This is a genomic window from Hymenobacter armeniacus (genome assembly GCF_014699055.1).
GTDB classification, from domain to species: Bacteria; Bacteroidota; Bacteroidia; order Cytophagales; family Hymenobacteraceae; genus Hymenobacter; species Hymenobacter armeniacus.
The window spans coordinates 172,662-228,720 of record NZ_JACXAC010000003.1 but is presented as its reverse complement, the minus strand read 5'-3'; the positions used below and the strand labels follow the sequence as shown (position 1 = coordinate 228,720).

Genomic DNA, 56,059 nt, shown 5'->3' with positions numbered 1-56,059 from the left:
AGCGAGGCCGCCGCCCGCCAGCTGCTCATGCCCGACCGCCGCTACTTTGCCACGGGCGTGAGCGTGGTGCAGCACCCGCGCAGCCCGCAGGTGCCCATTTCGCACATGAACGTGCGCTATTTCGAAACGGCCAACGGCGAAGCCTGGTTTGGCGGTGGGCTCGACCTGACGCCCATCTACGTCGACGCCCGGCAGGCCCGCTGGTTTCACGAGCAGATTGCCGAGGTGTGCGCCCGCCACGACCCCGGCTACTACCCGCGCTTCAAGCAGTGGGCCGACGAGTACTTCTACCTGCCCCACCGCGGCGAGACGCGCGGCGTGGGCGGCATTTTCTTCGACCGCCTCACCGTGGGGCGCGACGGCCTGTTTGAAGAGCTGTTTTCGTTTGTGCAGGACGTGGGCGAAGTGTACGGGCGCGCCTACAGCGCCATCATGCGCCAAAACACGGCCCTGCCCTACACCGCGCGCCACAGCGAATGGCAGCGCGTGCGCCGTGGCCGCTACGCCGAGTTCAACCTGGCCATCGACCGCGGCACCCGCTTCGGCCTCGAAACCGGCGGCCGCACCGAAAGCATCCTCATGAGCCTGCCCCCCCAGGCCGACTGGCACTACAACCGGGTGCCGGAAGCCGGCTCGCCCGAGGCCGATTCGCAGCAGTGGCTGCGCCAGGGCGTCGACTGGCTGAGCGTGTAGCTTCCGGTTTTGGCCCCTTTCGGTCTGCCGCGCCCGCCTCCCGCCCCGTCCTGACAACAATCAGCTAACCCGCTGCTTGCCATCAGGAAAGGGCGTTGGGGCGGGCGCTTCCTTTGGCAATGTGAGCAACCCGCGCGGCTTTTCTCCCGGGCCGCCTCCCTGCCCGCCACCCTCAACCCCGGCCCCGAGCTGTTTTATCGGGCCGATGCCGAAGACCTGCCCCAGGAGCTGCTGCGCGCCATGCCCGCCGAGTACGCCCTGGCCTGACGCCGGCCTTCAACCTGTGACCATCTGTCCACCCCCTTCTTCTTATTGCCATGATACCCAACACCATGAAAGCCGCCGTGTGCCATGTCTACGGCCAGCCCCTGCGCATCGAGCAGGTTCCGGTACCGGCCGTGCCGGCGGGCCGCATCCTCGTGAAAGTGGCCGCCTGCGGGGTGTGCCACACCGATTTGCACGCCATCAACGGCGACTGGCCGGTGAAGGCCCCGCTGCCCCTCATTCCGGGCCACGAGGGCGTGGGCACGGTGGTGGCCGTGGGCCAGGGCGTGGAGCACGTGCGCCCCGGCCACCGGGTGGGCGTGCCCTGGCTGCACACCGCCTGCGGCCACTGCGAATACTGCCTCACCGGCTGGGAAACCCTGTGCCCGCAGCAGCAAAACACCGGCTACGCGGTGCCCGGCAGCTACGCCGAGTACGTGCTGGCCGACCCCAACTACGTGGGCCTGCTGCCCGATAACCTTTCGTTTCAGGAAGCGGCGCCCATTCTCTGTGCCGGCGTCACGGTGTATAAGGGCCTGAAGGAAACCGAGGTGAAGCCCGGCCAATGGGTGGTGATTTCGGGCGTGGGCGGGCTGGGCCACCTGGCCGTGCAATACGCCCGGGCCATGGGCATGCGCGTGGCGGCCGTGGACGTGCAGGCCGAGAAGCTGCGCCTGGCGCAGTCGGTGGGCGCCGAAATAGCCATCAATGCCGCCGAGGAAGACGCCGTGGCGGCCGTGCAGCAGCGCATGGGCGGAGCGCACGGGGTGCTCATCACGGCGCCGTCGCAGCCGGCGTTTGCGCAGGGCGTGGGCATGCTGCGGCGCGGCGGCACCCTGGCGCTGGTGGGCCTGCCGCCCGGCGAATTTCCGCTCAACATCTTCGAGGTGGTGCTCACCCGCAAAACCGTGCGCGGCTCCATCGTGGGCACCCGCCAGGACCTCACCGAAAGCCTGGCTTTCGCCGCCAACGGCCAGGTGAAGGTGCACTACCGCTGCGAACCGCTCGAAAACATCAACGAAGTGCTCGACGCCATGAAGGCCGGCACCATCCAGGGCCGCGTCGTGCTCGACCTGGCCCTGCCGGCGCCGGCCGCAAAAGCGGCCCAGGCCGCCCGAAACCCGCAGCCTGAGGCCGCACCTGTGTAGCCCGCGACGACCGGCCGGACCGCCTTCCGCGGTCTGACCGGAGTGGCCAGTTGTTCAATCCGATTTCCTTTTCCCTCTTTTTTCCTTTCATGAAAAACATCCTCGTTCCCACCGACTTTTCTGCGGAGTCGCACCATGCGTTTGAAGTGGCCGTTCGCCTGGCGGCCCGCATCGGGGGCCGCGTACTGCTGCTGCACGCCATCGAGCTGCCCGAAACGGCCACCTTCAGCACCTACGGCGGACCGGTGGGCGGCACCGAGCTACCCAACAGCAGCGCCGACCCCATGGACGACGTCTTCGTCGTGAAGCTGCTGCAGGCCACCAAAAACCGGCTGCACCGCCTCCTGGCCGAAGCCGCCACCCTGGCGCCCGGCGTGCCGGTGCAGGAGTTTGTGCAGGCCACGCGCCTGAGTGAGGCCCTCACCAGCATGTTTACCCACCAGGCCATTGATTTGGTGGTGATTGGGGCGCAGGGCCACACGGCCGCCGAGCATTTCTTCTTCGGCTCGAACACCGAGCGGCTGGTGCGCACGGCCCCCTGCCCCGTGCTGGCCGTGAAGCACCCGGTCGAAGCCTTTGAGGTGCAGCGCCTGGTGTTTCCGTCCGATTTTTCGGCCGAGGCCGACCGCGCCGTGTCCGAGCTGCGCCGCGTGCAGGCCCTCTTCCCCGGAGCCGTGCTGCACTTGCTGAGCGTGGTGGCCACGGCCGGCCAGGAAGAAGCGGCCCGCGAAAAGATTGCCGCCTTTGCCAGCCGCCACCAACTGCGCTCCTACGAGGCCGCCGTGACGCTGGCCGACCGCCCCAGCGAGGGCATCCGGCGCTACGCCTACCAAGTGCAGGCCGACCTGGTGCTGCTGCCCACGCACGGCCGCACCGGCCTTAGCCGCTTCCTGCAGGCCAGCATTGCCGAAAACGTGGCCACCTACGCCTTCCCGCCGGTGCTCACCTTTCAATTGAACTAAGGCAGCAGGCCGCCACGCAAAAGGCCCGGCAACCACCGTTGCCGGGCCTTTTGCGTGGCGGCCTGCGCGCTCGGCACTAGTTGGCGGTCAGCACGATGCGGCGCCCCTACCCTTTCTTCAACAGCTTGTACGGCTCCAGCGCGCCGGCGCCCAGCAGCGCGGCCAGGGCGCACCAGCCCAGCTCGGCGGCGGGCACGGGCGCGAACCCGAATAGCGTTTGCGCGGCCGGCACCCACAGGCTCACCAGCAGCAGGGCCAGCGCCAGGCCCAGCATCAGCCAGAGCAGGCGGTTGGGCACGGCCAGGGTGCGCAGCAGCGGCTGCGAAAACGAGCGGTTCACCAGCGTAAGCACTAAGTTGCTCAGCACCAGGGCGGCAAACACCAGCGTGCGCACCTCGGCCGCCGGCCGGCCGGCCCGCATGGCCACGTAGTACACACCCAGCACCGCCGCGCCAATGCCCAGCCCCTGCAGCAGGCTGCGCCCCAGCGCCCAGCCGCCCAAAAACGCGGCCCCTGGCGCGCGGGGCGGGGCGTGCATCTGCCCGGCTTCGGCGGGTTCGTTTTCGAAGGCAATGGAGCAGGTGGGGCCCATCACCAGCTCCAGAAAAATGACGTGCACCGGGCCCAGCAGGTTGGCCAGCGGCCAGCCGGCCAGCAGCGGCACGGCCACCGTGGCCACAATGGGCAGGTGAATGGCCACGATGTAAGAAATGGCCTTTTGCAGGTTTTGGTAGATGCGGCGGCCCTGCGCCACGGCCGTCACCATGCCGCCCAGGTCGTCGTCGACGAGCACCAGCGAGGCGGCCTGCCGGGCCACCTCGCTGCCGCGCCGGCCCATGGCCACCCCGATGTGGGCGGCCTTGAGGGCGGGGCCGTCGTTCACGCCGTCGCCGGTCATGGCCACCACTTCGCCGTTGGCTTTCAGGGCGTTCACCACGCGCAGCTTGGCCTCCGGAAACATGCGGGCAAACACGGCCGTGCCCGCCACGCGCTGGCGCAGCGCGGCCTCGTCGAGGGCCAGCACCTCGGCCCCGGTGAGCAGGGTGTCGGCGCCGGGCAGGCCCACCTGCCGGGCAATGGCTTGGGCCGTGGCCGGAAAGTCGCCGGTTATCATCTTCACCCCAATGCCGGCTTGCCCGAAGGCCCGCAGCACGGCCGCCGCGTTGTCCTTGGGCGGGTTTTCGAGCGCCACCAGTCCCAAAAAGGTCCAATCGAAGTCGTCCTGATTGGCCGGAAAATCGTTCCCTGGGGCTTCGGCCTGCGCCACGCCCAGCACCCGCAGCCCCTGTTCCGACAGCTGCCGGGCCACCGTGCGCACCTGCTCGGCCCGCCCGGTATCAAGCCCGTGGCACACGGCCAGCACGTGCTCCACGGCGCCCTTGGCGGCCACGGCCGGCGGGCCGGCGGGGGTGCGGCGCACGTGCGTCATCATGGGCGGGGTGCCGGCCAGCGGGTACTCGTGCACCAGCGGGAAATCGGCCGCGACCAGCCCGGGCGCGTGGGCGGCCAGCGCGGCCACAATGGCCTTTTCCATGGGGTCGAAGGGGGCGGTTTCGGAGGCCCAGCGGGCGTAGGCCAGCACGGCCGCGGCGGTGGGCGGCAGGGCCGCGGGCAGGGGCAGCAGCGCGCCGGTGGCCCCGTCGTAGAGGCTGGCCACGCGCATGCCGGCCTGGGTGATGGTGCCGGTTTTGTCCACGCATATCACCGAGGCCGAGCCCAGGCTTTCCACGGTTTGGGGCTGCTTGGTGAGCACGCCGGCCCGGCTCAGGCGGGCCGCCCCCAGCGCCATGAAGCTGCTGAAGGCCACCGGAATTTCCTCCGGCAGCAGCGACATGGCCAGCGTGAGGCCAAAGAGCAGGGCCGTGGCCCAGTCGCCGGTGCGGGCGTAGTTCACGCCCCACACCACGGCAAAGGCGCCCAGCCCCGCCCAGGCCATGCGCCGCACAAACTGGCTCACCTGGCGCTGCAGGGGCGTTTTTTCGGTGGCAATGGCGTGCAGGCTCCCGCCGATGCGGCCCAGCTCGGTGCCGGCGCCCACGGCCGTGAGGGTGAGCCAGGCGCTGCCCGACACGGCGCTGGTGCCGGCATACACGGCGTCGGCCGGGGCTTTGGCCACCGGCACGGCCTCCCCGGTCAGGATGGCCTCGTCCACGGCAAAATCGTTGGCACTGTCCACGCGGCCGTCGGCCGGAATGCGCTCGCCCTCCTCCACCAGCACGGCGTCGCCCACCACCAGGTCGGCGGCCGGCACCGCCCGGAGCTCACCGCTGCGCCACACCTGGGCGCGGGGCTGGGTGAGCTCGCGCAGGGCCTGCAGGGCTTGGTTGCTGCGCACGCTTTGGTAGAGCGAGATGCCCGCCACGGCCAGCAGGGCCACCACCAGCGTCACGCCCTCGGCGGTGTGGCCCAGGCCAAAATACAGCCCACACGCCACCAGCAGCAGCAAAAACATGGGCTCGGTGACCACCTCGCGCGCCGTGGCCCGCCACCCGGAGGATTCTTCGGCGGCCACGACATTGCGGCCGTGCGCCGCCCGCGAGCGGGCCACTGCCGCGTCGGGGAGGCCTCTTTCAACCGCCAGGGTTGGTTCCACCATAAAACAGGAGCTGATTGAGGCTGAATGAAAAGGCCTGCCCGGCCCGCGGGCTTGGCCGGCGAACCAGTTTTTGTGCGAACGACACCAGGCAGCAGCGCCGGGCCACGACGACGGCCCGCCCGACGGGCTTCTGCCCAAGCCCGCGCTAGCGCGGCAGGGCCGCCGCCGTCAGCTCGCTGGCCGTGGGGCGGGGCCGCGACGAAGCCGTGGGCAGCACCAGCACGGGCACGGGGCACTGCTCCAGCAGGCGGGCCGTCACGCTGCGGTGAAACAGGTCGCTCATGAAGCTGCGCTGCCGGGCCATGACCACCACGGCGTCGGCGGCCGTGTCCTGGGCGGCCGCGAGCACGCCGTCGGCGTAGTCGCCGTTGCAGTAGCCGCGCAGCTCGGGGGCGCTGAAATTGACCAGACCGCTGGCGCGCACGGCCTGCAGGGCGGCGGCGCAGCCGTCGTCGTCCTCCACGCCGTCGGACACGTGGCCCACCACCACGCTGGTGGCCAGCAGCGCCAGCGCCGGGCGCAGCGCCTGCGCCGGCCCCGACAGCTCGAAGGGCTCGCGGTCGGCCGCCACCAAGAAGCGGTGGGGCGCCTGCTCGGCCGGGGCCGTGGCCGGCACGGCCAGCACCGGAAACTGACCGGCCCGCAGCAGTTCGGCGCACAGGGCGGCGGTGCCGGCAAAGTCGGGGTGGTCTTCGTCGGGCTGGCCCAGCACAAACAGCGCCGGGTGGTAGCGGGCGGCCAGCTCGCGGGCCACGTCGGGCAGCAGGTCGGTGGCCATTTCCACGGTGGCGGGCACGCGCAGGCCCTGGGCCAGCTGCTGCAGGGCGGCGGCCGTGTCGGTCTGGCCTTCCAGCTCCTGGCGGTGGTATTTGCGGCCCACGGCCCCCACCAGCTCGTAGGGGTCGACCAGCGAAACGCGGTTGACGTGGAGCAGCACCACGCGCCCGTGCACGGCCTGGGCCAGGGTTTCGGCGTAGCGGATGGCGTGCCGGGCGGGCTCGTAGAACCCCGAGAAAACGATGAGCGTGAGGGCCATGGCGGTAAATGGGTTACGTTGATTGATTCGGTGGCAAAAGGCCGGCCGGCTCAGGGCCGAAGGGGGGCCGGGCCGGGCGTGGGCTGCGTGGCCGCCAGCAGCAGCACGGGCACGGGGGTACGCCGCAGCACCTGGTCGATGACGCTGCCGCTAAAGAGCTTGTGCCACAGGCCGTGGCCCAGGTCGAGCAGGGCCAGCCAGTCGGCCTCCAGGTCGGCCACGGCGTGCAGCAGGCCGGGGGCGGGCTCCTCCCCCACCACTTTGTGCAGGCCGCAGTTGGGCATGGTGGCCATCAGGCCGCAGGTTTGGGCGGCGTGCAGGCCCACCCACCCGCGAATGCTTTCCTCGCGCGTGAGCACGCTCACGGCCACGGCGTCGGGGGCCAGGGCGTCGAGCAGCGGGGCCACGGCCCGCGCCCGCGGAGCCAGCGCAAACGGCCGGTCTTCCACGGCCAGGGCCAGGCGCCGCGGCAGGCGCAGGGCCGCGTCGGGCAGGTGCTCGGGCACGAGCAGCAGCGGGTAGCCGGTTTGGTGGGCCAGGGGCTGGGCGCGGTTGCTGAGCCATTCGCTGAGCCAGTTGGAAGTGGCCGTCAGGCCGGCCACCACCAGCACGGGGCGGTACTTGGCCAGGGCTTCTTCGACGGCACCGGGCCAGTCGGCTTCCAGCACTTCGGCCGTGGCCGGCACGGGCAGCGTGCGGGCTACCTGCTGCAGGCTACGGGCGGTATCGGGCACATACTGGGTGTCCATCACGGGCAGCACCTGGCCGTATTCGGTGGCGATGGGCAGCGGCAAAAACACATGCACCAGGTGCAGCTCGGCGTCGATGGCCGCCGCCAGCACGGCGGCGTAGGCGCAGGCGCGCTCGGCGGCCCGCGAAAAATCGGTCAGCACAACCAGGTTAGAATTCATAGCACAGCAGCTTTTAAGAAAAAAAACGAGTAGCGCGGCGACCGGCCGCTAGTCCTGGGCCGGCAGCAGCAGCACCGGAATGGGGCTTTCCTGCAGCAGCTGGGCCGTCACGCTGCGATGAAACAAGCTGCCGAGCAGGCTGTGGCGCCGGGCCACCACCACCAGCAGGTCGGCCTCCTGCCGGGCGGCTTCTTCCAGCACGCCCCCGGCAATGCGCTGGCGGCTGAGCTCGTGCAGGCGGTCGAGGGCGGGGCCGTCGTCCACCAAGTTGTTTTGCCGAATGCTGCGCAGGATGTCGGCCGCGTCGGGGCGGCGGTGGTAGTCGTCGGTGATGTGCACCACGTCGAGGGTGCCCCCGTCGGCCTGCAGCAAGCACTGCACTACCCGCTGGTTGGGGCACAGGCGGAAGGGTTCGCCATCGACGGCCAGCAGCAGGCGCCGGGGCGGAAAAGCGTCCCAGCCCACGGTGGGCACCACCAGCACGGGGGTTTGGGTGTGGCGCAGCAGGTCCATGGCCGTGCTCACAATGATTTCCTGCGGCGCGTGGGCCAGGCCGGGGCGGCCCAGCACCAGCAGCAGCGGCTGGTGGCGGCGCACCACCTCCTGCACGGCCTCGGGCAGGTAGTCGTCCGAAATGTCAACTTCGGCGGGCACGGGCTGCGCCGAAGCCAGGGTTTCGAGGGCCCGGCGCGTGCGCTGCGCGCCTTCGGGGGTGTGGCTGGCGTGGTAATCGGCCGGGGCCAGCAGGCCGTCGTGGCGCACGTGCAGCAGCACCAAGTGGGCCCTGAGCGGCCCGGCCAGCCCGGCCGCATACGACAGCGCGCGGTTGGAAACGGCAAAAAAATCGGTAAGGACAACCAACGAAAGGCTCATGGCCAGCAGGGCAAAAAGTAGATTAATGCGAAAAGCGGCCGCGGGCCGCGGGGCCGGCAGCGGCGGGAAATGGTCACCCCAGTCGTCGAGGGCCATGGCGGCGTCGGCTTCGAGGGCGCGTAGCTGCGTGGCAGGACTCACGGGCAGGGCAGCTTCGCCACCGCCGTGAGCGGAAGGGCACGGCAAAGGGCAATAAGTGGAAGACATGGCCCCAAAAATGAAAGGAGGCGCCCGACGCGCACGCCTGCGCGGCCAGGCAAGGGGCCCGGCCGAGGCGTGCGCCGGGCAGGGCCACTAGCGGGCGGCCGGGCCTTGCGAACGGCCGTGATAGTAGGCGCTGGTGAGGGCCAGCACCGCCAGCAGCAGCACCGAAAACATGAGCGAGGGCGTAATCATGACCGGAAAGAAAAGCCCCTTGCCAAAGCACCGGGCGGGTGAAGAGAACACTACAAAATTCACATCCTCGACCCGACAAAGCCCTGACGCTGATTACCTCGCGGCCTGATTTTCATCAGGCCCGGCCGTGGGGCCAAACAGGGCCCGCCGCACCCGCTCGTCGCGCCCGTACACGTCGGCGAAGAACCGCAGCCGGCCGTTCTCGGCGGTGCAGGTGGCGTAGCGGATATAGATGGGCATAGGCCGCGCCAGGCGCACGTTGCGCGGCGCGGGCTGGCGGGCGCACTCCGCCTCGCTGGGCAGGCGCACCGGGCGGCCCTCGCGGCGCAGCAGGTAGGCGGCCAGCGCCAGGGGCTCGGCCAGCCGCACGCAGCCGTGGCTGAAGGCCCGGGCCGGGGCGGCAAAAAACTGCCGCATGGGCGTGTCGTGCAGGTACACGGCGTAGGGGTTGGCAAAGCGAAACACCACGTTGCCAAGGGCATTGTCGCAGCCCGCCGACTGCCGGATGGTGTAAGGAAAGCGCTGGGCCGTCACGGCCCGCCAGTTCACGGCAAAGGGGTCGAGCAGGCGGCCCTGCTGGTCGTACAGGGCCAGGTTGTTCAGGGCCAGGTAGCCGGGGTCTTCCCGCAGGCGGGGCAGTATCTCCTTCGTGGCAATGGAGCGTGGCACGTGCCAGTCGGGCGCCAGGGTGAAGTAGCGCACGACGCTGCTGAGCGTGGGCGTGGGCGTTTCGGGCTTGCCGACGATGACGCGGTGGCGGCGCCGCACCGAGTCGTGCGCCACCACCTGCAGCTCGTAGGCAGGCAGGTTCACGAAGAGGTATTCCGGCGTGGGCGCCCACGCCTCCCAGCGCCAGCGCTCCAGGTTGAGGGCGGCCTGCTGGTAGCGGGCGCGGTTCGTAGCGGCCGAGTCGGGCGGCACGGGCCGGGCCCGCCACCGCGCCAGCGCCGCCTGCAGCTGGCGGTACTCGCGGGTGGTGGGCTGGCCCGCAAGCATGGCGGCCGGCACCGTGCCCCGGCCCAGGGCGGCCCGGAGCACGGCCGCGGGCTGCCACTTCGCGCCGCCCCGGGCCCGGGCGGGCTCGGCCTGGGGGCGCAGGCGGCCGCGGTGCAGGTCGCGCATCAGCCGCAGCACGGCGTCGCTGAGCTGCAGGTCCAGCCGGGCGCGCTGCCAGCTGCGCCGGGCCGGGCCCGCCGGCAGCGCCAGCGAATCGCGCAGGGCAGCCAGCGCGGCCGACACGTAGTCGGCCGGCAGACCAAACTCCGCAGCGCGGCCCAGCTGCTGCCACGCGGCCGCGGCGTCGGCGGTGAGGCCACTGGCGGTGGTCCAGATGGGCGCGTCGGCCGAGTCGTAGAGGGCCCGCACATCGGGGCCGGCCTGCAGGCCCAGGCGGGCATCGGCGGCGTGGGCGCTGCCAGCAGCAGCGGTGTCGAGCAGGGCCTGCAGCAGCGGAGCCACGGGCACATCCTGGGCGGGCAGCGGGGCATTCGGCGCTTGCTGACCGAGGTTTTCAACGGGGTTGCGTGGTGCGGTCGGGGCCGGACTGCACCGCGGCACAATCACGGCCAGGCTCAAGGCCAGGCAGCGCCGCATCACAAGCATGGTAAAACATCCATTCACAGCACAGCAGCCGGAGACTTTTCAAGAGAAGAGAAGGAAGGTGGGGCACCCCGACCGCCCATCGGTGGGTTTCGGAATTGGAAGGCTGCTCCGGTCTTCGCGAGAACGAAATCGTGCGAACGAAGACCGGCCCGCTGGCTGCACCAGGCAAAACCGATAGCAATATTCAATTGAAAATCAATGCATGACCTTTAACAGGCTCACTTCCAAAGTCAGCTGCCCTGCCTTCCAAAAACGACGAGCTTTGGCTAGCGCACCACGGCCGTGGCGTGCGCTGCGGCGTCTTCCATGGCCGCGGCCTTCTCGGCATCGTGGGCCAGCTTGGCCAGTGCCGGCAAGTCGAAGAGGCGGCCGCGCAGCACCACGGCCTCTATCAGGCGCAGGTTGTGGACGTCGGTGAGCGGGTTGGCGTTCAGCAGCACGGCATCGGCGAGGTAGCCCGCGCGAATGCGGCCGAGGTCGAAGCCGCGGCCCATGGCCATGGCGGGGTTCACGGTGCCGGCGCGCAGGGCCTCGGCGGGCGTGAGGCCGATGGCCACGAGGCGCTCCAGCTCGTCGTGCAGGCTGCTGCCGTGGAAGAGGTTGGGCGTGGCCGAGCCCGCATCGGACCCCGCCACCAGGCGCACCCCCTGCCGGCCAAACGCGGCAATCATGCCCCGCTGCAGCGAGTCGAGGGCCTGCAGCCGGGCCCGGCGGTCCGCCGTAAGGCGCGGCCGGGCGTGCGACGCCCGCGCCCACTGCTGGCGCACAGCGGCCGGCACGGCGCGAAAGCGCGGGTCGGCTGGGTCGGGCTCGCGCCCCAGGGCAAAGTCCTGCGCCCCCAGCGCGGGCACCACAAAGGTGCGGTACTGCTCCAGGGCCTGGGCCAGGGCCGCGCAGCGTTCGGCGCTGAAGCTGGCCAAGATGAGCGGCTGCTGGGCTTTCACGCGGGCCTGCAGGGTGGTGAGCGGACGCGGACCGGCCAGGGCCTGGGCGCGCGCGTCCACCAGCTCGGCCTCGCGGGCGGAGCAGGCCAGCAGCAGCTTGTCGGGGTGGTCGATGCCGCGCTGGCCGGCCCCGATGGCGTCGAGCACGGGCACGGCCTCGGGCACGGGGCCGGTGAGGTGCACGCGGGCTTCCTCGGCGGCGGCGGCCACGCCCCAAAAAGCGTCGTGCGAGAGCAGCGGGCCGGTTTGCAGGCTGCACCAGCCGGCCTTGATGAGGCTTTCGGCCTGGGCGCGGCCTTCGGCGCGGGTGGCCGCGAGGCCCAGCCCGCTGCGCTCCGTGGCCGAGCCGTTGAGCACGGGGCCGGCCAGCTCAATGCGCGGGCCCACGCGGCGGCCGGTTTCGAGGGCTTGGTAGGTGCGCAGCAGGTCGTTGAGGCGCCGGGCCGTGGTCACGTCGCGGATGCTGGTGATGCCATGGGCCACGTACAGCGGCAGGGCCATGCGCTCCTCGGCGGCCGAGGCCAGGGCGTGGGTGTGGCCGTCCCAAAGCCCGGGCACCAGGTACTTGCCGGTGCCGTCGACGGTGGGCACGCCCCGGCCGGCCGGCACCCATTTGCCCACCGAGATGATGAAGCCGTCGCGCATCACTACGTTCTGGTGGGGGTCGATTTCGCCCAAATCGACATCCACCACGCTCACGTTGGTAATCACCAGCTCATCGACCATCGGCGGCACGACCACCGGCGGAATGACGCCCCCCGGCTGTTGGCCCAAGGCGGCGCGGCCAGCCCAGCACAACCCCAGCAACAGCCCGAATATACGGTTCGACTTCATGACCCGGAATGCTTGATTGACAAGTACTTTACTAATAATCATAGGCCTTCGAAAAGCTGCACGCTTTCGAGGTACTCGGGCACCTCCACCTGCGGCCAGTGGCGCTGGCGCAGGGTGGCGGCCAGGTCTTCGGCCGCGGGTGGCTCGCCGTGCACCACAAACGTGCGCGCAGGCGGCGGCTGCAGCTGGTCGAGCCAGCGCAGCAAATCCTGGCGGTCGGCGTGGGCCGAAAACCCGTCGAGGTGCTCGACGCGGCAGCGCACGGGCACCAGCTCGCCAAACATTTTGATTTCCTTCTCGCCGGCCAGCAGGCGGCGGCCGCGGGTGCCCTCGGCCTGGTAGCCAACGAGCAGCACCGTGTCGGTGGGCCGGGGCAGGCGGTGGTGCAGGTGGTGCACGATGCGCCCGCCCGTGCACATGCCGCTGGCCGAGAGGATGATGCCCAGGCTGGTTTTCTGGTTCAGGGCCTTCGATTGTTCCGCTTCTGCCACCAGGTGCAGGCCGTTAAAATCGAACACGTTGCCGTGCCCCAGGCGGTGGGCGGCGGGGTGGCGCGGGTAGAGGTCGGCCACGCGCAGGGCCATGGGGCTGTCGACGTACACCGGCACCGGCGGAATGCGGCCGGCGGCCAGCAGCTTCTTGAGGTAGTAGAGCAGGGCCTGCGTGCGGCCCACGGCAAAGGCCGCGATGAGCAGCACGCCGCCGCGGTCCAGGGCCTCGTTCACGGTACGGGCCAGCACGGTTTCGGGGTCGGCCAAGCGGGTGTTGCGGTCGCCGTAGGTCGACTCCACCAGTAGCACGTCGGCGTGGGCCACGCGGGCGGGGTCGTGCAGCACGGGGTTGTCGTAGCGGCCTAGGTCGCCCGAAAACACCAGGTGCCGGCGCTGGTGCTCGCCCTGCACGTCGAGCTCGGCGATGGCCGAGCCCAGGATGTGGCCCGCGTCGCGGAAAGTGAGCGTGAGCCGGCCGCCGAGCAGGGCCAGGGGCGCCTCGTAGGCCACGCTTTCCACCAGCGCCAGCACCTGCGCCACATCGGCCTGGGTGTAGAGCGGCAGGGCCGGGTGGTGCTTGGAATAGCCTTTTTGGTTGGCGTAGGCGGCTTCTTCCTCCTGCAATTTGGCCGAGTCGAGCAGCATGATGCTGAGAAGGTCGGCCGTGGCCTCGGTGCACAGGATGCGGCCCCGGAAGCCGTCCTTCACCAGCTTGGGCAGGTAGCCGCTGTGGTCGAGGTGGGCGTGGGTCAGGATGACGGCCTCTACGTCGGCCGGCGCCAGGGGCAGCTTCTCGCGGTTGCGCAGGCGCAGCTCCTTAAAGCCCTGAAACAGGCCGCAGTCGACCATGACGCGGTGCTGGGCGCCGGCGCTTTCCAGCGTGAGCAGGTACTTCGAACCCGTGACGCAATGGGCCGCCCCCAGAAATTGCAGATGAACGTTCATGGACCTGAGGCTGAAGAAGATGATAGTGCAAAGGTTCTCACCGTTTCGGCCGCCGGCACATGAGCAATGTCAGGCGTTTGGCTAATTTTGCGCAGGTCCGCCGCCCGGACTAGGCCGGAGCTTTGCCGCAGGAAATCCCCCGTTTTTTGCCACGCCTCATGGACGCCTCCTTACTCATCCTAACCGATTTCTTTCAGGCCGCCAACAAGGCCCTGGACTACGCCACCAACCTGGCCGGCCCGCTGGGCGCCCGCCTGGTGCTGCTGCACGTGCGCCGCGACTCCCTCCTCGACCCCGAGGCCCTCACGGGCAGCATCTCCAACCTGAGCCAGGAAGCCATTCGGCTGGCCCTCAACAGCGTGGCCAGCAGCCTGCCCGTGCCCGTGGTGGCCGAAGTGGGCCACGGCCGCGTGGCCGACGCCGTGGCCGACGCCATCAGCCGCCACCACCCGCTGCTGGTGGTGCTGGGCCGCCCCGACTACTCCGACACGCCCGACGAGCTGGTGCAAACCACCTCGCTCGACCTGCTGCGCACCGCCCCCTACCCCATGCTGGTGGTGCCCCACGGCGTCGGCTCCACGGCCCCGCCCCGCCGCGTGCTGCTGGCCATCGACGGCGGCTCCTTCTCGCTGGGCGAACACGCCGGCACCGTCCGCCACCTGCTGGCCGCCCTCGGGGCCGGCATCACCGTGTTTCACGTGGTGCCCGAAACCGGCCCCGACGAGCTGCCACCCCTGGTGCTCGACTCGGTGATGCGCACCGGGCTCGTGCTGGACCTGCCCCCGGCCCAGTGCCGCACCGTGGTCAGCGAGCAGCCCGCCGCCGGCATCCTCCGCGCCGCCCAGCCCGCCGACTACGACCTGGTGGTGCTCATTGCCCGGCGCCGCAGCTTCATGGGCAACCTGTTCCACCGCAGCGTGACGGCCCAGGTGATGCTCGAAAGCAAGCTGCCCGTGCTGGTGCTGCCCGCGCAATAGCCGGCGTTCGGTATACACAAAAAGCCCTCCGGCACGGCGCCGAAGGGCTTTTTGTGTATACCGAACGCCGAACGGCTTAGCGCAGCAGCGGGGCCACGCGGGCGCCCAGTAGCTCCGTGGCACGCAGGATTTTCTCGTGCGGCAGCACGGCCACGTCCATCTGAAACGTGACCCGCGAAATGCCGCCCAGCGCTTCGGCGTGGCGCAAAATTTTGGCCGCTACTTCTTCGGGGCTACCCACCAGCAGGGCTCCTAGCGGCCCGGCCTGCGCGTCGAAATGGTAGCGCGTGAGTGGGCTGCCGCCCCGCTCGCGGGCCCGCTTGCTGAAGGTTTCCAGGTAGCCGGGCACGAAGTCGGCCACGGCTTCTTCGGTGGTCGGGGCCACGTAGCCCAAGGAGTGCAGGCCCACTTTCAGCCGTTCGGGGGCGTGGCCGGCGCGGCGGCCCGCCTCGCGGTAAAGGTCGATGAGGGGCCGGAAGCGGTGGGTGTCGCCCCCGATGATGGCCACCATCAGCGGCAGGCCCAGGGCGCCGGCCCGCACAAACGACTCGGGTGTGCCGCCCACGCCCAGCCAGATGGGCAGCTGCGCCTGCGCCGGCCGCGGGTACACGCCCTGCCCGGTGAGCGTGGGCCGGTACTGTCCCTGCCAGCGAATGTGCTCGGTGTCGCGGATGGCCAGCAGCAGGTCGAGCTTTTCGGCAAACAGCTCGTCGTAGTCGTTGAGGCTGAAGCCAAACAGCGGAAACGCCTCGGTGGACGAGCCCCTTCCGACCACCATTTCGGCGCGGCCCTGCGAAATCAGGTCCAGCGTGGCGTATTCCTGAAACACGCGCACGGGGTCGGCGGCCGAGAGCACCGTCACGGCGCTCGTCAGCCGGATGCGCTGCGTGCGCGCCGCGGCGGCCGCCAGAATCACGGCCGGGGCCGAGTCGAGGTATTCGGCCCGGTGGTGCTCGCCAATGCCGAACACGTCGAGGCCCACTTGGTCGGCGCGCTCAATGCGCTCGAGCAGCAGCCGCATGGCCTCCTGCCCGCTTAGGGGCGTGCCGCCGTTTTGCAGCAGGTGCGAGGCGAAACTATCAATGCCAATTTCCATGAGAGATGAGGAACGTCGGGGATGAATGGTCTATGTTGTACTAAGACCACTTTTTACATGTACATACATCAAATGTACATACATTGTTCAGCATATCCAAAAGTTTGGCTTCTAATTGTCGTCGCGGAGCATTGGCAACGTATTTCAGGCGCTCCTACCGCGGACCTATCTTCCACTAACTTTCATGCGGTCAGCCACGTCATTCAAGCAGTAGCAATCAATGGCTTCGGTTAAGCAGATGGCTCGGCGCGCAGCAGCAGGCGAATGCCCCAGGGGTCGGTGACGAGGGGCCCGGCGGCGGTAGGCTCCACGGGGTAGCCGGCTGCTTGCAGGCGGCCAGCGGCGGCATCCCGGGTGGCGGCATCGGGCCACCACAGCTCCCAGCGGAGCAGGCGGGCATCGGCCGCGGTGGCGGCGGGCGAGCCCGCCGCCCACACGTTGAGCCCCAGGTGGTGGTGGTAGCCGCCGGCTGCCACAAATAGGGCGCCCGGCAGGCTCCAGGTCATCACGTCGAAGCCCAACGCCTCGTGGTAAAACGCGGCGGCCTGCGCCAAATCGCCCGTGTAAAAGTGCAGGTGGCCCATGGTGGTGCCGGCCGGCAGGCCCTGCCAGGCCGTGGTGCCGGCCGCCTGCAGCACGCCCACCGCATCGAGCGGGTCGAGGGCCGCCTGAATTTCGCCCTTCGCCGACACCCACCACTCCGCGCGGGGCCGGTCGCGGTACACTTCGACGGTGAAGCCGTCGGGGTCGGTGAGGTAGGTGGCCTCGCTGTAGCGGTGGTCAGACGAGCCCACGTGCACGCCCAGCGCCTGGGCGTGCCGCAGAAAACGACCCAGGTCGGCGCGAGTGGGCAGCAGCAGGGCAAAATGGTAGATGCCCAGGCGGCCCCGCTGCGGCACGGGGCGGGCGTCGGGCTGCTCGTAGAGGGCCACCAGCACGTCGTCGGGGCGGCCGGCCACGCCCAGCTCGGCCGTGGCGGGCTGGCCATCGGCGGCCGGGGTGCGGCGCAGCCGCTGAAAGCCCAGCACGCCCTCGTAGAAGGACAGCGAGCGGTCGAGGCTGGCCACTGCCAAGTGCACGGTGCCCAGGCGAATGGCGGCCGGCAGCTCGACGGGTGGGTGAATGCCGATGCGCTCGGCGGGCAAGGAAGTATAGGGGAGCAGGTTCGGGTTCATGGCAAGTAGAGGGTGCGAAAGCGCCGAGAGTCGTTTTTCTCCGCAAAGCACGCAGCAAAGGTTGCATCCTTCCCTACCCCGACGCCTTATCCTAGGATAAGAAAGTATTCACCGCCCGGTCAGCCTTCCCGCTTCCTGTGCGCGGGCCTCCTGGCGCTACAGCTGCCGCCGCACCCGGCTCAGCGACTCGGGTGTGATGCCCAGATAAAAGGCGATGACGTGCTGCGGCACCCGCTGCACAATGGTGGGGTATTGACGCACGAAGTGCTGGTATTTTTCGCCCGACGTCTGGCTCAGGGTGGCATTCACCCGCTCCTGCAGGGCCACTTCGCGGCTTTGCAGGAGCAGGCGCATGTAGCGCTCAAACACGGAGCTTTCGGCGTAATTGGTTTCCAAATCGGCCTGCGCCAGCAACAACACCTGCGAATCTTCCATCGCATCGATGTTCAGGGTGCTGGGCAGCCGGGTCAGAAAGCTATATAAATCCGACGCGGTTGGAACCCGACCGCGCCAGCCGGTTGGCTGCATTCGGATACCTCGGGGCCAGGCCGGGTCCCTCTGGCTGCACATGCAGCAAAATAAAAAGCCCGTTTCCAAGCTGGAAACGGGCTTTCTGGTGGCCACGTTAGGAATCGAACCTAAATCAAGAGCTTCGGAAACTCTCATACTATCCGTTGTACGACGTGGCCGGTACGTGATAGGACTGCAAAAGTAGCCTTAAAAGCGCGTGGCTACCAAATAGCTTGGGCAAATTCCTCAGTCCGGCTGGCCGGGTTGCACAACCCCAGCGCCCCAAAACCAGTTAAGCCAGTACCCTACCGATTGAAAATTTCATCACCTTCCCCTCTGTTTTTATGAAGAAGAACCTGTACACGGCCGATGCTGCGGCCGTTGGTGGCCGTAGCGGCCACGTTCGCTCGGCCACCGGCGTCATCGACCTGGAAATGTCGGTTCCCGAGGGCCTGGGCGGCAAAAAAGGCGCCACCAACCCCGAAGAGCTGTTTGCCGCCGGCTACGCCTCGTGCTTTCAGCAGGCCCTGCTGGTCACGGCCCAGCGCAACGGCGACACCCTCGACAAAGAGAGCACCGTGACCTGCTCCGTCACGCTGTTTCAGGAAGGCGAAGGCTACGGCCTGAGCGCCATCCTCGACGTGGACCTGAAGAAATTCGACGAAGCCAAAACCATTGAGATGGTGCGCTATGCCCACAACATTTGCCCCTACTCGGTGGGCACCCGCGGCAACATGGAAGTGGAGCTGCGCGTGCAAGGCAAGGCCCTGCCGGTGCAGGCCGAAGAGAACGCCGGCGTGGCCGGGAAATAGTTGCTCGTTGTCCGTTGGTAGCTCAACGAACAGCTTCAATAAAAAGGCCCGCCTGACGACTCAGGCGGGCCTTTTTGCTGCTAGCAACTAGCAACGAACAACTGACAACTAAGCGCTAGCCAGCACTTCTTTCACGCGGGCGGCGGCGTCTTTCAGCAGCACGGCCGACGACACTTTCAGGCCGCTCTCGTCGATGATGCGGGCGCCTTCTTCGGCGTTGGTGCCTTGCAAGCGCACGATGATGGGCACGCGGATGTCGCCGATGGCTTTGTAGGCTTCCACCACGCCGTTGGCCACCCGGTCGCAGCGCACGATGCCGCCGAAGATGTTAATCAGGATGGCCTTCACGTTCGGGTCCTTCAGGATGATGCGGAAGCCGGCTTCCACCGTCTGGGCATTGGCTCCACCGCCCACGTCGAGGAAGTTGGCGGGCTCGCCGCCGCTCAGCTTGATGATGTCCATGGTGGCCATGGCCAGGCCGGCGCCGTTCACCATGCAGCCCACGTTGCCGTCGAGCTTCACGTAGTTCAGGTTGTTGTTCGACGCTTCTACTTCCAGCGGGTCTTCCTCGTTGAGGTCGCGCAGGGCCACGAAGTCCTTGTGGCGGTAGAGGGCGTTTTCGTCCAGCGTCACCTTGGCGTCCACGGCCAGGATTTTGTTGTCCGACGTTTTCAGCACGGGGTTGATTTCGAACATGCTGGAATCGGTTTCGTCGTAGGCCTTGTAAAGGGCCGTCACGAACTTCACCATTTCCTTCTGCGCGTCGCCTTCGAGGCCCAGGTTGAACGCAATTTTGCGGGCCTGGAAGCCCTGCAGGCCCACGGCGGGGTCCACGTGCTCGCGGTGAATTTTCTCGGGATGGGCTTCGGCCACTTCCTCGATGTCCATGCCACCCTCGGTGGTGTAGATGATGACGTTTTTGCCCAGCGTGCGGTCGAGCAGCACGCTCATGTAGAACTCTTTGGTTTCGCTCGGGCCGGGGTAGTACACGTCCTGAGCCACCAGAATTTTGTGGACTTTGCGGCCTTCGGCACCGGTCTGCTTGGTCACGAGCTGCATGCCAATGATTTCGCTGGCAATGTCCTTCACCTTGTCGATGCCTTTGGCGAGCTTCACGCCGCCCCCTTTGCCGCGGCCACCGGCGTGGATTTGCGCCTTGATGACGTACCAGCTGGTGCCGGTGTCGGCGGTCAGCTTCTCGGCGGCGGCTACGGCCTCTTCGGGGGTGTCGGCGGTGATGCCTTCTTGCACGCGAACGCCGTATTTTTTCAGGATTTCCTTACCCTGGTATTCGTGAATGTTCATAAAAACGGTAAAGGGGTGGGTTGTGCCTTGCAGCCCTGCGGTTGCAGACGCGAAAGTACGGCGTCCGGGCCATCATTGCGCCAATTAATTAGCAGGCGGGCATCGGTAGCGCGGACTTTTAGCCCGCGCCCGAACTGTTCACTCGCGGATTAAAAGCCCGTGCTACTGCCCGTACCAGCGCGCCAGCACGGTTTCGGCGGGCTTGTGCTGGGGCGTGAAATCGGCGTGGCGGCGGGCCGGGCCGTCGGGCGCCAGGCCCGGGTACCACTTCCAGATAAACAGGCCTTTCAGCCACGGCTGGCCCCAGGTGGCCCGGAACAGCGCTTCGTAGCAGCGGGCCTGGGTGGCCTCGTCGGGGGCTTCGGGCAGGGCCGTGCGCTCGGGCCACTCCCAGGGGCGGGCGGCGGCGTCGGGGGTGGTTTTGTAGCCCACTTCGGTGAACACAATGGGCTTCCTCACCTTTTTCTGCCAGGCGGCCAGCTCGCGCAAATGGGGCTGCCAGCCGCGCACAAGCGTGTCGAGCGACGGACTGGCGGCGGTGCTCAGCGGGAAATAGGCCTGAATGCCTACATAATCCAGCGCGTCCCAGAACCGGATTTGCTGGTACTCCACGGCCCAGTTGGCGGCGTAGGTGAGCGGGCCGTGGTACACTTTCCGAATGCGCTTGATGAGCCCGCGCCAGGCTTTGTCGTGGGCCGGCTCGGTGGCGTGCAGGAGCTCGGTGCCGATGCACAGGCCGTCGAACCGCGCGCTTTCGGCCAGGGCGGCATAGTGCAGGATGAAGGCCGAGTAGTTGGCAAACCACGCGTCCCAGTCGGCCGGGCTGCTCATGTTGATGTCGCCGGGCCAGGCGTTGCGGCCCCGCACCCACAGGTGCGGCTTGAGCAGCGTGCGGATGCCGTGCTGCCGCGCCAGCCGGGCTGTGTACACGAGGCCCGCGTCGCTTTCGCCCCAGAGGCCGCGGCGGCCGGTGGGCCGGGCCGTGTTGGTGCGAATGCCGGGCTCGGCGGCGCCGGCCTGCCAGCCGAAGGGCATCTGGGCTATCCAGGTCACGTGGTCGCGCAGCAGCGGGGCCAGCTCGGCGGCGGTCACCGAGTCGCTGCCCACCCAGCTCACGCCGCGCAAGCGGGTGCTGTCGTAGGGCGCGCCGGGGGCAGCGGGCAGCTGCAGCGCGCGGTCCAGGTCGGCACCGGGCGCCTGGGTTGCCCCGGCATTTCGCCGCTGAAAAACCCTGTGCTGCACCTGCCAGCCGGCCACGCCCATTGCCAGCGCCAGCACAGCAACCCATAGCCAGCGGCGGGCCGAAAAAAAAGCGGACATCGGCAACGAAATCTGAGTCATCAACTGAAAGATAGCCGCCCCAAAACGGTGGCGGCGCAGCAAGCCCGGCGCGGCTGCCACCGGATTGTGCGTAGCTTTGTCACTACTGCATTCCGTTCACGTCTATCGCCGGCTCCGTTGCTGCAAGCTATCAACATTCACAAGAGCTACAACGCTCTGAACGTCCTCAAGGGCATCGATTTGACGATTGAGAAGTCGGAAATCGTGAGCATCGTCGGCTCTTCGGGCGCGGGCAAGAGCACGCTGCTGCACATTCTGGGCACCCTCGACAATCCCGATTCGGGCGAGGTGCTGTTCGACGGCGAATCGGTGAGCTCCCTGGGGCGCAACGACTTGGCCCGGTTCCGGAACCGGCACATTGGCTTCATTTTTCAGTTTCACAACCTGCTGCCCGAGTTCACGGCCCTCGAAAACGTGTGCCTGCCCGCCTACCTGGCCGGCCGCTCCGAAAAAGAAGTGCGCGTGCGGGCCCGCGAGCTCCTCGGCATGCTCAACCTGGAAGGCCGCGCCGAACACAAGCCCAGCGAAATGAGCGGCGGCGAGCAGCAGCGCGTGTCGGTGGCCCGCGCCCTCATCAACTCCCCCGAAATCATTTTCGCCGACGAGCCCAGCGGCAACCTCGACACCAAAAACGCCCAGGAGCTGCACCAGATTTTCTTTCTGCTACGCAAAGAACTGGGCCAGACCTTCGTCATCGTGACGCACAACGAACAGCTGGCCGACATGGCCGACCGCAAGATTGTGATGCGCGACGGCCACATCCTGGAAGGCGGCTAAACGGCCTAAGCAAGAACAAAAAACCGTCCTGCTGCGCTTGTCGAAGCAGGACGGTTTTGTTTTACACGGTTTTTAGCCAAAGCAGTGGGCTCTGCCCGCTCACGGCGCGGCGGCAAACCACTTGTCGCCGGAGTCGTCGAGGTTGTGGCCTTCTACTTTGCCGCGAGTGGCGCCGTCGCCGACGTAGTAGTAGAGCGGGCGGCCCTTGTAGGTGAGCTGCTCGCGGGTGCTGGTGGTGGTGCCGTAGGGGCCGGTGGTGGTGCTGGGTTCGCGGGTGATGGTGCCGAAGTCACTGGCGCGCAGCGTGGAAGGCACGAGAGGCGCACTTTTGTACACGGCGGGCCAGATGGCGGCGCAGTTGCCGGTGCAGTTGGTGGCCTGCGTGGCGGGCGTGGCGCCGTTGTCTTTGGCAAAGAAGTAGAGCGTGCGGCCCAGGCCGTCGACGAGGTAGGTGCGGCTGGCCACCACGCGGGTGGTTTTGTCTTCCACGTTTTTGCTGGCCAGGGTCACGCCGTAGTTGGGGCTCACCACGTGCCAGATGCCGCCAATGCCGTTGCCGCCGGTGGTGCCGGGCGCCTCACGGGTATTGACGCCGCCCACGGCCGGGGCGTAGTAGTAGAGCGGCCAGCCTTTGTAGGTGGTCTGCTGGCGGCCGTCGGCGGTGGTTTTGGTGCTGAAATCGCCGGCGTTCAGGGCCTTGGGCACCTTGATGTCGGCCTGGTAGTACACGGGCCACAGGGGCATGCAACCGGCGCTGGTGCAGGCGTTGGTGCCGTCCACGTCGCGGGCGAAGAGGTAGAGCGTGTTGCCGTCGGCGTCGGTGAGGTAGGTGCCCAGGGTGGCCGAGTTGGCCAGCTTCACGTTGGCCACGGCGTCCTGGTCGACTTCGGGCGTGGCGTCTTTTTTGCAGCCGGCCACACCGGCGCCCAGCGAAGCCAACAGCGCGAGCGCAAGGGCCACGGGCCGGAAACGCACCAGAAATGAGTGTGCTAAATGTGCCATGAAAGTGATTGGTTTAGTGGTGAGTGAAAAATGCGGCCCGGCTGGCACGGGCACAGCGGGCCCTGACCCGGCCGGAAGGCGGGCAAAAGCGGGCGCAGCCCGCGGGCGGGCCAGCCGAAAAAGAGGCATCGAGCAGCCGGCAGGTGAGCGGGCAGCCGCCGTCGGCGCCGACGGATTGCCGCCCGTTCACGGGCCAGCCAACGCCCTGCTGCGCAGACCTGGGTGAGTCAGTCGCGCCGGGGCCGGGGGCTTTACCTGCTACTCGGAGGCAGCCGGAAAAAGGTTGGCTCGGCGCAAAAAACAATGCCTTCCGGCCCGATGGAATTGGGTCGGAAGGCATTTGGAGAATGTGCAGACAGCCGGAATTTTAGCAAAGCCGCCGGTGTTGCAGTCCCGAGCAGCGTAATCCCAACCTGATTAGCCGTACATATTTTTCTTATTGCTGATAAATCGCTGATTTACAGCAATAAAATTTACCAATATTTTTGGCTTTTTTGGCACGTTTCTTTCTATCTTTGGGTTATACTCACGAACATCAGTTGGACACATTAACACACCACACCGCCATGAACGAGGCCACCAAAACCACCAAGGACATTACCAAAAAAGTAAAAGTCGAGAGCTTTGACATCAGCCGCTCCGACGAAACGCTGGACTTGGCGAAGGACCTCGCCAAGTTCATCAAGGACAACAAGCTCACCACGAACGTGCAGGGCAAGGAGTTCGTGAACGTGGAGGGCTGGCAGTACGCGGGCTCGCGCCTGGGCATCGTGCCCATCGTGGAGCACGTTATCAACGTAAGCTCGCCCGAAGAAATGAAGTACCAGGCCAAGGTCACGCTGTTTGACCTGCGTCACAACGCCACCGTGGGCGCCGGCTTCGCCGTGTGCTCGAACAAGGAGAGCGGCAAGAAATTCTACCAGGAGTTTGCCATCATGAGCATGGCGCAGACCCGCGCCATCGGCAAAGCTTACCGCAACTGCCTGGCCTGGATTATCCGCGCCGCCGGCTACGAGCCTACTCCTGCCGAGGAAATGGATTACAACACCAACACGCAAGCCGCTGCGCCGGCCCCGGCTGCCGCCCTGGCCCAGGCCGTGCCCGCCATGCAGGTAGTGCCCGCCGAGGCACCCGCCGTAGCGGCCGAGCAAGCTGCTGCGCCGGTGCAATACGCCACGGCTTCGCAGAAAGAGGAAATCATCCGCCTGCTGAACCACCCGGTCATCACCCGTCCGGAGAAGACCAAGATGCTGCTCAACATCAACCGCCTCGACGAGGAGCGCGCCGTGCAGGCCATTGCCAAGCTGCGCAAAGCCATCGACGACCGCGAGAACGGCGAGAAAGCTGCGGCTTAATCAACTTCGCTTCTATCTCTACCAGCCCGGCGCCGCAAGGTGCCGGGCTTTTTTGTGGGCCATTCTCACGGTATTGGCCTTGAACCGATATTTTTGAATACTGTACACTTTTATATGGCTGTGCGCATTCGTTGGTGGCTGTTTGGTTTGCTGTTGTGCGCCCAGGGCGCGGTGGCGCAGGTGCGGGTAGTGGGCAGTTGGCCGTTGCGGGTGCTGCAGCCCGATGCGTCGGCATCGCTCAAGGAGGCCATAGCCTATAACATCAACATCATCGAAGGAACCGTAGAGGCCGCCCTGCGCGCCGGCCGCCTCCAGAGCAACTTGGCGGCCTGGCAGCAATTAAGCAAGGCCGATTGGGAAAGGGGCTGGAGCTTGAGCTTTTCGAAGCAGGACACCACGGCGTTGCACAGCCTGCGCACCTTGGGTTATTTCCGCGGCGCTTTCGGCAGGAAATCGTATGTACTTTACCTGGAGCAAGCGTCGGCGTTTTACGTGGTTACGGTATTCAATTGTGGCTGGGGCGGCGGGGAGTTGGGCGTTGAAAGCATTCGTCCCGTGCAGTCGTCGGGTGGGCCACCTGTGCTTTCTAAAAGCGAAACGAAGCACTACCTGGCCTTGCTATTTGACGAGCTGGTGTGCCAGAACGCCTTGGCGTTGTCGCCGAAAGGGCCAGTGTACTGGAGGGCGCGGCTGAACCTGCAAAACGTTTCGCTAAAGAAATGCCAATGAAAGCCATGCGCCCGATTATTTGCGGTTAGCGTTCTAGCACGGCCTTTATTCTACCAAGGCGGCATTTTTCCTGGCACCCACTGCCGCGTACAAACGGCCCTATCTTCGCCCCATGTCCTCCCCTCCTACCGAAGCTTCGCCCCTGGCCCTGCTGCGTGAGCACTGGGGGCACACGGCTTTCCGGCCGGGGCAGGAAGACATCATCAACTCGGTGCTGGCCGGACAGGACACGCTGGCGCTGCTGCCCACCGGCGGCGGCAAGAGCATCTGCTTCCAGGTGCCTGCGCTGGCGCGGCCGGGCATTTGCCTCGTGGTGTCGCCGCTCATTGCCCTGATGAAGGACCAAGTGGACAACCTGCGCAAGCGCGGGCTGAAGGCCGAGGCCATTTACGCCGGCATGAGCCACCAGGAAATCGACCACGCGCTGGACAACTGCGTGTACGGCCGCAACGTGAAGTTTCTGTATGTGTCGCCCGAGCGGCTTCTTACGGAGCTGTTTCAGGTGCGGGTGGCGAAGATGAACGTGGGCCTGCTGGCCGTGGACGAAGCCCACTGCCTCTCGCAGTGGGGCTATGATTTTCGGCCGCCCTACCTGCGCATTGCCGAGCTGCGCGAGAAGCTGCCGCAGGGCGTGCCGGTCATCGCTCTCACGGCCACGGCCACGGCCCAGGTGCAGGCCGACATCGTGGAGAAGCTGAAGTTTGGGGAGGGCTCGCGGGTGTTTCGGCAGAGCTTTGCGCGGCCCAAGCTCTCGTATTCGGTGCTGCACACCGAGGATAAATTGCGCCGGCTGCTGGAAGTGGTGCGCGGCGTGGGACCCGGCAAAACCGGCATCGTGTACGCCCGCACGCGCCGGCAGACCGAGGACACGGCCGCGTTTCTGCAGCAGCACCGGTTTCCGGCGGCGGCCTACCACGCGGGCCTGCCGGCCGAGAAGCGTACCCAAGTGCAGCAGGACTGGATAGCCGACAAAATCCGGCTCATTGTGGCCACCAACGCCTTTGGCATGGGCATCGACAAGCCCGACGTGCGCCTGGTGGCCCACCTCGACGCGCCCGACACGCTGGAGGCCTACTACCAGGAAGCCGGCCGCGCCGGGCGCGACAACCTGTTTGCCTTCGCCGTGCTGCTGGCCGGCCCCAACGACGGCGACGAACTGCGCCGCCGCACCAACCAGTCGTTCCCGCCCCTCGACACGGTGAAGCGCGTGTACCAGGCGCTGGCCAACTACTCGCGCACGGCGGTGGGCGGCGGCGAGCTGGCGGCGTTCGAGTTCGACATGCAGCAGTTTGCCGAAACCTACCGCATCAAGGCCGTGGACGCGCACAACTCGCTGAAAATTTTGCAGCGCGAAGGCTTCGTGCAGCTGAACGAGGCCGTAAACCAGCCGGCGCGGGTGCACCTCATCCTCAGCCACCAGGATTTGTACGCCTTCCAGGTGGCCAATGCCCAGCACGACCAGCTGATAAAAGCCCTGCTGCGGCTGCACGGCGGCGAGCTTTTTTCGGATTTCCAGACCATCTCGGAGAATGCGCTGGCCACCCACCTGCGCCGCAGCGTGACGGAGGTGCGCCAGCAGCTACGCTACCTGCACACAGCGGGCATTCTGCACTACCAGCCCAAGCAGGAGTCGCCGCAGGCGATGTTCACCACGCCGCGCTTCGATGCCGCCAAGCTGCCCCTCGACCAGGTGAAGATGACGGCCGCCCGCGACTTGGCCCGGCACAAAACCAACGCCGTGGCTCAGTACCTGAGCGGCACGCGCTGCCGCCAGATTCTGCTGCTCAGCTACTTCGACGAAACCGACCCGGCCCGCTGCGGGGTGTGCGACATCTGCCTGGCCGAAAAAAAAGCGGCCCAAACAGCCGAGCAGGCGCCCTCGTTGCGCGAGCCCATTCTGGCGCAGGTGCGCCAAGCGGCCCGGTCGCCACGGGAGCTGCTGGCGGAGTTTCCGCCCAGGGACGCGGCCGCCGTGACGGCCGCCGTGCGCGAAATGGTGGACCGCGGCGAGTTGGCGTATGCGGCCGACGGGCGGCTGGTGCTTGGTGCTTAGTCCCAGGAATCGAAGAACGGTCCGGCTACGCCGAAAAATAGGTTGGCCCAGAAAACGACCAGGGCCAATAACGTCCCAAGAAACACACGCCGCTCATCCACCGGTTTCTCAAAATTCCTGACTGACAGGTAGAATCCCGTTATGAACTGAAGAAAAACCAACAGGGGACAAACACCGATGGCATTGTATAAACCCAAACCCATCAAAAGCCCCGGCGGCTGATTTGGTTCATAATAAGGAGCGGCCCACAAGCTGAGCGCTAGACTGGCAACACAGGCCAAGGTGAAGAACCGATACGGCACTTCGCTTGAGCGAAGCTTTAGCTGTACATCAGGAGAGGTTAATCGGGCGACGCGCAACATGCTGTTCTGCCCCGACATTCGAGCGGGGCAGAACAGCAACGCAACGTTCGAGGCGAATATTTTACTTGCCCTCGGCCGTGTAGGCCTGGTAGCCGCCCAGCAGGTTGCGCACGTTGGTGAAGCCCTGCTGAGTGAGGAAGGCCTTGGCCGAGGCCGAGCGGCCGCCGCCTTTGCAGTGCACGATGATTTCTTGGTTTTTCCACTCGTCGAGGTCGTCGAGCTTTTCGGGCAGGGAGTTGAGGGGGATGTTCTGGGCGCCGGGAATGCGGCCTTCTTCGTGCTCCCAGGTTTCGCGCACGTCGATGAGGAGGGGAGTTTCGCCGGCTTGCTGGCGTTGGCGGAGTTCGGCGGGGGTGATGTCGGCCATGGCTGATGAAAGGGAATGGTGAGGTGATGAGACGGCGAAAGTACGGCCGAAGTCTTCTCGGTTTCGTAACGGACGAGGCCTTAACGGGGCTTCGCCAAACGCTTATCTTTGCTGCTTCCCTCTGCCACCGACGTCATTTTCTTTCCCACCACTACTTCTCTTTTTATTCGATGAAAAACTACTTTACGCTGTGCCTGGTAGCACTCGGCCTGGCGCCGGCGGCTCTACAGGCCCAGACGGTGCCCCCCATGCCGGCCGCGCCGCCGGCCAACCTTTCCGGCCTGCAGCTGCGCGACTGGTACCGCCAAAACTGGTACGACGGCAAGCGCGTGGAACTGAGCTACGCCACGGCCCGCGGCAAGATGTACAACTACGCCGACAACTACAACAACCTAGTCACCTGTGTGTACTCGGGCTATCAGGAAACGGTGCCTTACAGCGCCACCAACACCAGCACCGGCGTGGTAAATCGCATCAACTGCGAGCACACCGTGCCGCAGTCGTGGTTTAGCGAAGTGGTGCGCATGCGCTCCGACATGCACCACCTCTACCCCACCTACGACACCTGGAACAACCTGCGCGGCTCCGACCCGTTTGCCGAAATCCCCGACGCCACCACCCAAACCTGGATGCGCGGCCTCGTGAGCCAGGCCACCATCCCCACGGCCAACATTGCCGAGTGGAGCGAGGACACCAACACCCAGTTTGAGCCCCGCGAAGACCACAAGGGCAACTTGGCCCGCGCCGTGTTCTACTTCTACACCATGCACGCCGGGCAGTCGGCGCTGATTAACACCGGCCACGGCGACATCAACTCGGTGGCCGACATCAACACCCTCTACGCCTGGCACCTAGCCGACCCGGTCGACGCCCGCGAGATTGAGCGCAACAACCGCGTGGCCGCCAGCCAGGGCAACTTCAACCCCTATATCGCCTACCCCGGCACCGTGGCCACGGCCTGGAACCTAGCGCCTCCCGGCCCGGTGTTCAGCTTTGCCAGCACCAGCGGCGCCATCAACGAGGGCAACGCCGGCACCAGCACCTACACCTTCACGGTGAGCCTGACGCCCGCCGCCACCGCCGCCACCACCGTGCAGGTGAACGTGGACGGCGCCAACTCGACGGCCACCGCCGGCTCCGACTTCACCTTTGCCTCGCCCGCCACGGTTACCTTCCCGGCCGGCAGCACCAGCCAGACCGTGACCGTGACCGTGACCGGCGACACCCAGCCCGAAGCCGACGAAACCGTGGTGCTCACCCTCACCAACCCCAGCACCGGCAACAGCGTGGGCTCGCCCGGCAGCCACACCCTCACCATCACCAACGACGATGGGCCGGCGCCCACGGTAGCCTTTGCCACGGCCGGCGGCACCATTCAGGAAGGCAACAGCGGCACCAGCACCTACACCGTGAACGTGACGGCCAGCGGCACCCTGCCCACCGGCAGCTTCACGGTGCCCGTGACGGTGGACGCCGCCAACAGCACCGCCACCAGCCCCGCCGACTACACCCTGAACACCAGCAGCCTCACCTTCAGCAGCACGTCGCTCACGCAGGCCATCACCGTCACGGTGAACGGCGACGCTACCTTCGAGCCCAACGAAACGGTGCGCCTGCGCCTGGGCACGCCCTCCAACGCCACGGTGATTGTGGGCCAGCCCAACGCCCACACTCTCACCATTCTAAACGACGACGCGGCCCCGGCCGGCGCGCCCTGCACCAAAGCTTACTTCTCGCAGTACGTGGAGTCGAACGTGGGCAACACCAAGGTGCTGGAGATTTACAACCCCACCCTGACGCCCATGCCGCTGAATGGCAAGCGCGTAGTGCTGTATGCCAACGGCGCCACCGCGCCCACCGCCACCCTGAACCTCACGGGCACCATTGCCCCGGGTGATGTGTACGTCATCGCCAACACCGGCGTGACCGATACCGGCGTGGCCGCCCAAACCGACGTGCAAAGCAACGTGGCCTTCTTTAATGGCAACGACGCGGTGGCCCTCTTCGACGGCACCGACACGCTCGACGTCATCGGCGTGATTGGCCAGGACCCCACCGGCGGCGCCTGGACCGTGCCCAACGGCTCGACCCTCAACAACACCCTGGTGCGCCAGCCCACCACCAGCCAGGGCGGCCGCTGGAACGGCCCCAACGGCAGCAGCACCTGGAGCGCGGGCGGCGTCGACAACTACGCCGGCGTGGGTTCCTACGTGAGCTCGGCCTGCTTCATCCCCACGGCCAGCCGCAACGTGACCACGCTGCGCAATGCCCTCGAAATCTACCCCAATCCGGCTTCGGAAACCGTGCAGCTCCGCCTGCCCGGCGTGCCGGCGGCCCGTCCCGCCACCGTGGAAGTGCTCGACATGCTGGGCCGCGCCGTGCGCCAGCGCACCGCCCAACTCAGCGCCAACGATGCGGTGTCGGTGGACCTGCGCGGCCTGCCCGCCGGCCTCTACGCCATCCGCGTGAGCTGCGAGGCGGTGGAATATACCGGGCGCGTGGTGGTGCAATAGCGCCACTTGTTATCATGTAAAAAAGCCCCGGCACTGTGCAGTGCCGGGGCTTTTTTATTGGGCGATTATCAAACCAATGTAGAGACGCATACTTGCGTCTCGGCGTTGAACGGCCCGGTCACAATGCGCATAAAATGTTATTCAACATGTTATTCAACGCCGAGACGCACCGGACTTTACGCCAGGATATCCTCGTACTCGGCGCGGTGCCGCTTCACGAAGCCGGCCATGAATTTGCAGGTGGTTTTTACTTTGAGGTGCTCCTGGCGGGCATATTCGAGGGCGGCGCGGGCCAGCTCTTCGGCCACGCCCTGGCCGCGCAGGCCTTCGTCGACGAAGGTGTGGGTGAAGTCGATGACGCCGTCGGCCGGGCGGGCGTAGGCCAGCTCGGCCTGGTAGCCGTCGCGGGTGGTGGTGAATTCCTGGTCGGTGGGGTTGTGGGTAATGGCCATGTGGACTGAAAAATATGGATGAGAACGGACGGCCTTGCGGGCCCGGGTGAACAGCGGCGGCTGGTTTGCGTACAGGAAGCAAAGATGGGCGGTGCCCTTCTCATACCCTTTTTACTTCTTCTTTCCCATGGATACGCAAAACCACCCCCTGCCGCCGGAAAACGACTATCGCCCGCAAGACCAGCAAGACCGTGCCGCGGCCGCCCGCCCCAATCCCAACGACCCCATCATCGACGCCAGCAGCCCCAACTACGGCGAGTTTGGCGGCGTAGCTCCTTCGGCCCCCATGGCCGCCAGCTACGCGGCCCAGCCCACCAACGCCGCGCCGGCCGGCCGCGACGGCTCGAACGACAACCCCGACGAGTTCAGCGAGTTCCGCGACCGTGAGAAGGACGCCCACAAAGCCCCGCGCAACCCCGAAGACCAGCCCGGCCACGTGGAGCAAAACCAGGACCCCGCGGCCGTGCGCGCCACCCAGGACGCCGACAGCGACGTGCAGCGCGCCGCCTGGGCTCAGGACGACCCGCGCTACGCCGGCGGCGGCTCGCACAACACCCGCGACGAGTCGGCCGACACCTCCAACGGCCAATAATGGACCGGGCGCAGCGGCCGTTGCTTAGTGCCGGCCGCTACCCCGCTCTTTTTGCTTTTCACCGCTAACCGCATTTTTTATGTCGCCCGACAACCCCAACACCTTCAACGAGGAGCCCAACGCCGAAGACGGCGCCTCCACGCCCATGCTCGACGCGGCCACCTACGGTCAGCAGCTCGACGACAACAACGCCTCGGGCCAGGAGAAAGCCGACGAGATGGACGACTCGCTGCGCTCCGACATCCAGGCGATGACCAAGCCCGGCCCCGCCCCAGCCTCCGACGAAAACCTGCCCCGCGAGCTCACCGACCCCAGCGACCGCGCCTACACCCTGCCCGAAGAGCAAGGCCCGAACTAGCCGCTCGCAGCTTAAGCGCGGTGCTTAACAATGAGGGATGAAGAATGAAGAATTGGCCTGTACGGTCATTTCTAGTTCTTCATCCCTCATTCTTTTATGAAGCCGCGGGCGTCAAAACCGCCAGCCCACCGTGGCGCCCGCGTACCAGGCGCGGCCCGGCGCCGGCTGGAAGTAGCGCCCGCCAAAGGCATTCAGGTCGTTGCCGAGGCTGTAGCGCCGGTCGGTGGCGTTGTCGAGGCCGGCGTAAAGGTTGGTGTCGAGGCGGCGGGCCAGGGTGCGGCGCCAGCCGCCACGCGCCCCGAAAACCCAGTAGCCCGGCGCTTCGGCAGAATTGGCATCGTTGAGCACCACGCGGGCCTGGTGGCTCAGGTTGGGGCTGAGGTAGAAGCCGTGGGGCTCGCTGAAATCGAGGCCGGCGCTGAGGGTGTGCGGCGCGGTGCCCGTGAGGCGGTTGCCGGCCAGGTCCTGCCCGCCGCTGGGGTAGCTACCGAAGCGGAAGTTGTTGTAGGCGTAGCTGGCCCAGGCGCGCAGGCCGGTAGGCTCGGCGGCAGCGGTGGGGCCGGAAGTGGCGGCCGGCACCGCCGCGGCTTGCCACAGCCAGCCGCTCAGGGCGGCTTCGAGGCCGCGCTGGTGGGTGCGGCCGGTGTTGCGAAACACCACAATACCCTGGTCGGTGGTGCTGCTGACGATGGTTTCGCGCAGCTCAAAATCAAACACGTTCAGCTCGTAGCGCAGCCGCTGGCCCAGGAGCTGGCCGCGCGCGCCCACTTCGTAGCTGGTGCCGCGCTCGGCCTGCAGGTCGCCGTTGAGGCTGGCGTCGGAGGGCCGGATTTCGTCGATGGTGGGCGGCGAAAAGCCCGTGCTCACGCTGGCATAAACGGACAGATTCGAGCCAAACTCCTTTAGCAGCGCCACGCGGGGCGACACCTCGGGCCGGAAGCTTCGGCCGAACTGGTAGCTGCCCGCGGGGGTGGCCGCCCCGCTCACCCGCCCGATGCCGTAGCGCAGGCGGTTGTAGCTGGCGGCCACGGTCAGCAGCAAATCGGCGGGCAGGCTGTAGTCGGCCTGGGCAAAGACGAAGCCCGTGGTGGTCGTGATTTCGTCGTCGTAGCGCAACGGGCCGGGCGTGCCGCCGTTGTTCTGGTAGCTGCGGCCGTTGGTGAAGCCGGCCTGGTACTCGGCCCCGCCCTGCAGCCGCAGCACGCGCCCGGCCAGCGCCGTGCGGTAGCTCAGGGCCGTGCGGCCGCCCAGCCCCAGCCCGGTGTTGCGCTCGTAGTCGACCAGATACGGCGTGCGAATGGCCATGCCGCTGCCATACAGCGTGGTTTGCACGTCCAGCCGGTCGGTAAAAGCATACCCGTGCGTGAGGCCCAGCAGGCCCGTGCGCGAAGCGTAAAACGCCTGCTGGGCCACGGTGCCGGGCGCGGTGGCCGTGCCCGGCCGCGCCTGCCGCGGGTCGGCCTCGAACTGGGCCCGCGTGAGGCCGCCGGGCAGCTGGTAGCTGATGTCGGCGTAGAGCAGGTGCGCGGCCAGCGTGGTTTTGGGCGATGCCACGGTGCGCAGGTCCAGCGCAAATACGTCGCGCTGCAGGGCGCTCTGCTGGCGGTAGCCGTCCAGTTCCTGGTGAGCGTACTGGGTGCGCACGCTGCTGGTGGCGCTGCCTGTTTCGGCGGTGAGGGTGCTGCGGCGCAGGCCGTAGCTACCCACCGTGGCGCCGGCGGCCACGTGGCGGCCCGCCGCCACTTCGGGCGTGCCGAAGAGGGCCACGCCGCCGGTGCCGGCCCCGTACACGCTCCCGGCCGGGCCTTTCAGCACTTCGAGGCGCCCGATGAGGGCAGGGTCGAGGAGGTTGAGCGGGGTGCTGCCGCCGGCCTCGGTGAAGGGAATGCCGTTGTAGTACACCTTCACGTTGCGCACCCCAAACGGCGAGCGCAGCGTGCTGCCCCGGATGCTGAGCCGGTAGCTGGCCGTGGCGCGCTCCTCCAGGCGCACGCCGGGCAGCGTGTTCACGGCCTGGGTGAGGGCGGCGGGGTTGAACTGCTGGATAGCGCGGGCATCGAGCACGCCGATGGCGGCGGCGGTGCGTCGCAGCGGCAGCCGCTGGCCGTAGCCCGTGACGGTGGCCTCGGGCAGGGCCACGGCGCGGGCGGTATCGGCGGGCGTTTGGGCGCGGGCGGGCAGCAATGGCAGCCAGAGCAGCAACAGAAGCAGGAAACAGTAGGGCATAAGAATGACAACGGCACAGACCAGCGGAATACGGTAAATGTTGGACGGGCGCGTACATTTCTCGCCATTTTCGGCGTTGCAAACTGCACCAGGTCTTCGGGCTGACTCGCTGTCTTTCCATTTATGCACTTCACCCTGCCCCGCCGCCACCGCCGCCCGCTGCTGCTGCCGCCGGGCCTGCTGGCGCTGGCGGGGCTGCTGTGGCTGGGCTGCGTGATGCTGAGTGCGCACCGGGCGCAACTAACCTTGCATACTGTGCTGCAGCTCACGATGCCGCCCGTGTCGAACTCTGATTTTTTGTGGGGCACAATGCCGGGCATGGGCCCGCGGATGCGCTATTCTGAGCTGCCGCGCTTCCGCACATGGCACACGGTGGAATTTGGGCGGGGTGGCGCGCTCGATTCGTTGGCGGCACGCGAAGCGGAATCCGCCATTCGGGAGCTTGCCCGGGTCTGGGAAGCCGTTCCTGCGCACGATGGCCTACGAGTTAGATTCGGACCCAATGCCCGCTATGCGTCGATGATTGGGGTGCTGGACCTGATGAACCGCTACAATGTCAAGAAGTATTTCTTCGACCTGTACCATCCGCGCACCGAAACCACTTTCTACGCCTTCAATGGACCGCTCCGGCGCCAACAGTGGAGCGACCCTTTGTTAGGGCCCACGCCGCCCCCTGAAATGCCGCGGGAGGTACCGACAGCACAGCCCGCAGACCTGCCACTCGCGCCGGCCTTCTGGGTCCGCATCTTGAACACTGAAAATTGGGCCTTGCACGCATCGCAGTTCAACGAACCGTGGGAGTTGCTGGGCACTCCGGAATGGGAATCGCCCCTGCTCCTGCTGGCGCTGATGGCAACACTGACGCTCTGGCGGGCCGCGTGGCAGTGGCGACCGTAACCCACCGCTGCTTCTCGCGGTATTTTTGCTCCATGCCCGCCCTCCCACCCGACCTGCGCCGCGCCCTTTTCAACCTGCCAGAGCGAGAAAAAGACCAGCTCCTGGCCCGCCTCGTGGCCCTCGACCCCGTCCTGACCGAGCAATTGGCCTTCCGCCTGCTCGAAGGGCCCGATGCGCTGGAAACCCGCCGCGCTGTGCTACGCGCCCAGGTCGACGACCCCGTGCGGGGCTATCACCAAACGCCCAACGACCTGCTCGTGATACTGCGGCAGCTGCAGGCCCGGCTGGCTTACCACGCCAAAATCACCGACGACGCCTTTGGCGAAGTGGAGCTGAGCTGGCGCCTGCTGGCCAACGTGTTTCGGCACCAGGCCGAGGTGACGGCCCGCCTGCACGGCCCCACCCAGCCCCTGCTGCAGCACCTCACCAAGCGCACCCACGAGGCCCTGAAACAAACCGCCCGCCTGCACGAAGACTACCACGTGGAACTGGCCGACGCCGCCAACGCCGTGCTGGCCGCGCTCTGGCAATCGGGCGCCGCCCCGCTGGCCCGCGAGGCCGGGCTGCCGCGGCAGTGGCCGGCCTAGGCGCTTGCGCTAGCGCAAACGGAAGCTGATGGGCAGCGTGCGCTGCACCCGCACGGGCTGGCCGTGCTGGCGGCCGGGCGTCCACCAGGGCATGAGGCGCACCAGGCGCAGTGCCTCCTCGTCGAGGCCTGCCCCGACGCCTTTCACTATTTCCGCGTCGCGAATGCGGCCTGCTTCGTCGACCACAAACCGCACGTAGACGGTGCCCGACAGGTTGAGCCGCTCGGCTTCGGGCGGGTAGCGGGTTTTGGCGCTGAGGTAGCGCCGGAAGGCTTCTTCGCCGCCCGGAAAGGCCGGCATCTGCTCGGCGTAGGCCAGCACGGTGGGGGGCGCGACGGTTTCAGGGGCCGACGGGCCTGTGGGCGGGGCCGCCAACACGGCCTGGGCGCGGGCCGGGCCGGCGCCCGCCGCTAGCAGGCCGCCGGCTACAATCAGGGTGCGACGCATGAGCGCAAACGGGAAATTGCTTGACGGGGCAAAACTACCGGAGTGGCTCAGGCCCAGGTTGAGCGGGCGGTTATGCTTGCGTTGTGCTTGTGTTGGCCCAGGGGGCGTGGGCGGGGGCGCGGGGCATCTTTTCGGCGGCAAACGCAGTACACTACTCCGATTTACTTGCTTGATTCTCCTTCCGCCATGTCCACTCCCCTCCACCCCCGCGCGCCGCAGCTGTCCGACGCCGAGTTGCGCCAGGCCCTCGACGAGCTCGACGCCAAAATCCAGACCCTGCGCAACCGCGCCCACGCCACGGCCGCCGGCTCGCCCAACACCTACCAGCAGCACGCCGACGCCCTCGAAACCAAGCGCGCTCTGCTGGCCCAGCAACTGGGCGAATCGCCGGCCGACAGCGCCGACGCGGGCCTGCTTTCCCAAATTCGGCACGGTATTGAATCCTTGCGCGACGACGTGCGTAACCTGCTCTAATTCACCGTTCACGGACCAGACCTCCGGGCCAGCCACGATTTTTCCTTCTCTCATTTACGCATTGTCCGCCTCGTTATGAAACAGTTAGTCATCCTCCTGCTCCTGCTTGGTTGCGCGGCGGGCACTGCCCAGGCCCAACACAAGCCCAAAATGAAGGCCAAGCGCGCGTTCTCCCACGGCTCGGAAAGCAGCCGTGGCAAAACGGCCAAAACCCACTTCCGGCCCGAAAACAACATCCGCCCGGTCATCGACCTGAACCCGCGCAGCCTGGAGCGCTCCAAAACCGTGAAAGCGCCCAAGCCCTTCAAATACAGCAAGGGCAACCGCCTCAAGCCGGCCCGCTAAGCCCAGGCCCCGCTTCTGCCGAAGCGGGGCTTTTTTTTGCGCCCGGGCCGGCCACAGGCCAGGGCTTGCGCCGCGAGAAATAATTGGCCCGGCGGCGCAAGCCAAGCGGGCTTGGGCTGCGTAAAAGGTATCTTTACTTCTGCTATATCCTTTACGCTTCTGCCTGATGAAAAACGCGTTACGCCTGTTCTTATTCCTGGTTGCAATTGGACTGGCGGTGCCGGGCTGGGCCCAGACCGCGCCGCCCACCATCCCCGGCCGCCTGGTGCTGAAGCTGCGCCCCGGCCACGCCCCGGCCCAGCTGGAGGCAGCGCTGAGCCGGCTGGGCGCGGCCGGGCTGCAACAGAAATTCCCGCACGCCCAGGCGCCGAGCGCCGAGCGCCCGGGCAGCGTGGATTTGCGCGGCATCTACCAGTTTCAGGTGCCGGCCGGACTGGCGCTGGGCAAGGCGCGGGCCGCGCTGCTGGCCACCGGCGCCGTGGAGTACGTGGAGCCGCTCTACGTGCGGGCGCCGCTGTACCAGCCCAACGACCCGCTGGCCGATTCGACGCTGACCGATATCACCAACAGCCAGTTTTACCTCAAGCAGATTCAGGCCTACCGCGCCTGGGACGTGACCCGCGGCGACACCAGTTTGGTCATCGCCATCACCGACGGCGGCATGCGCCTCACCCACGAAGACCTGCGCCAGCAGGTGAAGCACAACTACGCCGACCCCATCAACGGCCTCGACGACGACAACGACGGCTTCGTGGACAATTTCACGGGCTGGGATTTTGCCAACAACGACAACGACTCGGGCTTCGACCCGGCCATCTACCACGGCACGCAGGTGGCGGGCGTGGCGGCGGCCCGCGTGGGCAACGGCCTGGGCCTGGCCGGCCTGGGCAACCTGTGCAAGTTCATGCCCCTGAACATTTACCCCAACACGCCCACGGGCACGTTTGGGGGCTACGAAGCCATTGTGTACGCCGCCGACCACGGCTGCCAGGTCATCAACATGAGCTGGGGCGCCATCGGCGGCTACTCGCGCTTCGAGCAGGACGCCATCACCTACGCCGCCGTGAACCGCGACGCCGTGGTGGTGGCCGCCGCCGGCAACTCCAATACCGACGTGCTGTTTTACCCCGCTTCCTACGACCACGTGCTGTCGGTGAGCGGCGTGCAGAACACCGACCAGAAAAGCCCCGGCGCCACCTTCAATCGCCGCGTCGACATGGTGGCGCCGGGGCTGAGCATCGTGACCACCTACGGCGCCCAGGACCACGACTACGGCGCCGTGGGCGGCACCTCGTTTGCCGCGCCCCTCACGGCGGCCGCGGCCCTGCTGGTGCGCAAGGTGTTTCCACAATACACCGCGGCCCAGGTGATGGCCCGCCTGCGCCAAACCACCGACAACATCGACGCCCTGCCCGTGAACGCGGCCTGGGCCGGCCGCCTCGGCACGGGCCGCCTGAATGTGCTGAAGGCCCTCACGCGCGCCAACCTGCAGGAAGCGCGGGTGGTGAGCAGCACGTTTGCGCCGGCCCGTGCCGCCTACGCACCCGGCGACACCCTGCGCCTGACGGCCGACGTGCAAAACCTGCTGCAGCCGGTGGCCGGCCTCACGGTCACGCTCACCTCGCTCTCGCCCTACGTCACGGTGCGGCAGGGCAGCTTTGCGGTGGGCAGCCTGGCCACGCTGGGCCGCGCCACCAACGCCGCCGCGCCCTTCCGGCTGGCCGTGGCCGCCAGCGGCATTCCGCTCAACACCACGGCCACGCTGCGCTACCGCCTCACGGCCGCCGGGGGCTTCCAGTACGACCAGTACGTGGACCTGCAGCTCAACCCCGACTACGTGGTGCTGAACGCCAACGACCTGGCCCTGGCCCTCACCAGCCGCGGCAACCTGGGCTACGACAACCTGGCCGGCACCATCGGCACGGGCCTGAGCTACCGCGGCAGCAGCAACGTGCTGAGCGAGGGCGGCCTGCTGCTGGCCACCAGCCCCACCCGCGTGTCGGACCGCCTGCGCACCAGCGGCGGGCAGGCGCGGCAGTCGTTTTTCAGCCTGGCGCAGGCCACCCGCCAGCAGCCCGGCCCGCGCGCCGACCAGGAAGCCCGGGCAGCCTTTCGCGACACCATTCCCGGCGCCGGGCCGCGGGTGCGCAGCGTGGGCGTGGCCGTGCGCCAGCGGGCCTACGCCTGGGCCACGGCCGGCCGCCGCGACTTCGTGCTGCTGGAATACTCCCTCAAAAACATCACCCCCGACACCCTTAAGCCGCTGTATGCGGGCCTCTTCGCCGATTGGGACCTGCCCAATTCCGACGGCGCGGCCCACAACGCCGCCGCCTGGGACAGCACCCGCGCCCTGGGCTACTGCTACGTGCTGGGCACCACCACGCCCCAGATGGGCCCGGCCGTCTACGCCGGCCTGCGCCTGCTGCGGGGCGGCACGCCGGCGGTGTACTCCATCAACAACGGCGCCCCGGTGGGGGCGGCCGTGCGCCTGGCCGACGGGTTTTCGCCGGCCGAAAAATTCCTGACCCTGAGCAGCGGCACGGCCCGGGCGCAGCGCACCGCCGGCCTGCCCGGCGGCGCCGACGTGTCGCAGGTAGTGGGCATGCGCCTGGCCCGGCTCGCGCCCGGCGACTCCACCACCGTGACCTTTGCGCTGCTGGTGGCCCCCACCCTGGCCCAGCTGCAAACCAGCGCCGACGCCGCGGCGCAGGCCTACGCCACCCTGCTGCCCGCGCGGGCCGCGGCGACCACGGCCGGATTTGAGGTGTATCCTAACCCCACCACGGGCCTCTTGCGCGTGGAACTGCCGGCTCCGCTGGCCGGTGCGGGCGTGCAGGTACTCAACGCGCTGGGCCAAGTGGTGCTGTCCGGGGCAGCGAGCGGTGGCATCCTGAACCTGAACCTCGCACCGTTGGCGCCTGGCCTTTACATCCTACGGGTGCAAGGCCCCGGCACGGTGCTGACCAAGGCCGTGGTGGTGCAATAGCCTTGCGGCCCATCGCGAAGCGACGCCAAGGCTTTGGATGCCCAACCTTTTCCGGTCGCGGTGCGGCACCGTCCGGCCAGCGCGCTGACGCCTTCCAGCCGGCCGGACGGCCCGCCGACTACACGAAGCTGGGCTTGTCCAGCTTCTTGGAAATGCGGTAGGCGGCGTTCATCAAGCCCACGTGGCTGTAAGCCTGCGGGAAGTTGCCCCACTGCGAGCCGGTTTTGGCGTCTACGTCCTCGCTGAGTAGGCCGAGGTGGTTGGTGTAGCGCGTGAGCTTTTCGAACTCCCGAATGGCGTCGTCGACGCGGCCCACGCAGGCCAGGGCCTCCACGTACCAGAAGGAGCAAATGAGGAAAGTGGTTTCGGGCGTGCCGAAATCGTCGGGGTGGCGGTAGCGGTAAAACAGGCCTTCGGGCGTCTTCAGCTCCTTTTCTAAGGCCGCCAGGTGGGTGCGGGCCAGCTCGGAAGCCGGGTCGAGGTAGCCCATCAGAATGAGCTGCAGGGTGCTGGCGTCGAGGTGCGGCGAGCCGATGGCGTTGGTGTACACGCCGCGCTTTTCGTCGAGGCAGGCTTCGATGCGGCGGGTGGCTTCGGCCAGCAGGCGCTCGGCGCGGGCTTCCATTTCGGCGTTGCCCAGCTTGCGGGCCACGTGGCCGGCGGCGTGGCAGCCCGCCCAGTGAAACAGGTAGGTGTAGCAGTGAAACTGCGCAATGTGCCGAAACTCCCACAGGCCGGCGTCGGGCAGGTCCATGGTGCTTTCGATGAAGTTCAGGGCCTCGTACACCAGTTTTTCGGGGGCGCCGCGCTCGGGGTTCACAAAGCGCTGGTCGACGTAGAGCGGCAGCAGGGCCACCAGTACCTGCCCGTACACGTCGTTCTGGATGTGCGTATAGGCGTCGTTGCCGATGCGGACCGGCTGGTTGCCCAGGTAGCCTTCCAGGTCCAGCTCCTGCTCCACCAGCTCCGACGCCCCGCTGATGCCGTAGAGCGGCTGGTACTTGCCCCTGATTTTGGTCGAGATGTTGGCGATGTAGTGGAAATACCGCTCCATCTCCTCAAAATGGCCGATGTTGTTAAAGGCCGTGAGGATGTAGTAGGTGTCGCGCATCCAGCAGTAGCGGTAGTCCCAGTTGCGGGTGCTGCCGGGCGCTTCGGGCAGGCTGGTGGTGCTGGCCGCGATGATGGCGCCCGTGTCTTCGTACTGGTGCACCTTCAGGGCCAAGGCCGAACGGATGACCTGCGCCTGAAAAAAGTCGCCAATGCTGGTGCTTTTCACCCACTTGCGCCAGTAGTCCACGGTGCTGCGCAGAAACTGCTCCACCGTGCTTTCCAGTGGGGCTTCCAGCGGCGCGCCGTAGGTGAGCACGAGGTACTTGGTCTCGTTGAGGGCAAAGTCTTCGCCCTCCAGGATGTAGGTGAGCGGGATGTTGGTAGTGAGGCGAATTTCTTCTTCCAGGCCCAGGTAGGCAATGTGGTTGGAGCTGCGGCGGCGGTCGAGTTGCTTCTGGCCGTACTCGCCCACGGGGTCGCACACCACCCGCACACGGGGCGACCCGGCCAGCGGCTCCAGCTTCCGGATGAACATCAGCGGCTTGTAGTACCGGTCGTACTGGGCAAAGCGCGGCGCAAAATCCGTGACGCGGTAGCGGCCGCCTTCGGCGTCGATTTCGGTGCGTAGCACATTGGTGTTTTCCAGGTAATACTGGGTCGATTCAAAAGTACCCGCGGCCGGCTTCACGCTGTATTCGCCGCCTTTTTTGGTATCGAGCAGGCTGCCAAACACGAAGCTGCTGTCGAAGCGCGGCCAGCACAGCCAGGCCACCGAGGTGTCCATTTTAATCAGGCCCAGGAAAGCGCAGTTGCCAATCAGGCCCAAATCGTAGGTGTGCTTGGCGGCGGAAGTCGGAAGGGAAGCAGACATGGCAATCGAACGAAAGATGCTGGGCGGCACGCCACTGCGGCAGCCACAAAAAAGCCCGGCAGTTGCCTGCCGGGCCCCGAAAACGTACGCGCCCCCCGCGTCAGGGTTGCGCCCCGGGGCCGTGGGGCCCGCTCAGCGCACTTCCCACAGCTCGTTCCAGCCCGTGGTGTACAGCGGCGAGCGGTGGGCCGACCGGCCCGCCCACGCCGGCGGCTGCACCTGGCCGGCCGCATTCCTGGCCGTGCCCTGCGCCGCCAGCCGCACCAGCTGCCGGCCAAAGCGGGCGTTCAGGCCGTCCAGCGTCTGCATCAGCTGTTGGCTGCGCTGCTGGTTGGCGGCCGGGGCCGAAAACAGCCCCAGCTGCCCCTGCCCTTCCGGCTCCAGGCCGCTGAAGAGCACGCCGGCGCGGCTGTAGGCGGTGCCGGGGCGGCGCAGCCGCTGCAGGCCCAGCAGGGCCGCCTGAGCCAGCCGCGTGGTGTCGCTGGAGCTGGCCGACAGGCTCACCACGGCCGTGTGCGTCTTGGGCTCGGTGCCGGGCGCAAACCGGTCGGTGCCCAGTATCACGGTCACCAGATGGGCGGCCACGCCGTGCCGCCGCAGCTTCTCGGCGGCCTTGGCCGTGAAGGTGGCCACGGCTTCGCTCAGCGCGGCGGCGTCGTGCTGGGGCCGGCCAAAAGAGCGGGTGCACGTCACGCTGCGGCGGCTGGCGTGGGCAGGGTGCAGCTGGTCTTCGTCGTCCCACTCGGCCGGGTTCCACTCCAGGCAGGGCTGGCCGTGCAGCTCCCGCCACAAGCGCTGGCCCACCACGCCGCCCATGTGCCGGCGCAGCCAGTGCTCAGGCATGTTGGCCAGCCTCAGCCCGGTGTCGATGCCCATATCCAGCAGCTTGCGGGCGTAGCGCCGGCCCACTCCCCAAATGGTATCCACCGACACGTCGGCCAGGGCCGCCTCCCATTGGGCGGGGGTTTCCAGCAGCAGCACGCCGTTGGTGCCGTGCAGGCGGGCGCGGCGGTTAGCCAGCTTGGCCAGGGTTTTGGTGGGCGCGATGCCCACGCAGGTGGGGATGCTGGTATCGCGCAACACCGTTTGCCTCACCCGCTGCCCGTATCGCAATAAGTCCTCTCCTTTTGTCAACCACTTTAGGCCGCTGAAATTCAAGAAGGCTTCGTCGATGGAATACACTTCTACCTCCGAGGTGAAGCTGCTCAGCACCTGCACCACGCGGCGGCTCATGTCGCCGTACAGGCCGTAGTTCGACGAAAACACCTTCACTCGGTGCTGCTCCAGCAGCGGCTTCACCAAATGATAGGGCTCGCCCATCTTCAGCCCCAGGTCCTTGGCTTCCTGGGAGCGCGCAATCAGGCAGCCGTCGTTGTTGGAGAGCACCACCACCGGCCGGCCTTCCAGGTGCGGGGCAAAAACCCGCTCGCAGCTCACGTAAAAATTGTTGCAGTCGACCAGCGCGTACATGGCTACTTGATTTTGGCCAGCTGGTGCTCGCCCAACGAATGGATGACGTAGGTGACCACCCCCCACACCAGCAGGCCCGTTTCGGGGTTGACCGGCACGGGCGGGTAGCGCGCGTTTTCGGCCACCAGCCACGGCTGGCCGCCTCGCTCCTGCAGGCGCTTGATGGTGTGCTCGCCCTCCACCACGGCCACCACAATGCTGCCGTGCCGGGGCTGCAGGGCGCGGTCCACGGCCACGAGGTCGCCGGGGTGAATGCCGGCCCCAATCATGGAATCGCCGCTGACGCGGGCCAGAAACGTGGACGCCGGGTGCCGGAACAGGTGCTTGGTCAGGTCGAACGGCCCGTCGAGGTGGTCGTCGGCCGGCGAGGGAAAGCCCGCCGGCACGGGGCAACCGAACAAAGGCATTTCCCGAGTGGTGAGCAGGGAAGCCGCAATAAAATCGTGCAGAGATGTAAGCATAAGGGACCGGTCATCGTCAATAGCGGTGGCCACGGGCTGCTATTTACTAACAATTTTAGTAAATTGTTTCTTTAGCCCCTGCCAATCCACGGCTAAGCCGCTGCCGTACATCTACCCTGTTCATTCAATAATCATGTTGAACTTATTAATTCAGGTCGATTCTCATTAAAAAAGCCTAAAAATTACTCTCCAAATTTTTTAGTTTATCTTAAAATTTGTATCTTTGGACATGTCAAACGTCAAGCTCCCCACGCCGCTGCCCGTGCAGCAGTTTGCCCGTTGCGTGAACGACGCGCAGCGCCCTGCCGACTTCGTCGGCGACTGGCCCGAGGCCGGCCGAGTGTACCCGGTTCGGGTGCTGCCGCATGTCCGCACCGGCCAGCCGCAGGTGCACGTGCTCGGTTTCTACGCCGAGCGGCCCTACGGCGCCTTCGCCGCCCACCGCTTCGAGCAAGTGGCCGAGGTGTGGCTTAACTAAGCCGCCCGGCCCCTGGCCCATGGTTCCACCCATTTTGGCCCCGCTGGCTTCACCGCCGGCGGGGCCGGTTTGTTGTGGGGGGTACGGGCTAGCGGCCGTATTGATAAAAAATTCCCTTGTCCGACGGCGTCCAAAGGCAGGCGCGCTGGCCGCTGGCTTTGAGGGCGTTGTTGGTCCAGGTGTTGCAGGTGTAGGCGAAGCTGTAGACGCGGCGGGCTTCGTAAAAAGCATCGTCTGGCCCGTAGCTGTGGCCCTTGATGTGCTGCACGCGGCCGGCGGCATCGTAGGCGAAGCTGGTTTGGATGTAGCGGATGAGCCGGGCGTACTCGGCGCGGCTGAGGTGGAGCGGCACCGTGTCGGGGCCGGGCGTGAGACCGGGCAGGTAGGTGGCGTGCACCGCCGAAGAACCCAGCCAGAACGCCGCCACGAAAGCAGTGCTGAACTTGAGGTCAGCCCAGGTGGGCGTGTCGAGGTAAAAGCCCTTGTCGCCCCAGCCAAAGGCGAGGTAGCGCAGGGTGGTGTCGCCGGACGGGATGTTGCGGTACGGCAGCAGCTGGCTCCAGTCCATCTGGTCCGTTTTCACGGGCACCACGATGTCGGTGTGCACGCCGTTGGTGTGCAGAAACACGGGCACGTCGGGCGCGGCGTTGGGTTCGGCTTTGGGCACGGCGATGTGCGAGAGCACAAACGCCGCCGACAGGTAGGCGGCCACCGTGCCGCTGAGGCCCACGGCGGCGTAGGCCGCCACTTTCAGCGCTTTTTGAAGAGTAAATGACATGCGGGGAACAAACTGAGCGACGAGCCGAAAAGCGGCCGCCGCTGCCAAGTACGGCAGAACCGGAAAAGAAGCCGGACCGTGGGCGCCCGGCCGGCCCCCGTACTTTTGCCGGGCCGCCGGTTCGCCGTTGGGCCGGCCGCCGTTTCTCTCCATGTGGACTTCTACCGCCGACCGGCTGGCCTTGCTCGAAGCCGAGTGGCACGCCCCCACCCCGCGCTTTCGCAACCTGCCGCTCATTGCCCGCTACCACGCCGCCGTGGCCGCCGAGCCCGCCTACCACCGCCTCGACGACCAGACCTGGAACGACCTTAACGGCGACGACCTGTTTGCGCTGCTCGACGGCACCGTGAGCCGCGTGGGCCAGCAGTGCCTCTACCACCGCCTGCGCAGCCCCCTGAACGACGAAGCCGCCCTGCAGGACTTCGACCAGGCGGCGGGCCTGTTTGCCGACGCGGCCTCGCGCGGCAAGGCGTTGCTGGCGTTGCGCCGCCTCACCTCGCCCCAGGCCTACTACCTGCCCGACATTCTGACCGGAGGCGCCCTGCCGGCCCTGCCCTGGACGGCTGCCGCGCCCGCGCTGGTGCTGCTGTTGCTGGCCTCGGTGGCGGGCGGCTTCTGGCAGCCGGCGCTGTGGCTGCTTTCGGGGGGCTTGTTGGTGCTGCATTCGGTGCTGCACTTCTGGTACCGGGCGCGCATTGCGGGGAGCGTGCGGCCCATGCTGCAGCTTGGCACGCTCTACCGCTCCGGGCGCGGCCTGGCCCGGCTCAATATGCCGGTGGCGGCGCTGCGCGGGCTGGCCGAGCCGCTGGGCCGGCTGGGCTCCATCGTGAACAAAGTGGCGTTTTTACAGGCCGACGACCAGCTGCCGTCGGACCTGGCCATGCTGCCGTGGCTGTTGTTGCAATACCTTAAAATGACGCTGCTGCTCGATTTCATCGTGTACCACAACTGCCGGCGCCAGGTAGAGCAGCACTTCGGGGCCATCCGGGCGGTGTACGAGGCCGTGGGCTACGTCGACAGCGCGGTGGCAGTGGCCGGGTTTCGGGCGCGGCACCCGCACTGTGTTCCGCAGTTCACCCAGGAAAAGGGCCTGCGCCTGACGGGCGCCTACAACCCGCTGGTGCCCGGCTGCGTGCCCAACGACCTGGCCGTGGCCGAGGCCAGCGTGTTGCTCACGGGTTCCAACATGTCGGGCAAAACCACGTTTATGCGCGCCGTGGGGCTGAACACGCTGCTGGCCCAAACCGTGGCCACCTGCCCGGCCACGGCCTACGCGGCCCCTTTCCGCCGGGTGGTGTCCAGCATCAACCTCGCCGACAGCCTCACCGAGGGCAAGAGCTACTACTTCGCCGAGGCCGAAACCATTCTGGACTTCATTCGGGCCGCCGAGGCGGGCACGGGCGGCTACCTGTTCATTCTCGACGAGCTGTTCAAAGGCACCAACACCGTGGAGCGCATCGCGGCCACGCAGGCCGTGCTGGCGTATCTGCAACCGCGCAGCCTGGTGGTGGCCTCCACCCACGATGGCGAGCTGGGCGCCCTGCTGGCGCCTGCTTTCACCGAATACCACTTCTCCGAAACCGTGACCGACACGGAGTGGTACTTCGACTACCTGCTCAAACCCGGCCCGCTGCGCACCCGCAACGCCATCCAGCTGCTGGCCCGCGCCGGCTACCCGGCCAGCATCGTGCAGGCCGCGCAGGCCGTGACGCATAGGCTGGAAGCCGCCGATTGAGGTAGAGACGCATACTTGCGTTTCGTCGTTGGACGATGACGCAAAAACGAGGCCCGACTGGTGCGGCTCCAGTCTCGTCCAACGACGAGACGCAAGTATGCGTCTCTACAGCAAGTCACAGTACCAGAACCCCGTATCGAACGGGCTGGGGTCGGCCGTATCGCCGCATTCGTAGTCTGAATTGTCGGCTTTGGGGGCGGGCGTGTAGGTGCGGTGCACGATTTCGCCCTGCTCGAAGGCAATGGGCTCGCGAAACAACGGGCCGTCGAACACGAAGGTGTGGAACTCACCGTTTTCGCCGCAGGGGTCCACGTGGGGCGGCAGGTCCCGCAAAAACTGCTCGTCAATCACGCGGCCCACAAAGCTTCGGTCGAGGTATTTTTCGTTGACGCAGGTGGTGATGGTTTTGAAGCCCAGCGCCAGAAACTCGCGGATGAGCTCGCCCGTGGGCACGCCCCACAGCGGAAAATCGGCCCGCCAGCCGGCCTCGGCCAGCTTGGCTTCGCGGTAGTGCCGCAGGTCTTCGAGGAAGATGTCGCCGAAAATGGCCACCTCGGCGCCCTGGGCTTGCAGCTCCTGCAGGGTGCTGCTCATCAGGCGTTCGTAGGCTTCCATGGTGGGCGTTTCGGGCAGAAACAGCTTGCGGCACGGCAGCCCAAGGCTGGCCGCCTGCCGGTCGAGCAGCTCCACGCGCACGCCGTGCATGGAAATGCGCTGGTAGGGCTCGCTCACGGTGGTGAGCAGCGTCTGGACGGCGTACTGGCCGCTTTGCCGCACCTTGTAGAGGGCCAGGGCCGAATCCTTGCCCCCGCTCCAGTTGAAAATGGCCGGCTGTGTCATGGGGCAAAGAAACTTTGTAGCGCGGACTCTGCGAGTCCGCGCCGCTGCGAACGTGCGGCAGGGCACGGAATCGCAGAGTCCGCGCTACGGGCAACCTTTTCGGCCCGCGCCCGAACACAGGAACCATGCATTTTACCGTCATCACCCCCACCCACCAGCGCCGCGAGCTGCTGCCCGAAGCCGTGGCCAGCGTGCGCGCCACCGTGAGCGCCCCCCTCGACTTTTCGTTTGAACACTTGGTTTATGACAACGGCTCGCGCGATGGCACCGCTGCCTACCTGCGCGAAGCCGCCGCCCAGCCCGGCCCGGCCCTGCGCCACTGGCACTCGGCGGGCCGCCAGCTGGCCGGGCGGGCCCGCAACCTCCTCATTCAAGAAGCCCCCGCCGATGCCTGGCTGGTGCCGCTCGACGACGACGACATCCTGCTGCAGCGCACCCTGTTCCATTACGCCAGCCACATCAACGCCAACCCCGGCCGGCCCTGGTTCGTGGCCGATTTTTTGCGCGTGGACGAGCACGGCCGCTACCTGCCCAACGAGGACTACTACGCCTGGCAGTTTGATACGCCCACGGCCATGCTGCAGGCCATTTTTCGGGCCGAGCACTTCATTCAGGGCAACGTGTGCTACCACTGGGCTTTCGTGGACGAGGTGGGCGGCTACGACGGCGAGCTGGCCATGGCCGAAGACCTGGACCTGTACGTGCGCTTCCTGCTGGCCGGGCAGCTGCCGGTGCTGTGCCCGCACATCAGCCACCTGCACCGCTTCCACGCCCGCAACGTGAGCATTGGGGTGGATGCGGCCACGCACAACGCCGACCTGCGCGTGATTTTCGACAAATACGCGCCGCAGCTGCGGTCCCTGGGCATCGACGCGCCGGGGAATTAGCCGGGGCCTTATTTTTGGGCTTTTGCCCGCCATGTCCGCCCCCACGCCGCCGGTTTCCGAAGAAGTATACAGCATTCCGGCCGCCTACCGGAAGATGGAAAACACGCACATCCTGTTCTGGCTGCTGAAAGACATTGCCTGGTGCATGGTGTGGAAGCCGCTGGGCCTGCTCATGGTGGTGCCCACGCTCAGCATCGCCGTGGTCATTGCCTGGCGCACCCGCGCCTACGCCTCGGAGCTGGCCCACAACCTGGCCATCGTGTTCTGGATTACGGCCAACTCCTACTGGATGACCAGCGAGTTTTTCGGGTTCGACACGGTGCACGTCACGCCCGCCGTCACGGGCAAGCACCTGGCCCTGGTGCCGTTTCTGATTGGGCTGGGCGTTTTGCTGTACTACTACCTGGTTACCAAGCCGCGTGAAAACCGGGCGGCCGAAACGGTTACAATGTAACGGGCCGGAGTAGAGACGCATATTTGCGTCTCATCGTTGAACAGAATAGGCGGAATGACTCCTCGCAGCGAGACGCAAATATGCGTCTCTACACCGTTAGCGCTACATTTCGCCCATGAACCCCGACGAACAGCAAGCCCGCATCGAGCTCCGCACCTGGCAGCTGCGCATGCAACGCAAGCCCTCCTTCCTCAACAATTTTGCCCGGCGCGTGCAGGTGCGGCTCAACGCCCTGCTGCCCGAAAAGGTGCACCAGGCCATCACCGGCGCCATCAAGCAGATGGTGCGCGGAGTGCTGTTCGGCTCGCAGCACACCACCAGCCGGCCGCTGGCCGAAGCCACCTTCGCCACGCGCGAAGCCGAGGTGCGGGCCCGCATCCGCGACTACCGCACCATGGCCACCGCCGAAGGGGCCGTGACCGGCGCGGGCGGCTTCCTGCTGGGCCTGGCCGATTTTCCGCTGCTCATCGGCCTCAAAATCAAGCTGCTGTTCGACATTGCCGCCCTCTACGGCTACGACGTAAAGGAATTTCCCGAGCGCCTCTACCTGCTGCACATCTTCCAGCTGGCCTTCAGCAGCCAGCACACCCGCAACGAAACCTACCGCCGCCTCGCCACCTGGGACGAGTACCGCCACACGCTGCCCGCCGACGTGCACGAGTTCGACTGGCGCACCTTTCAGCAGGAATACCGCGACTACATCGACCTGGCTAAAATGGCCCAACTGGTGCCCGTCATCGGCGCGGCGGTGGGCGCCGTGGCCAACTATAAGCTCATCGAGCAGCTCGGCGACACGGCCATGAACTGCTACCGCCTGCGCCACTTCGCCACCGAAGATGGCACGCTGCTTTCGCCGCCCACCGAAATTTCGCCCCAGCCCGTTTAGCCAGCTCCACCGCTGGCTCTTTGGCGTTGGGCTACCGCGCCGGCGGCAGCACGGTTTTGGCTCGAAAAAACTCGTCCACCTTGCGGTTGAAATCGTCGGCATGCTCCTGCAGGGTGGCGTGGCCGCTGTTGGGAATTATCCAGAGCCAGGCGCGGGGCAGGTGGCGGTAAATGGCCACGGTGTGTTCCGGCACAATGACGTCGCGGTCGCCGGCCACGATGAGGGCCGGCACCCGCACGCCTTTCAGCGCCGCAAGCGGAATGTTGGGCTGAAACACGTCGAGGCAAAACACCTTCCAGTCGTTTTTCCGCTTCGGGTCGGTGAATTTAACGTTTTTGTTTTCCTGGTAGCCGCGCTGCTGCTGGCGCCACAAGCTGGGCATGAGCGCCGTGGAATCGGGCCAAAGGTTGGCGCCGGTGGCCACCAGCCGCTTCACCTTCTTGGGGTGGCGCATGGCCAGCACCAGCGCGTTGATGCCGCCGTCGCTCCACCCTACCACGTAGGCCGAGTCGAGGCGCAGGCTAGTCAGGAGGCCGGCAAAGTCATCGGCCATCATTTCGAAGCTCAGCGAGTCGCCAGCGTCCACGGACTTGCCGTGCGCCCGGCTGTCCACGGCAATGACGCGGTAGCGCTGGGCCAGGTAGGGAATGTTCTTGGCAAAGGCCGAGATGTTGTCGCCGTTGCCGTGAATGAGGAGCAGCGGCAGGCCCTGGCCGTAGGTTTCGTAGTACAGCTTCACGCCGCGCACCAGCTGGTAGTGCCCGGCCGCGGGGTTGTGGCCGTAGGGAATGGCGGGTTGGGCGGAGGCCAGCAGGTGGCAAAGCAAAAAGCCAAACGCAAGCAGGCAGGCTTTCATCGCTGAGTACTTAATCATGGCCGTTACTTATGATGCTGCATGATGCAAACCGTCCGAAAGCCCACTGTGGCCGATGGGCCGCTGTAGTGCCCCCGCGCTTTGATGGTGCAGCCTGCCAAGTCGTCGCGGTAGCTGCCGCCTTTGGCAATGCCTTGCTCCTCCACCATTTCCGCGGCGTTGCCCAGCATTTGGTAGAGTCCGAAATCATTGGCCGGCCCTTGGTACACGTATCCCGGCGAAGCCAGCCGCAGGAAATAGGGTTCTGGCTGCGCGTGGTTAATCCAAGAGCGCACGGGATGCTGCTTGTTATAGGCCGCGATGTCGGCTTTGATTTGCGCTACGGGCGTGGAAACGGCTGCCCGCTTCTGCAGGTACGCGGCGGCACCCTCGGCCACCTGCACCGGCAGTTGGGTACAGGTGGTGCCATAGGGCTGCCCGCTACGCACTTCGGCAGCCTCCTCCCACTCAGCCTCAGTAGGCAGGCGGTACTCAAAGGCAAATCCGTCATAATCTTTGCTTTCGGCTATCCGCTTATTGACGGCTTCGCTGCGCCATTTGCAAAACAACTTGGCCTGCTCGTAGCTGATGCCCACCACGGGATAGTAGGCGTAGAACGGGCTAGTGTAATAATCCTTGACCGGCAACGCCGCCGCATCGGGCAGAATGGTGGCCAGAATATCAGCCGAAGACGAGTCGGCCGGGAAGACGTCGGCCACGAACAGGCGCCAGTCCAGGTTCGTTATTTCCGCTTCATCGATGGCCAGCCCACTCGCGGAAAACACGATGACGCCCGGCGCAATCGGCCCCCTCACCGCCTTGCTCAGGTCCGGCACGCGAAACGTGTCGCGGCACAGTTTCAGGCCGGAGGCGAATTTGACCACTTTGTAATCGTAGAAAGGCGCCGGGTTCGGCGTCGGCTGGCCTTCTATCGACACTACCACCGTGTTGCCTTGCTGCTTCGGCGGCGTCTCCGTCACGTAATTGGCAGGCCACAGCGGCAGGGCCGTGCTCGCGCTGTAGTAACCCGGCCGCAAGCTACTCGGTAGGCGCGCTCCACATCCCGAAAGCTGCAGAACCCCAACAAGAATCGACGCGGAAAGAAGTAGCTGTTTCATGGTGCGCAAAGCTCCACAAATTCACCACATAACAAAACGGCCGCCCCAGAAACTGAGGCGGCCGTTGCTGCTTAGGCTGCTGTTGCAACCGGCTTACTTCTGCGACATCTGGGCGGCGCCGCTTTCCATCAGGCGAATCAGGTTCAATGCGGAGCCCGCTTTAAACCACTCAATCTGGCCCTCGTTGTAGGTGTGGTTGAGTGTGATGAGGTCGGTGTCGCCGTCGGGGTGGTGCAGGCGGGCCTGCAGGGGCTGGCCGGGCGTGAAGGAGGTCAGGCCCAGGATGTCGATGAGGTCGCCCTCTTCGATGAGGTCGTAATCGGCCTTGTTGGCGAAGGTGAGGGCCAGCATGCCCTGCTTCTTCAGGTTGGTTTCGTGAATGCGGGCGAAGCTCTTCACAATCACGGCGCGCACGCCGAGGTGGCGGGGCTCCATGGCGGCGTGCTCGCGCGAGCTGCCTTCGCCGTAGTTTTCATCGCCAACCACCACCGAGCCGATGCCCATGGCCTTGTAGTTGCGGGCGGCCTGGGGCACGGTGGTGTAGCCGCTGCCCTGGGTGGTGTAGTCGCACACCTTGTTGGCCTCGCCGTTGAAGGCGTTGGTGGCCCCGATGAGCATGTTGTTGGAGATGTTATCAAGGTGGCCGCGGTATTTCAACCACGGGCCGGCCATCGAGATGTGGTCCGTCGTGCATTTGCCCTGGGCCTTGATGAGCAGGCGCAGGCCTTTCAGGTCCACGCCCTCCCAAGGCTTGAAAGGCTCGAGCAGTTCGAGGCGGTCGGAGCTGGGGCTCACCAGCACCTGCACGCCGCTGCCGTCGGCGGCGGGCGCCTGGAAGCCGGCGTCCTCCACGGCGAAGCCTTGCGGGGGCATTTCCACGCCGCGGGGCTCGTCGAGCTTCACGGGGCCGTTGGCGCCCTGCAGGGTGTCGGTGAGGGGGTTGAAGGTCAAATCACCGGCGATGGCGAAAGCCGTCACGATTTCGGGCGAGGCCACGAAGGCGTGGGTGTTGGGGTTGCCGTCGTTGCGCTTGGCGAAGTTGCGGTTGAAGCTCGTGATGATGGAGTTCTTGCGCTTGGGGTCGTCGGTGTGGCGGGCCCACTGGCCGATGCACGGGCCGCAGGCGTTGGCCAGCACCACGCCGCCCATCTGCGAGAAGGTGTCGAGGAGGCCGTCGCGGGCCACTGTGTAGCGCACCAGCTCCGAGCCGGGCGTGATGGTGAACTCGGCGTTCACGGTCAGGCCTTTTTCCACGGCCTGCGCGGCAATGGAGGCGGCGCGGGTGATGTCCTCGTACGAGGAGTTGGTGCAGGAGCCGATGAGGCCCACTTCCAGCTTCTCGGGCCAGCCGTGCTCGCGCACGGCGGCGGCGAATTGCGAGATGGGCCAGGCGGCGTCCGGCGTGAACGGGCCGTTCACGTAGGGCTCCAGCGTGTTCAGGTCGATTTCGATGAGCTGGTCGAAATACTTCTCGGGCTGGGTGTACACCTCGTCGTCGGCGCGCAGGTGCTGGCGCACGGCGGCGGCGGCTTCGGCAATCTCGGCGCGTCCTGTCCCGCGCAGGTAGTCGCCCATTTTCTCGTCGTAGGCAAACACCGACGTGGTGGCGCCTATTTCAGCGCCCATGTTGCAGATAGTGCCTTTGCCGGTGGCCGAGAGGCTCTCGGCACCTTCGCCGAAGTACTCCACGATGGCGCCGGTGCCGCCCTTCACGGTCAGGATGCCGGCCACGCGCAGAATCACGTCCTTGGCCGAGGTCCAGCCGTTCATCTTGCCGGTCAGCTTCACGCCGATGACTTTCGGGAACTTCAACTCCCAGGCCATGCCGGCCATCACGTCCACGGCGTCGGCACCGCCCACGCCGATGGCCACCATGCCCAGGCCACCCGCGTTGGGGGTGTGCGAGTCGGTGCCAATCATCATGCCGCCGGGGAAGGCGTAGTTTTCGAGCACCACTTGGTGGATGATGCCGGCGCCTGGCTTCCAGAAGCCGATGCCGTATTTGTTGGAAACCGAGGCCAGGAAGTCGTATACCTCCTTGTTCTCAGCGTTTGCTTCGGCCAAGTCAGCTGTGGCGCCGTCTTTGGCTTGAATGAGGTGGTCGCAGTGCACGGTGCTGGGCACGGCGGCCGTGGCTTTGCCGGCCTGCATGAACTGGAGCAGCGCCATTTGGGCGGTGGCGTCCTGCATGGCCACGCGGTCGGGGGCGAAATCGACGTAGGAAACGCCGCGCTCGTAGGCCTGCTTTACTTCGCCGCCGTAGAGGTGGGCGTAGAGGATTTTCTCGGTGAGGGTGAGGGGGCGCGCCACGGCGGCGCGGGCTGCCTCAATGCGAGAACCCATGCCGGCGTACACCGCGCGAATCATTTCCAGGTCGAAAGCCATAGGATACTTTGGTAATAAAGAGTGGTGGTGCAAATGTAGTACTCCCAGCAAGTAGGACCTAGCCGAATTGCGGGGGGCGCTGTTTGGAAGCTAAACGTCGGTTCGGGGGGTGACGTTCGGGTGAGTTTTTTTCGTCATGCCGCACGCCGCAGGCTTTGCCGGCGCTTGTGGAAGCCGTCGGCAACCTATTGGCCCAATCCGCGGTTGTGGGGCTTCCGTTTGCATTTTTGCGGCTACTTATGAACAACGTATTTCTTCGCCTCGCGGCCACGGCCGCCGTGGGCCTGGCCATGGGCGCCTGCCAATCCAACACTTCCACCTCCGAAACGGCCGCTGGGGGCAGCGCCCCTACCCTCACGCCCGGCCCCTGGCGCGGCGTGCTGGCCACCCAGGGCCAGGAAATCCCCTTCTTATTCGAGGTAAAAACCGAAGCCGGCAAGCCGGTGGTCTACCTCATCAACCAGGGCCTGAACGGCGAGGAGCGCCTGCGCTGCGAGGAAATTACCTCGGCCGGCGACTCCACCACCATCCGCATGCACGCCTTCGACGCCGCGCTGGTGGTGCGGGCCGATGGCGCGGACAAGCTGAAAGGCACCTGGGTGAAGTACGACACCAAAGACCCCTACCGCGTGCCCTTCACGGCCACGGCAGGCGTACAGGACCTATTTCCGGCCGCGCAATCGGCGGAGAAGTCCGGCAATTTTGGCGGTACCTGGCGGGCTACTTTCGGCGAGGGCAAGGAAAGCTACCCGGCCACGGGCGTGTTCACCCAGCAAGGCAATAAGCTGCTGGGCACCTTCCTCACCACCACCGGCGACTACCGCTACCTCAGCGGCCAGGTGAGCGGGCAGGAATTGAAGCTGAGCACCTTCGACGGCAGCCACGCCTTCCTGTTCACGGCCCACAACGGGCCGAAGGAACCCGTCGACATCACCAAAGAGTACGCGCCCAACACGCTGATTGGCGACTTCTACTCCGGCAAAGCCGGCCACGAAGCCTGGAGCGCCGTGCCCGACCCCAACGCCAAGCTGCCCGACGCCGACACGCTCACCTACCTCAAAAAGGGCGAAAGCCGGCTGAACTTCAAGTTCCCCAGCGTGTACGAAGGCGGCAGCATCTCCCCCACCGACCCCAAGTACCGCGGCAAGGTGGTGGTGCTGCAAATCCTGGGCTCGTGGTGCCCGAATTGCATGGACGAAACCAACTTCCTGGCGCCCTGGTACGAGAAGAACAAGCAGCGCGGCGTCGAAATCATCGGCCTGGGCTACGAGCGCAGCCCCGATTACCAGGTATCGGCGGCCAAGCTGCGCAACATGCGCGAGCGGTTCCACATGGGCTACGACGTGGCGTTTGCCGGCGTTTCCAATAAGGATTCGGTGGCGCGGTCCTTGCCGCAGCTGGCCAAGTTCCTGGCTTTCCCCACCACCATTTTCCTCGACAAAAAGGGCAACGTGCGCAAGATTCACACGGGCTTTGCCGGGCCCGGCACGGGCAAGTACTACCAGGAAGAAATTGCCGGCTTCGAGCAGACGGTGAACAAGCTGCTGAAGGAGTAGACGCGCGGGAGAACCCGGCCAACATAGCCGAGCTACGGGCTTGACTTTTAGGGCTTAAATCACTATATTAGGTCACATTCATCGGGAACAAGCGCCGGCCACGCGGCCGCGCTTTCCCGGCGGATGAGACCTAATTTTTTTTCAGCCATGAAAAACCTGCTGGTGCCCACCGATTTCTCGCCCGAAGCCCACCACGCCTACGAGGTGGCCTTGCAGCTGGCCCGCCACACCGGCGGCTCCGTGACCCTGCTCCACGTGCTCGAAGACCTCGACGAAGCCGGCGGCGGCATCAGCACGCTGGGCGGCAGGCTGGGCGGCCCGGGCATCGACGAAATCTACCCCATTAAGCTCATGGAGGCCACCAAGCGCCGCCTGCGGGCCCTCGTGGCCGAGGGCGCCCCGCTGGCCGGTGCCGTGCCCGTGCGCGAGGTCATCAAAACCGGCCCCATCGGCGCAGGCATTCTCAAAGCCATCGAACGCCACCACATCGACCTGGTGGTGATGGGCGCGCGGGGCCACGGCGCCATGGAGCACTTTTTCGTGAGCTCGAACACCGAGCGCATGATTCGGCTGGCGCCCTGCCCGGTGCTGGCCGTGAAGCACCGGCACGTGCCGTTTGCCGTGAAAACGGTGGTGTTCCCGTCCGATTTTTCGGAGGAGGCCGGCCAGGCCGTCGAGCAGCTGCGCGAAACGCTGGCCGCTTTTCCGGAAGCCAAGCTGCACCTGCTGCACGTGCTGGGCGACCGCGACCCTTTTGCCGCCCGGCAGCGCATGGAGGCCTTCGCCCAGCTCGCGCAGCTG

At 66.4% G+C, this 56,059-nt stretch carries 50 protein-coding genes and 1 tRNA gene (2 of these 51 only partly in view); 24 read left to right on the top strand and 27 right to left on the bottom strand.

The genetic code is table 11. The features are described from left to right. The 3 genes from hemF to IC234_RS09340 all read left to right on the top strand — a co-directional run. Positions 1-693, top strand: the 3' portion of a protein-coding gene (gene hemF, locus IC234_RS09350; RefSeq protein WP_317173348.1) for an oxygen-dependent coproporphyrinogen oxidase. It extends 276 nt beyond the left edge of the window; only the last 693 of its 969 coding nucleotides appear in the window; its start codon lies beyond the left edge, outside the window; the stop codon is at positions 691-693. A 317-nt stretch (positions 694-1,010) separates the two neighbouring features. Then, complete coding sequence (gene adhP, locus IC234_RS09345) at positions 1,011-2,105, top strand: alcohol dehydrogenase AdhP (protein WP_190923779.1); 1,095 nt, start codon at positions 1,011-1,013, stop codon at positions 2,103-2,105. A gap of 89 nt (positions 2,106-2,194) precedes the next feature. After that, positions 2,195-3,067 (top strand): universal stress protein, encoded by an 873-nt coding sequence (locus tag IC234_RS09340; RefSeq protein WP_190923777.1) that lies wholly within the window; start codon positions 2,195-2,197, stop codon positions 3,065-3,067. A 106-nt stretch (positions 3,068-3,173) separates the two neighbouring features. On the opposite strand, the gene IC234_RS09335 is transcribed toward IC234_RS09340, so the two are convergent. The 7 genes from IC234_RS09335 to IC234_RS09305 all read right to left on the bottom strand — a co-directional run bounded on the left by IC234_RS09335 (position 3,174) and on the right by IC234_RS09305 (position 13,695). After that, positions 3,174-5,663, bottom strand: a complete 2,490-nt coding sequence (locus IC234_RS09335) for a cation-translocating P-type ATPase (RefSeq protein WP_190923775.1) — start codon at positions 5,661-5,663, stop codon at positions 3,174-3,176. A gap of 145 nt (positions 5,664-5,808) precedes the next feature. Further along, positions 5,809-6,699, bottom strand: a complete 891-nt coding sequence (locus tag IC234_RS09330; RefSeq protein WP_190923773.1) for a universal stress protein — start codon at positions 6,697-6,699, stop codon at positions 5,809-5,811. 50 nt (positions 6,700-6,749) lie between these two features. After that, positions 6,750-7,610 carry a universal stress protein gene (locus tag IC234_RS09325; protein ID WP_190923770.1) on the bottom strand — a complete coding sequence of 287 codons (861 nt, stop codon included), beginning with the start codon at positions 7,608-7,610 and terminating at the stop codon, positions 6,750-6,752. Positions 7,611-7,658: 48 nt separating this feature from the next. Beyond that, a complete protein-coding gene (locus IC234_RS09320) occupies positions 7,659-8,669 on the bottom strand; it encodes a universal stress protein (RefSeq protein WP_190923768.1) in 1,011 nt (336 codons plus the stop codon). 303 nt (positions 8,670-8,972) lie between these two features. Beyond that, the gene (locus IC234_RS09315) at positions 8,973-10,472 is read right to left on the bottom strand and encodes a L,D-transpeptidase family protein (protein ID WP_190923765.1); all 1,500 of its coding nucleotides are present in this window, start codon (positions 10,470-10,472) and stop codon (positions 8,973-8,975) included. 275 nt (positions 10,473-10,747) lie between these two features. Next, positions 10,748-12,259, bottom strand: a complete 1,512-nt coding sequence (locus tag IC234_RS09310; RefSeq protein ID WP_190923763.1) for an amidohydrolase family protein — start codon at positions 12,257-12,259, stop codon at positions 10,748-10,750. Positions 12,260-12,297: 38 nt separating this feature from the next. Then, entirely contained in the window at positions 12,298-13,695 is a 1,398-nt protein-coding gene (locus IC234_RS09305; RefSeq protein WP_190923760.1) for an MBL fold metallo-hydrolase RNA specificity domain-containing protein, read from the bottom strand. Between the two features lie 158 nt (positions 13,696-13,853). Between IC234_RS09305 and IC234_RS09300 the strand changes: the two genes are divergently transcribed. Then, positions 13,854-14,672, top strand: coding sequence for a universal stress protein (locus tag IC234_RS09300; RefSeq protein WP_190923757.1), 819 nt, complete (start codon positions 13,854-13,856; stop codon positions 14,670-14,672). A 76-nt stretch (positions 14,673-14,748) separates the two neighbouring features. Here the strand turns inward: IC234_RS09300 and IC234_RS09295 are convergent, their stop codons facing one another. The 4 genes from IC234_RS09295 to IC234_RS09280 form a co-directional block, all read right to left on the bottom strand. Beyond that, complete coding sequence (locus IC234_RS09295; protein ID WP_190923755.1) at positions 14,749-15,768, bottom strand: Atu2307/SP_0267 family LLM class monooxygenase; 1,020 nt, start codon at positions 15,766-15,768, stop codon at positions 14,749-14,751. Positions 15,769-15,998: 230 nt separating this feature from the next. Beyond that, a complete protein-coding gene (locus IC234_RS09290) occupies positions 15,999-16,943 on the bottom strand; it encodes a VOC family protein (RefSeq protein WP_190923753.1) in 945 nt (314 codons plus the stop codon). Between the two features lie 156 nt (positions 16,944-17,099). Continuing rightward, positions 17,100-17,471 (bottom strand): Crp/Fnr family transcriptional regulator, encoded by a 372-nt coding sequence (locus IC234_RS09285; RefSeq protein ID WP_190923751.1) that lies wholly within the window; start codon positions 17,469-17,471, stop codon positions 17,100-17,102. 86 nt (positions 17,472-17,557) lie between these two features. Then, positions 17,558-17,632: transfer RNA gene (locus IC234_RS09280), tRNA-Arg, on the bottom strand. 165 nt (positions 17,633-17,797) lie between these two features. On the opposite strand from IC234_RS09280, the gene IC234_RS09275 reads away from it, so the two are divergent. After that, the gene (locus IC234_RS09275; protein ID WP_190923749.1) at positions 17,798-18,265 is read left to right on the top strand and encodes an Ohr family peroxiredoxin; all 468 of its coding nucleotides are present in this window, start codon (positions 17,798-17,800) and stop codon (positions 18,263-18,265) included. 108 nt (positions 18,266-18,373) lie between these two features. Here the strand turns inward: IC234_RS09275 and sucC are convergent, their stop codons facing one another. Further along, complete coding sequence (gene sucC / locus IC234_RS09270) at positions 18,374-19,570, bottom strand: ADP-forming succinate--CoA ligase subunit beta (protein WP_190923746.1); 1,197 nt, start codon at positions 19,568-19,570, stop codon at positions 18,374-18,376. Positions 19,571-19,732: 162 nt separating this feature from the next. Continuing rightward, a complete protein-coding gene (locus tag IC234_RS09265; RefSeq protein ID WP_190923744.1) occupies positions 19,733-20,890 on the bottom strand; it encodes a glycoside hydrolase family 113 in 1,158 nt (385 codons plus the stop codon). Between the two features lie 138 nt (positions 20,891-21,028). On the opposite strand from IC234_RS09265, the gene IC234_RS09260 reads away from it, so the two are divergent. Continuing rightward, positions 21,029-21,688 carry an ABC transporter ATP-binding protein gene (locus IC234_RS09260; protein ID WP_190923742.1) on the top strand — a complete coding sequence of 220 codons (660 nt, stop codon included), beginning with the start codon at positions 21,029-21,031 and terminating at the stop codon, positions 21,686-21,688. Between the two features lie 99 nt (positions 21,689-21,787). On the opposite strand, the gene IC234_RS09255 is transcribed toward IC234_RS09260, so the two are convergent. Further along, a complete protein-coding gene (locus IC234_RS09255) occupies positions 21,788-22,690 on the bottom strand; it encodes a COG4315 family predicted lipoprotein (RefSeq protein WP_190923740.1) in 903 nt (300 codons plus the stop codon). A gap of 566 nt (positions 22,691-23,256) precedes the next feature. On the opposite strand from IC234_RS09255, the gene IC234_RS09250 reads away from it, so the two are divergent. The 3 genes from IC234_RS09250 (at position 23,257) to IC234_RS09240 (ending at position 26,827) form a co-directional block, all read left to right on the top strand. Beyond that, positions 23,257-24,045 (top strand): hypothetical protein, encoded by a 789-nt coding sequence (locus IC234_RS09250; protein ID WP_190923738.1) that lies wholly within the window; start codon positions 23,257-23,259, stop codon positions 24,043-24,045. Between the two features lie 54 nt (positions 24,046-24,099). Next, positions 24,100-24,774, top strand: coding sequence for a hypothetical protein (locus IC234_RS09245; RefSeq protein WP_190923735.1), 675 nt, complete (start codon positions 24,100-24,102; stop codon positions 24,772-24,774). 112 nt (positions 24,775-24,886) lie between these two features. After that, positions 24,887-26,827 carry a RecQ family ATP-dependent DNA helicase gene (locus tag IC234_RS09240; protein WP_190923733.1) on the top strand — a complete coding sequence of 647 codons (1,941 nt, stop codon included), beginning with the start codon at positions 24,887-24,889 and terminating at the stop codon, positions 26,825-26,827. On the opposite strand, the gene IC234_RS09235 is transcribed toward IC234_RS09240, so the two are convergent. Together IC234_RS09235 and IC234_RS09230 are read right to left on the bottom strand one after the other, a co-directional pair. Then, positions 26,824-27,207: a hypothetical protein gene (locus IC234_RS09235; RefSeq protein ID WP_190923731.1), complete on the bottom strand. Its 384-nt coding sequence runs from the start codon at positions 27,205-27,207 to the stop codon at positions 26,824-26,826. The two genes, IC234_RS09240 and IC234_RS09235, sit on opposite strands and share 4 nt — an antisense overlap. 43 nt (positions 27,208-27,250) lie before the next feature. Next, positions 27,251-27,556, bottom strand: a complete 306-nt coding sequence (locus IC234_RS09230; RefSeq protein WP_190923729.1) for a rhodanese-like domain-containing protein — start codon at positions 27,554-27,556, stop codon at positions 27,251-27,253. Between the two features lie 170 nt (positions 27,557-27,726). Between IC234_RS09230 and IC234_RS09225 the strand changes: the two genes are divergently transcribed. Continuing rightward, complete coding sequence (locus IC234_RS09225; RefSeq protein ID WP_190923727.1) at positions 27,727-30,069, top strand: endonuclease; 2,343 nt, start codon at positions 27,727-27,729, stop codon at positions 30,067-30,069. Between the two features lie 176 nt (positions 30,070-30,245). Here IC234_RS09225 and IC234_RS09220 read toward each other — a convergent pair whose 3' ends face one another. Beyond that, positions 30,246-30,521: a GNAT family N-acetyltransferase gene (locus tag IC234_RS09220; protein ID WP_190923725.1), complete on the bottom strand. Its 276-nt coding sequence runs from the start codon at positions 30,519-30,521 to the stop codon at positions 30,246-30,248. A 127-nt stretch (positions 30,522-30,648) separates the two neighbouring features. Between IC234_RS09220 and IC234_RS09215 the strand changes: the two genes are divergently transcribed. After that, positions 30,649-31,113 (top strand): hypothetical protein, encoded by a 465-nt coding sequence (locus IC234_RS09215; protein ID WP_190923723.1) that lies wholly within the window; start codon positions 30,649-30,651, stop codon positions 31,111-31,113. A gap of 79 nt (positions 31,114-31,192) precedes the next feature. Next, positions 31,193-31,471 (top strand): hypothetical protein, encoded by a 279-nt coding sequence (locus IC234_RS09210; protein ID WP_190923720.1) that lies wholly within the window; start codon positions 31,193-31,195, stop codon positions 31,469-31,471. Between the two features lie 111 nt (positions 31,472-31,582). On the opposite strand, the gene IC234_RS09205 is transcribed toward IC234_RS09210, so the two are convergent. Then, positions 31,583-33,697 (bottom strand): TonB-dependent receptor family protein, encoded by a 2,115-nt coding sequence (locus IC234_RS09205; protein WP_190923718.1) that lies wholly within the window; start codon positions 33,695-33,697, stop codon positions 31,583-31,585. A gap of 123 nt (positions 33,698-33,820) precedes the next feature. Between IC234_RS09205 and IC234_RS09200 the strand changes: the two genes are divergently transcribed. Together IC234_RS09200 and IC234_RS09195 are read left to right on the top strand one after the other, a co-directional pair. After that, the gene (locus tag IC234_RS09200) at positions 33,821-34,594 is read left to right on the top strand and encodes a hypothetical protein (RefSeq protein WP_190923716.1); all 774 of its coding nucleotides are present in this window, start codon (positions 33,821-33,823) and stop codon (positions 34,592-34,594) included. 32 nt (positions 34,595-34,626) lie between these two features. Continuing rightward, complete coding sequence (locus IC234_RS09195; RefSeq protein ID WP_190923714.1) at positions 34,627-35,181, top strand: hypothetical protein; 555 nt, start codon at positions 34,627-34,629, stop codon at positions 35,179-35,181. 9 nt (positions 35,182-35,190) lie between these two features. Here the strand turns inward: IC234_RS09195 and IC234_RS09190 are convergent, their stop codons facing one another. Further along, positions 35,191-35,628 (bottom strand): energy transducer TonB, encoded by a 438-nt coding sequence (locus IC234_RS09190; protein WP_190923711.1) that lies wholly within the window; start codon positions 35,626-35,628, stop codon positions 35,191-35,193. Between the two features lie 186 nt (positions 35,629-35,814). On the opposite strand from IC234_RS09190, the gene IC234_RS09185 reads away from it, so the two are divergent. The 3 genes from IC234_RS09185 (at position 35,815) to IC234_RS09175 (ending at position 39,433) form a co-directional block, all read left to right on the top strand. Then, on the top strand, positions 35,815-36,102 hold the full coding sequence (locus IC234_RS09185; protein ID WP_190923709.1) for a sll1863 family stress response protein: 288 nt from the start codon (positions 35,815-35,817) through the stop codon (positions 36,100-36,102). A 75-nt stretch (positions 36,103-36,177) separates the two neighbouring features. Then, positions 36,178-36,447 carry a hypothetical protein gene (locus IC234_RS09180; protein ID WP_190923707.1) on the top strand — a complete coding sequence of 90 codons (270 nt, stop codon included), beginning with the start codon at positions 36,178-36,180 and terminating at the stop codon, positions 36,445-36,447. Positions 36,448-36,613: 166 nt separating this feature from the next. Then, positions 36,614-39,433 carry a S8 family peptidase gene (locus IC234_RS09175; RefSeq protein WP_190923705.1) on the top strand — a complete coding sequence of 940 codons (2,820 nt, stop codon included), beginning with the start codon at positions 36,614-36,616 and terminating at the stop codon, positions 39,431-39,433. A 118-nt stretch (positions 39,434-39,551) separates the two neighbouring features. Here IC234_RS09175 and IC234_RS09170 read toward each other — a convergent pair whose 3' ends face one another. From IC234_RS09170 to IC234_RS09160, 3 genes are all read right to left on the bottom strand, one after another. Further along, entirely contained in the window at positions 39,552-41,357 is a 1,806-nt protein-coding gene (locus tag IC234_RS09170; protein WP_190923703.1) for a glycoside hydrolase family 15 protein, read from the bottom strand. Between the two features lie 132 nt (positions 41,358-41,489). Further along, positions 41,490-42,827: a Y-family DNA polymerase gene (locus IC234_RS09165; protein WP_190923701.1), complete on the bottom strand. Its 1,338-nt coding sequence runs from the start codon at positions 42,825-42,827 to the stop codon at positions 41,490-41,492. Between the two features lie 2 nt (positions 42,828-42,829). Beyond that, on the bottom strand, positions 42,830-43,288 hold the full coding sequence (locus IC234_RS09160) for a LexA family protein (RefSeq protein WP_190923700.1): 459 nt from the start codon (positions 43,286-43,288) through the stop codon (positions 42,830-42,832). Between the two features lie 229 nt (positions 43,289-43,517). On the opposite strand from IC234_RS09160, the gene IC234_RS09155 reads away from it, so the two are divergent. Beyond that, positions 43,518-43,766, top strand: a complete 249-nt coding sequence (locus IC234_RS09155) for a hypothetical protein (RefSeq protein WP_190923697.1) — start codon at positions 43,518-43,520, stop codon at positions 43,764-43,766. An 88-nt stretch (positions 43,767-43,854) separates the two neighbouring features. Here the strand turns inward: IC234_RS09155 and IC234_RS09150 are convergent, their stop codons facing one another. Next, positions 43,855-44,544 (bottom strand): TIGR02117 family protein, encoded by a 690-nt coding sequence (locus tag IC234_RS09150; protein WP_190923695.1) that lies wholly within the window; start codon positions 44,542-44,544, stop codon positions 43,855-43,857. Positions 44,545-44,695: 151 nt separating this feature from the next. Here IC234_RS09150 and IC234_RS09145 point away from each other — a divergent pair, with 151 nt between their 5' ends. Beyond that, entirely contained in the window at positions 44,696-46,279 is a 1,584-nt protein-coding gene (locus IC234_RS09145) for a MutS-related protein (protein ID WP_190923692.1), read from the top strand. Positions 46,280-46,384: 105 nt separating this feature from the next. Here the strand turns inward: IC234_RS09145 and IC234_RS09140 are convergent, their stop codons facing one another. Next, a complete protein-coding gene (locus tag IC234_RS09140; RefSeq protein WP_190923690.1) occupies positions 46,385-47,119 on the bottom strand; it encodes a Dph6-related ATP pyrophosphatase in 735 nt (244 codons plus the stop codon). Positions 47,120-47,244: 125 nt separating this feature from the next. On the opposite strand from IC234_RS09140, the gene IC234_RS09135 reads away from it, so the two are divergent. The 3 genes from IC234_RS09135 to IC234_RS09125 all read left to right on the top strand — a co-directional run bounded on the left by IC234_RS09135 (position 47,245) and on the right by IC234_RS09125 (position 49,346). After that, a complete protein-coding gene (locus IC234_RS09135; RefSeq protein ID WP_190923688.1) occupies positions 47,245-48,006 on the top strand; it encodes a glycosyltransferase family 2 protein in 762 nt (253 codons plus the stop codon). Between the two features lie 31 nt (positions 48,007-48,037). Next, positions 48,038-48,460, top strand: a complete 423-nt coding sequence (locus IC234_RS09130) for a hypothetical protein (RefSeq protein WP_223827583.1) — start codon at positions 48,038-48,040, stop codon at positions 48,458-48,460. 115 nt (positions 48,461-48,575) lie between these two features. After that, a complete protein-coding gene (locus IC234_RS09125; RefSeq protein ID WP_190923686.1) occupies positions 48,576-49,346 on the top strand; it encodes an EcsC family protein in 771 nt (256 codons plus the stop codon). A gap of 31 nt (positions 49,347-49,377) precedes the next feature. Here the strand turns inward: IC234_RS09125 and IC234_RS09120 are convergent, their stop codons facing one another. The 3 genes from IC234_RS09120 to IC234_RS09110 form a co-directional block, all read right to left on the bottom strand. Then, complete coding sequence (locus IC234_RS09120; protein ID WP_223827582.1) at positions 49,378-50,220, bottom strand: alpha/beta fold hydrolase; 843 nt, start codon at positions 50,218-50,220, stop codon at positions 49,378-49,380. A 5-nt stretch (positions 50,221-50,225) separates the two neighbouring features. Continuing rightward, positions 50,226-51,317, bottom strand: coding sequence for a formylglycine-generating enzyme family protein (locus tag IC234_RS09115; protein ID WP_190923683.1), 1,092 nt, complete (start codon positions 51,315-51,317; stop codon positions 50,226-50,228). Positions 51,318-51,410: 93 nt separating this feature from the next. Next, a complete protein-coding gene (locus IC234_RS09110; protein WP_190923671.1) occupies positions 51,411-53,702 on the bottom strand; it encodes an aconitate hydratase in 2,292 nt (763 codons plus the stop codon). Between the two features lie 239 nt (positions 53,703-53,941). Between IC234_RS09110 and IC234_RS09105 the strand changes: the two genes are divergently transcribed. Continuing rightward, positions 53,942-55,258, top strand: a complete 1,317-nt coding sequence (locus tag IC234_RS09105) for a peroxiredoxin family protein (RefSeq protein WP_190923669.1) — start codon at positions 53,942-53,944, stop codon at positions 55,256-55,258. 147 nt (positions 55,259-55,405) lie between these two features. Further along, positions 55,406-56,059, top strand: the 5' portion of a protein-coding gene (locus IC234_RS09100; protein ID WP_190923667.1) for a universal stress protein. The gene runs 258 nt beyond the window's last position; the window shows 654 of its 912 coding nt (coding positions 1-654); its start codon is at positions 55,406-55,408; its stop codon lies off the right edge, out of view.

Coding starts and splice junctions, on each gene's coding strand:
- adhP (WP_190923779.1), top strand. CDS start 1,011: ATGATACCCAACACCATGAAAGCCGCCGTGTGCCATGTCTACGGCCAG.
- IC234_RS09340 (WP_190923777.1), top strand. CDS start 2,195: ATGAAAAACATCCTCGTTCCCACCGACTTTTCTGCGGAGTCGCACCAT.
- IC234_RS09335 (WP_190923775.1), bottom strand. CDS start 5,663: ATGGTGGAACCAACCCTGGCGGTTGAAAGAGGCCTCCCCGACGCGGCA.
- IC234_RS09330 (WP_190923773.1), bottom strand. CDS start 6,699: ATGGCCCTCACGCTCATCGTTTTCTCGGGGTTCTACGAGCCCGCCCGG.
- IC234_RS09325 (WP_190923770.1), bottom strand. CDS start 7,610: ATGAATTCTAACCTGGTTGTGCTGACCGATTTTTCGCGGGCCGCCGAG.
- IC234_RS09315 (WP_190923765.1), bottom strand. CDS start 10,472: ATGCGGCGCTGCCTGGCCTTGAGCCTGGCCGTGATTGTGCCGCGGTGC.
- IC234_RS09310 (WP_190923763.1), bottom strand. CDS start 12,259: ATGAAGTCGAACCGTATATTCGGGCTGTTGCTGGGGTTGTGCTGGGCT.
- IC234_RS09305 (WP_190923760.1), bottom strand. CDS start 13,695: ATGAACGTTCATCTGCAATTTCTGGGGGCGGCCCATTGCGTCACGGGT.
- IC234_RS09300 (WP_190923757.1), top strand. CDS start 13,854: ATGGACGCCTCCTTACTCATCCTAACCGATTTCTTTCAGGCCGCCAAC.
- IC234_RS09295 (WP_190923755.1), bottom strand. CDS start 15,768: ATGGAAATTGGCATTGATAGTTTCGCCTCGCACCTGCTGCAAAACGGC.
- IC234_RS09290 (WP_190923753.1), bottom strand. CDS start 16,943: ATGAACCCGAACCTGCTCCCCTATACTTCCTTGCCCGCCGAGCGCATC.
- IC234_RS09285 (WP_190923751.1), bottom strand. CDS start 17,471: ATGCAGCCAACCGGCTGGCGCGGTCGGGTTCCAACCGCGTCGGATTTA.
- IC234_RS09275 (WP_190923749.1), top strand. CDS start 17,798: ATGAAGAAGAACCTGTACACGGCCGATGCTGCGGCCGTTGGTGGCCGT.
- sucC (WP_190923746.1), bottom strand. CDS start 19,570: ATGAACATTCACGAATACCAGGGTAAGGAAATCCTGAAAAAATACGGC.
- IC234_RS09265 (WP_190923744.1), bottom strand. CDS start 20,890: ATGTCCGCTTTTTTTTCGGCCCGCCGCTGGCTATGGGTTGCTGTGCTG.
- IC234_RS09255 (WP_190923740.1), bottom strand. CDS start 22,690: ATGGCACATTTAGCACACTCATTTCTGGTGCGTTTCCGGCCCGTGGCC.
- IC234_RS09250 (WP_190923738.1), top strand. CDS start 23,257: ATGAACGAGGCCACCAAAACCACCAAGGACATTACCAAAAAAGTAAAA.
- IC234_RS09240 (WP_190923733.1), top strand. CDS start 24,887: ATGTCCTCCCCTCCTACCGAAGCTTCGCCCCTGGCCCTGCTGCGTGAG.
- IC234_RS09235 (WP_190923731.1), bottom strand. CDS start 27,207: ATGTCGGGGCAGAACAGCATGTTGCGCGTCGCCCGATTAACCTCTCCT.
- IC234_RS09230 (WP_190923729.1), bottom strand. CDS start 27,556: ATGGCCGACATCACCCCCGCCGAACTCCGCCAACGCCAGCAAGCCGGC.
- IC234_RS09225 (WP_190923727.1), top strand. CDS start 27,727: ATGAAAAACTACTTTACGCTGTGCCTGGTAGCACTCGGCCTGGCGCCG.
- IC234_RS09220 (WP_190923725.1), bottom strand. CDS start 30,521: ATGGCCATTACCCACAACCCCACCGACCAGGAATTCACCACCACCCGC.
- IC234_RS09215 (WP_190923723.1), top strand. CDS start 30,649: ATGGATACGCAAAACCACCCCCTGCCGCCGGAAAACGACTATCGCCCG.
- IC234_RS09210 (WP_190923720.1), top strand. CDS start 31,193: ATGTCGCCCGACAACCCCAACACCTTCAACGAGGAGCCCAACGCCGAA.
- IC234_RS09205 (WP_190923718.1), bottom strand. CDS start 33,697: ATGCCCTACTGTTTCCTGCTTCTGTTGCTGCTCTGGCTGCCATTGCTG.
- IC234_RS09200 (WP_190923716.1), top strand. CDS start 33,821: ATGCACTTCACCCTGCCCCGCCGCCACCGCCGCCCGCTGCTGCTGCCG.
- IC234_RS09195 (WP_190923714.1), top strand. CDS start 34,627: ATGCCCGCCCTCCCACCCGACCTGCGCCGCGCCCTTTTCAACCTGCCA.
- IC234_RS09190 (WP_190923711.1), bottom strand. CDS start 35,628: ATGCGTCGCACCCTGATTGTAGCCGGCGGCCTGCTAGCGGCGGGCGCC.
- IC234_RS09185 (WP_190923709.1), top strand. CDS start 35,815: ATGTCCACTCCCCTCCACCCCCGCGCGCCGCAGCTGTCCGACGCCGAG.
- IC234_RS09180 (WP_190923707.1), top strand. CDS start 36,178: ATGAAACAGTTAGTCATCCTCCTGCTCCTGCTTGGTTGCGCGGCGGGC.
- IC234_RS09175 (WP_190923705.1), top strand. CDS start 36,614: ATGAAAAACGCGTTACGCCTGTTCTTATTCCTGGTTGCAATTGGACTG.
- IC234_RS09170 (WP_190923703.1), bottom strand. CDS start 41,357: ATGTCTGCTTCCCTTCCGACTTCCGCCGCCAAGCACACCTACGATTTG.
- IC234_RS09165 (WP_190923701.1), bottom strand. CDS start 42,827: ATGTACGCGCTGGTCGACTGCAACAATTTTTACGTGAGCTGCGAGCGG.
- IC234_RS09160 (WP_190923700.1), bottom strand. CDS start 43,288: ATGCTTACATCTCTGCACGATTTTATTGCGGCTTCCCTGCTCACCACT.
- IC234_RS09155 (WP_190923697.1), top strand. CDS start 43,518: ATGTCAAACGTCAAGCTCCCCACGCCGCTGCCCGTGCAGCAGTTTGCC.
- IC234_RS09150 (WP_190923695.1), bottom strand. CDS start 44,544: ATGTCATTTACTCTTCAAAAAGCGCTGAAAGTGGCGGCCTACGCCGCC.
- IC234_RS09145 (WP_190923692.1), top strand. CDS start 44,696: ATGTGGACTTCTACCGCCGACCGGCTGGCCTTGCTCGAAGCCGAGTGG.
- IC234_RS09140 (WP_190923690.1), bottom strand. CDS start 47,119: ATGACACAGCCGGCCATTTTCAACTGGAGCGGGGGCAAGGATTCGGCC.
- IC234_RS09135 (WP_190923688.1), top strand. CDS start 47,245: ATGCATTTTACCGTCATCACCCCCACCCACCAGCGCCGCGAGCTGCTG.
- IC234_RS09130 (WP_223827583.1), top strand. CDS start 48,038: ATGTCCGCCCCCACGCCGCCGGTTTCCGAAGAAGTATACAGCATTCCG.
- IC234_RS09125 (WP_190923686.1), top strand. CDS start 48,576: ATGAACCCCGACGAACAGCAAGCCCGCATCGAGCTCCGCACCTGGCAG.
- IC234_RS09120 (WP_223827582.1), bottom strand. CDS start 50,220: ATGATTAAGTACTCAGCGATGAAAGCCTGCCTGCTTGCGTTTGGCTTT.
- IC234_RS09115 (WP_190923683.1), bottom strand. CDS start 51,317: ATGAAACAGCTACTTCTTTCCGCGTCGATTCTTGTTGGGGTTCTGCAG.
- IC234_RS09110 (WP_190923671.1), bottom strand. CDS start 53,702: ATGGCTTTCGACCTGGAAATGATTCGCGCGGTGTACGCCGGCATGGGT.
- IC234_RS09105 (WP_190923669.1), top strand. CDS start 53,942: ATGAACAACGTATTTCTTCGCCTCGCGGCCACGGCCGCCGTGGGCCTG.